General features: G+C 71.4%; 40 protein-coding genes, 3 tRNA genes and 4 pseudogenes (1 of these 47 running past the window's edge). 23 read left to right on the forward strand and 24 right to left on the reverse strand.

The window, feature by feature from the left end:
* Positions 1-134 precede the first annotated feature (134 nt).
* From IF11_RS37935 to IF11_RS0125825, 4 genes are all read right to left on the reverse strand, one after another.
* The gene (locus IF11_RS37935) at positions 135-512 is read right to left on the reverse strand and encodes an RHS repeat domain-containing protein (protein WP_165840688.1); all 378 of its coding nucleotides are present in this window, start codon (positions 510-512) and stop codon (positions 135-137) included.
* On the reverse strand, positions 509-1717 hold the full coding sequence (locus tag IF11_RS43275) for a DUF6531 domain-containing protein (RefSeq protein ID WP_030354123.1): 1209 nt from the start codon (positions 1715-1717) through the stop codon (positions 509-511). The genes IF11_RS37935 and IF11_RS43275 overlap by 4 nt, the downstream gene beginning before the upstream one ends.
* A 99-nt stretch (positions 1718-1816) precedes the next feature.
* Positions 1817-2284, reverse strand: a complete 468-nt coding sequence (locus IF11_RS0125820) for a tectonin domain-containing protein (protein WP_030354124.1) — start codon at positions 2282-2284, stop codon at positions 1817-1819.
* A 253-nt stretch (positions 2285-2537) separates the two neighbouring features.
* Complete coding sequence (locus IF11_RS0125825) at positions 2538-2804, reverse strand: hypothetical protein (protein WP_030354125.1); 267 nt, start codon at positions 2802-2804, stop codon at positions 2538-2540.
* Between the two features lie 707 nt (positions 2805-3511).
* On the opposite strand from IF11_RS0125825, the gene ltrA reads away from it, so the two are divergent.
* Together ltrA and IF11_RS0125840 are read left to right on the forward strand one after the other, a co-directional pair.
* Positions 3512-4942: a group II intron reverse transcriptase/maturase gene (gene ltrA / locus IF11_RS0125835; RefSeq protein ID WP_030354126.1), complete on the forward strand. Its 1431-nt coding sequence runs from the start codon at positions 3512-3514 to the stop codon at positions 4940-4942.
* Between the two features lie 311 nt (positions 4943-5253).
* Entirely contained in the window at positions 5254-5469 is a 216-nt protein-coding gene (locus IF11_RS0125840; RefSeq protein WP_030354127.1) for a hypothetical protein, read from the forward strand.
* Between the two features lie 268 nt (positions 5470-5737).
* Here IF11_RS0125840 and IF11_RS0125845 read toward each other — a convergent pair whose 3' ends face one another.
* The gene (locus IF11_RS0125845; RefSeq protein WP_133243207.1) at positions 5738-6238 is read right to left on the reverse strand and encodes a hypothetical protein; all 501 of its coding nucleotides are present in this window, start codon (positions 6236-6238) and stop codon (positions 5738-5740) included.
* A gap of 136 nt (positions 6239-6374) precedes the next feature.
* Between IF11_RS0125845 and IF11_RS0125855 the strand changes: the two genes are divergently transcribed.
* Positions 6375-6824, forward strand: a complete 450-nt coding sequence (locus IF11_RS0125855; RefSeq protein WP_030354130.1) for a hypothetical protein — start codon at positions 6375-6377, stop codon at positions 6822-6824.
* A 107-nt stretch (positions 6825-6931) separates the two neighbouring features.
* Positions 6932-8503, forward strand: a pseudogene (locus tag IF11_RS36980) (tyrosine-type recombinase/integrase).
* 74 nt (positions 8504-8577) lie between these two features.
* Here the strand turns inward: IF11_RS36980 and IF11_RS0125865 are convergent.
* The 3 genes from IF11_RS0125865 to IF11_RS0125875 all read right to left on the reverse strand — a co-directional run bounded on the left by IF11_RS0125865 (position 8578) and on the right by IF11_RS0125875 (position 9048).
* Positions 8578-8651, reverse strand: a tRNA-Ile gene (locus tag IF11_RS0125865).
* Positions 8652-8897: 246 nt separating this feature from the next.
* Positions 8898-8970, reverse strand: a tRNA-Asn gene (locus tag IF11_RS0125870).
* Between the two features lie 5 nt (positions 8971-8975).
* Positions 8976-9048, reverse strand: a tRNA-Asn gene (locus IF11_RS0125875).
* Between the two features lie 220 nt (positions 9049-9268).
* Between IF11_RS0125875 and IF11_RS0125880 the strand changes: the two genes are divergently transcribed.
* The 4 genes from IF11_RS0125880 to IF11_RS0125895 all read left to right on the forward strand — a co-directional run bounded on the left by IF11_RS0125880 (position 9269) and on the right by IF11_RS0125895 (position 14936).
* Positions 9269-9568 (forward strand): hypothetical protein, encoded by a 300-nt coding sequence (locus tag IF11_RS0125880; protein WP_030354131.1) that lies wholly within the window; start codon positions 9269-9271, stop codon positions 9566-9568.
* A 69-nt stretch (positions 9569-9637) separates the two neighbouring features.
* Positions 9638-11083, forward strand: a complete 1446-nt coding sequence (locus tag IF11_RS0125885; protein WP_030354132.1) for an FGGY family carbohydrate kinase — start codon at positions 9638-9640, stop codon at positions 11081-11083.
* Positions 11084-11277: 194 nt separating this feature from the next.
* The gene (locus IF11_RS0125890) at positions 11278-13011 is read left to right on the forward strand and encodes an ABC transporter ATP-binding protein (protein ID WP_030354133.1); all 1734 of its coding nucleotides are present in this window, start codon (positions 11278-11280) and stop codon (positions 13009-13011) included.
* Positions 13011-14936 (forward strand): ABC transporter ATP-binding protein, encoded by a 1926-nt coding sequence (locus tag IF11_RS0125895; protein WP_030354134.1) that lies wholly within the window; start codon positions 13011-13013, stop codon positions 14934-14936. The genes IF11_RS0125890 and IF11_RS0125895 overlap by 1 nt, the downstream gene beginning before the upstream one ends.
* Before the next feature lie 112 nt (positions 14937-15048).
* Here the strand turns inward: IF11_RS0125895 and IF11_RS0125900 are convergent.
* The 4 genes and pseudogenes from IF11_RS0125900 to IF11_RS0125915 all read right to left on the reverse strand — a co-directional run.
* Positions 15049-16005 (reverse strand): annotated as a pseudogene (locus IF11_RS0125900) (RNA polymerase sigma factor); the annotation flags it as partial.
* A gap of 536 nt (positions 16006-16541) precedes the next feature.
* Complete coding sequence (gene dnaG, locus IF11_RS0125905) at positions 16542-18458, reverse strand: DNA primase (protein WP_030354136.1); 1917 nt, start codon at positions 18456-18458, stop codon at positions 16542-16544.
* Between the two features lie 80 nt (positions 18459-18538).
* Positions 18539-19816: an NAD(P)/FAD-dependent oxidoreductase gene (locus tag IF11_RS0125910; protein WP_030354137.1), complete on the reverse strand. Its 1278-nt coding sequence runs from the start codon at positions 19814-19816 to the stop codon at positions 18539-18541.
* 253 nt (positions 19817-20069) lie between these two features.
* Positions 20070-21443 (reverse strand): deoxyguanosinetriphosphate triphosphohydrolase, encoded by a 1374-nt coding sequence (locus tag IF11_RS0125915; RefSeq protein WP_030354138.1) that lies wholly within the window; start codon positions 21441-21443, stop codon positions 20070-20072.
* A 181-nt stretch (positions 21444-21624) separates the two neighbouring features.
* Between IF11_RS0125915 and IF11_RS0125920 the strand changes: the two genes are divergently transcribed.
* Positions 21625-23106, forward strand: coding sequence for a peptidoglycan D,D-transpeptidase FtsI family protein (locus IF11_RS0125920; RefSeq protein WP_030354139.1), 1482 nt, complete (start codon positions 21625-21627; stop codon positions 23104-23106).
* Positions 23107-23129: 23 nt separating this feature from the next.
* Here the strand turns inward: IF11_RS0125920 and IF11_RS39295 are convergent.
* Positions 23130-24158: pseudogene (locus IF11_RS39295) on the reverse strand (sirohydrochlorin chelatase); the annotation flags it as partial.
* Positions 24159-24308: 150 nt separating this feature from the next.
* On the opposite strand from IF11_RS39295, the gene IF11_RS0125930 reads away from it, so the two are divergent.
* The 6 genes from IF11_RS0125930 to IF11_RS0125955 all read left to right on the forward strand — a co-directional run bounded on the left by IF11_RS0125930 (position 24309) and on the right by IF11_RS0125955 (position 37885).
* Positions 24309-25211 (forward strand): DUF4132 domain-containing protein, encoded by a 903-nt coding sequence (locus IF11_RS0125930; RefSeq protein ID WP_030354141.1) that lies wholly within the window; start codon positions 24309-24311, stop codon positions 25209-25211.
* 5 nt (positions 25212-25216) lie between these two features.
* Positions 25217-30193, forward strand: coding sequence for a hypothetical protein (locus IF11_RS0125935; protein ID WP_420894601.1), 4977 nt, complete (start codon positions 25217-25219; stop codon positions 30191-30193).
* Positions 30194-30204: 11 nt separating this feature from the next.
* Entirely contained in the window at positions 30205-31350 is a 1146-nt protein-coding gene (locus tag IF11_RS0125940) for an ATP-binding protein (RefSeq protein ID WP_030354143.1), read from the forward strand.
* Positions 31337-35269 carry a DUF5682 family protein gene (locus IF11_RS0125945; RefSeq protein ID WP_063759235.1) on the forward strand — a complete coding sequence of 1311 codons (3933 nt, stop codon included), beginning with the start codon at positions 31337-31339 and terminating at the stop codon, positions 35267-35269. Before IF11_RS0125940 ends, IF11_RS0125945 begins: the two co-directional genes overlap by 14 nt.
* Positions 35266-37047 (forward strand): hypothetical protein, encoded by a 1782-nt coding sequence (locus tag IF11_RS0125950; RefSeq protein WP_037728569.1) that lies wholly within the window; start codon positions 35266-35268, stop codon positions 37045-37047. Before IF11_RS0125945 ends, IF11_RS0125950 begins: the two co-directional genes overlap by 4 nt.
* Before the next feature lie 70 nt (positions 37048-37117).
* Entirely contained in the window at positions 37118-37885 is a 768-nt protein-coding gene (locus IF11_RS0125955; RefSeq protein ID WP_078490924.1) for a SanA/YdcF family protein, read from the forward strand.
* A gap of 77 nt (positions 37886-37962) precedes the next feature.
* On the opposite strand, the gene IF11_RS0125960 is transcribed toward IF11_RS0125955, so the two are convergent.
* The 4 genes and pseudogenes from IF11_RS0125960 to IF11_RS0125970 form a co-directional block, all read right to left on the reverse strand.
* The gene (locus tag IF11_RS0125960; protein ID WP_030354147.1) at positions 37963-38430 is read right to left on the reverse strand and encodes a gamma-glutamylcyclotransferase family protein; all 468 of its coding nucleotides are present in this window, start codon (positions 38428-38430) and stop codon (positions 37963-37965) included.
* Positions 38427-38756 (reverse strand): divalent-cation tolerance protein CutA, encoded by a 330-nt coding sequence (gene cutA / locus IF11_RS0125965; protein WP_030354148.1) that lies wholly within the window; start codon positions 38754-38756, stop codon positions 38427-38429. The genes IF11_RS0125960 and cutA overlap by 4 nt, the downstream gene beginning before the upstream one ends.
* A gap of 48 nt (positions 38757-38804) precedes the next feature.
* Positions 38805-39174, reverse strand: a pseudogene (locus IF11_RS39300) (hypothetical protein); the annotation flags it as partial.
* Positions 39175-39209: 35 nt separating this feature from the next.
* Positions 39210-39845: an NADPH-dependent FMN reductase gene (locus IF11_RS0125970; RefSeq protein ID WP_030354149.1), complete on the reverse strand. Its 636-nt coding sequence runs from the start codon at positions 39843-39845 to the stop codon at positions 39210-39212.
* Positions 39846-39897: 52 nt separating this feature from the next.
* Between IF11_RS0125970 and soxR the strand changes: the two genes are divergently transcribed.
* The 4 genes from soxR (at position 39898) to IF11_RS0125990 (ending at position 43014) form a co-directional block, all read left to right on the forward strand.
* Positions 39898-40353 carry a redox-sensitive transcriptional activator SoxR gene (gene soxR / locus IF11_RS0125975; RefSeq protein ID WP_030354150.1) on the forward strand — a complete coding sequence of 152 codons (456 nt, stop codon included), beginning with the start codon at positions 39898-39900 and terminating at the stop codon, positions 40351-40353.
* 63 nt (positions 40354-40416) lie between these two features.
* Positions 40417-41211, forward strand: coding sequence for an aminotransferase class IV (locus IF11_RS0125980; protein ID WP_030354151.1), 795 nt, complete (start codon positions 40417-40419; stop codon positions 41209-41211).
* 297 nt (positions 41212-41508) lie between these two features.
* Positions 41509-42141, forward strand: a complete 633-nt coding sequence (locus IF11_RS36985) for a hypothetical protein (protein ID WP_106979260.1) — start codon at positions 41509-41511, stop codon at positions 42139-42141.
* 348 nt (positions 42142-42489) lie between these two features.
* Positions 42490-43014 (forward strand): class F sortase, encoded by a 525-nt coding sequence (locus IF11_RS0125990; RefSeq protein WP_244888244.1) that lies wholly within the window; start codon positions 42490-42492, stop codon positions 43012-43014.
* Between the two features lie 60 nt (positions 43015-43074).
* On the opposite strand, the gene IF11_RS0125995 is transcribed toward IF11_RS0125990, so the two are convergent.
* Positions 43075-43854 carry a sulfite exporter TauE/SafE family protein gene (locus tag IF11_RS0125995; protein ID WP_030354153.1) on the reverse strand — a complete coding sequence of 260 codons (780 nt, stop codon included), beginning with the start codon at positions 43852-43854 and terminating at the stop codon, positions 43075-43077.
* Between the two features lie 229 nt (positions 43855-44083).
* On the opposite strand from IF11_RS0125995, the gene nirB reads away from it, so the two are divergent.
* The 4 genes from nirB (at position 44084) to IF11_RS0126015 (ending at position 49455) form a co-directional block, all read left to right on the forward strand.
* Complete coding sequence (nirB, locus tag IF11_RS0126000; protein ID WP_030354154.1) at positions 44084-46639, forward strand: nitrite reductase large subunit NirB; 2556 nt, start codon at positions 44084-44086, stop codon at positions 46637-46639.
* Complete coding sequence (gene nirD / locus IF11_RS0126005; RefSeq protein WP_078490926.1) at positions 46639-47091, forward strand: nitrite reductase small subunit NirD; 453 nt, start codon at positions 46639-46641, stop codon at positions 47089-47091. The genes nirB and nirD overlap by 1 nt, the downstream gene beginning before the upstream one ends.
* A gap of 103 nt (positions 47092-47194) precedes the next feature.
* A complete protein-coding gene (locus tag IF11_RS0126010) occupies positions 47195-48148 on the forward strand; it encodes an oxidoreductase (protein ID WP_240627911.1) in 954 nt (317 codons plus the stop codon).
* A gap of 149 nt (positions 48149-48297) precedes the next feature.
* Positions 48298-49455, forward strand: coding sequence for an alkaline phosphatase PhoX (locus IF11_RS0126015; RefSeq protein ID WP_030354157.1), 1158 nt, complete (start codon positions 48298-48300; stop codon positions 49453-49455).
* On the opposite strand, the gene IF11_RS0126020 is transcribed toward IF11_RS0126015, so the two are convergent.
* The 6 genes from IF11_RS0126020 to IF11_RS0126045 form a co-directional block, all read right to left on the reverse strand.
* On the reverse strand, positions 49425-50453 hold the full coding sequence (locus IF11_RS0126020) for an ArsR/SmtB family transcription factor (RefSeq protein ID WP_030354158.1): 1029 nt from the start codon (positions 50451-50453) through the stop codon (positions 49425-49427). The two genes, IF11_RS0126015 and IF11_RS0126020, sit on opposite strands and share 31 nt — an antisense overlap.
* A 524-nt stretch (positions 50454-50977) precedes the next feature.
* Positions 50978-53716 (reverse strand): pyruvate, phosphate dikinase, encoded by a 2739-nt coding sequence (gene ppdK, locus IF11_RS0126025; protein WP_030354159.1) that lies wholly within the window; start codon positions 53714-53716, stop codon positions 50978-50980.
* A 356-nt stretch (positions 53717-54072) separates the two neighbouring features.
* Positions 54073-54738 carry an HAD family hydrolase gene (locus tag IF11_RS0126030; RefSeq protein ID WP_030354160.1) on the reverse strand — a complete coding sequence of 222 codons (666 nt, stop codon included), beginning with the start codon at positions 54736-54738 and terminating at the stop codon, positions 54073-54075.
* Positions 54735-55844 (reverse strand): ABC transporter ATP-binding protein, encoded by a 1110-nt coding sequence (locus IF11_RS0126035; protein ID WP_051746220.1) that lies wholly within the window; start codon positions 55842-55844, stop codon positions 54735-54737. Before IF11_RS0126035 ends, IF11_RS0126030 begins: the two co-directional genes overlap by 4 nt.
* 7 nt (positions 55845-55851) lie before the next feature.
* Positions 55852-56808, reverse strand: coding sequence for an ABC transporter permease (locus IF11_RS0126040; RefSeq protein ID WP_037728572.1), 957 nt, complete (start codon positions 56806-56808; stop codon positions 55852-55854).
* On the reverse strand, positions 56796-57671 hold the 3' portion of the coding sequence (locus IF11_RS0126045) for an ABC transporter permease (RefSeq protein WP_030354163.1). 21 nt of this gene lie beyond the right edge of the window; only the last 876 of its 897 coding nucleotides appear in the window; its start codon lies off the right edge, out of view; the stop codon is at positions 56796-56798. The genes IF11_RS0126040 and IF11_RS0126045 overlap by 13 nt, the downstream gene beginning before the upstream one ends.

Here is a 57671-nt window from a genome sequence, read left to right on the forward strand (position 1 = left end):
GGCCTGGCGGGGCATCGCGACTCGATACGACAAGACACCCGAGAGCTACCTCGCCGGCCTCCACCTCCGCGCCTCCATGATCTGGATCAACGACCTGCTCAAGGCGACTGATTGATCACGACATCACACAGGCCCTAGTAGGTGGAGTCGTTGCGGTCGGTCCAGGAGGTGATCCGGCCTTCCGCGTCGTAGGTGAACAGCAGTGGTAAGCCGGAGGAGTTGGTGACGGCTTCCAGATTGCCGTCGCCGTCGTAGCCGAAGGAACGCACCTGGACGGGACCGTCAGGGGGCTGCAGCGCCAGTGCGGTGACGCGGCCCCGTTCCGGGTCGCACGAGACCAGAACGCGGTAGCCGCCCCCATGGACCACCGTGGTCGGCAGACCGTCCCCAGTACGCCCGATCCTTATGACGTTGCCGTTGCGGTCTTCTGTCTCGCGCAGCCAGTACAGGCCGCCCGACTTGTAGGGATTGCCCGTGAAACGCCAGGTCAGGGCCGTTCGCGGGTCCCTCACGGCGTACGTGATGTCCCCCAGGGTACTGGTCTCCACGTAGGTGAGGGGCAGACGGTCTCCATCGAGCGGTCAGACCTCCTCACCCTCATCACCGGGCAGGGTGGGGTAAAGGAGCACCGAGCCGTCCGTCCGTGCCCACGCCGCGCCGCTGCCGAGCAGCTCCAGCCGCTCATCGAGCGTGGACGCCCAACTGGCCCCGAAGCAGTGGCCGTAGCGGTAGCCGGATATGTGCGTGCGCCGCAGGACCGCGGCAGGACCCCGGGCAGGTCCAGATCCGTCTGAGGGAGCACCATGTCCCCGCTCGCGACATCAACGGGGTCGGTCTCGCAGCGGCGTTTGCGAAGAGAGACCGCCAACGCGCGGGAACTGTCCGGCGCTTCCCGCATCGATGCGGGACGGCTCCGCTGCCCGCCGTCCGCGCCGCCACGACGCCCGCCGCCCTCGCTGCCGTCCTTGCCGTCATCGGACGTGATCTTCTTGATCCTGTCGCCGATGTCCTGGTCCGTCTCCCTGTGCGTGACCGAACTCTTCGTGATGGCCTTGGGTAAGGTCGTGCCGACGTGCTCGCCCAGGTCATTGAGCCCCTTACCGAGCTTCTGCGTCATCCTCTCGATGGTGGAATCGAGGACGGCCGTCAAAGAATCCTTGCCCTTGGCCCGGCCGTGGTGCCCCTTGGCCTTGCTGAGCTTGCTTCCCGCCTTGTCCCGCATGGAGATCTGCACACCAGCGAGCTTCGTTCCCGTCCGGCCGTGCGCATCGTGGTCGATCTCCGGACCGCCGCCGCGCCCGAGGCCGCCCGCCCCGCCGGCAGAAGCAAGTTGCAGCCCGTCCTTGCCTGCCTGCGCGGTCTGGTCGGCGTTGTAGCCGTCCTGCACACCCGTGACATTCAGCGCGGTCTGGATCGCCAGGTCCGCCACGATGTTCTCCGACGCGGCGACCGCCGGCTGCGTGAGCGTCGCGACGATCTCCGCCACGGCCTCCTCCGCCATCTCCTTCAGAATCCGCTTGAACGCGATCCGGGTGGCGGCGATCTTGGCCCCGGCCAGCAGCGTCGAAAGACCGACCGTCACCGGGGCGAACGCCAGCGTAATTCCCACCGTCGCGCACAGATCCGCGAGCTCACCCACCGCGGCGATCTTCCGCGCCACGATAATGTCCGCCACCCGGTCCAGCGCACCCCCGACGATCCGGGCCGCCGCCGCCAAGTCCTTGTGCTTGCCCTGAACCTTCGCCCAGTGGGCCGGCGGAATAGGATGAGGGCCCCTGCCATTGCGGGCATGGGCCCCCGGAGTTGTTGCTTGGGGTCAGCTCGGTTGGTCTCCTGTGTAGCGGTAGATCCCACCCTCGGAGTTGACGTGGTAGACGGTGCCGTCGGCGGCGACCCCGATGTCCACCGCATTACTGGGGATACCAACCCACGGGTTGGCGTCATGCCCGGTGTAGCGGTACGTCTGCCCCAGGGAGTTCACGCCCCACACATGCGTCCTGGACCCGACCGAGATACGGGTGAGACTGCCGGAGACAGGGACCCAGTTGGTGGAGCCCTGGTCTCCGGTGTAGCGGTAGATCGAACCGCCGGAGTTGACGTGGTAGACGGTGCCGTCGGCGGCGACCCCGATGTCCGCCGCATTACCGGGGATACCAACCCACGGGTTGGCGTCATGCCCGGTGTAGCGGTACATCTGGCCCAGGGAGTTCACGCCCCACACATGCGTCCTGGACCCGACCGAGATCGTCGTGAGACCGCCAGAGATGTTCTTCCAGTCAGCCATTTTCATGCCCCTTCGCCTGGAATGTTCCAGAGGGAGCTTGCTGCTCGGCAGGGTCATCCAAACGACCGGATATATGGATTGACTGCTGAGATCATCCAAAAATCGCTGTTTGGTCTTTTCCGTGCTCCTGATTGCATGGGAGGCAGCCCGCCCTTCACGCAATTAGGAGGCCGGAAACGCTGTAACCCACAAGAGGCCCAGAACGGCGACTGGTTCTCGGCGGAGGTGGCTCGGGGCCCGGGTGGGAGCTGGGTCAGCGGGCTGGTATCTGGGCGCGGAATGCCAGTTCGCTCGCTGAGGTGTTCCACCACACGGAGGACTGGACGGTGAACTCGGGTTCGAGGAAGGGCAGGAGGGCGGCGGCGAGCGCGGCGACTTTGTCCTTCAGGTCCTGGTCGGTCCAGGCGCCTACTTGGGTGGGGTGGAGCGGGATGGTGACACCGATTCCGGCGTCGGTGCTGGATACCGAGATGACGCACTGCGTGGCGGGCTGGGTGAATTCTGGGACGGTCAGGGCCATGTCGCTCCTAGGACTTGTCCGGCCGATCATGTTCGGAGCCAGATGGTGAGGGCTGCGACGGTTGCTGTGCCTAGGTAGACGTAGCCGCGTTTGTCGTAGCGGGTGGGTGCGCCACGAGGCGCCATGGAATCGAGTGAGGTGAGAGACCTTCACCGCCGGGTTGTCGCAGCAACCTGGTTGAAGCTGGGGGCAGTTCGGCTCGGGGGATGCCGAGTCGGGCGGTAAGCAGCCCCGACAACGTCGGGACGGGCTGGCACTGCCAGACGGTCCGGGTCCGGCTAGTGAGACGGGAAGGTGTACGCGAGGAATCAGTGCTTGACGCCCCGTAATTACGACACCGGCTCCAACCTGGCGGATGCGGGCCGGATGCAGTGCACGGTCGCCGATGGTCGGCGGCCGACTCCGAAGCCGGTTCTACCTACCGGTGGGGAGGCCACGCCGAAAGCCTGCGGCGTAAGCGTGGCGATGCTGCCGGGGTAGAGCTGGGCACCTCACCCGTCAATCGATTCCGTGGTGAACGTGGGAACTGCCCGCGGTCGCCCGATGCCGGATCTCCAGTCCGGTGGAGGGCAGGCCCATCGCCGGCTGATGGCCGTCGGGCAGGACGGAGGCTCCGTAGTACTCCGAGGCCAGGAAAGCCGGCCACATGGGGAAGGGGGCCAGCAAGTCGGCAGTAAGGATGCTGGAATGCCAGGAGGTGGTCGCCGGTGAATTCCGACGAGCTGGAATGGGCCTTGATGAAGGCCGAACGCCGGGTACTGGAGATCCAGACCAAGCTGCACCGTTGGGCTGTTGATGATTCTTATCGCAGGTTCGACGATCTGTTCAACCTCGTGGCCGATCCCGCCTTCCTGTTGGTGGCGTGGGACCGTGTCCGGGGAAACAAGGGTGCCCGCACGGCCGGAGTGGACGGGAAGACCGCACGCTCCATCGAGGCCGGGCAGGGAGTCGAGATGTTTCTCGGCAGGCTGCGGGCTCAGGTCAGAGACCGCAGCTTCCGGCCGGTTCCCGTCCGCGAGCGGATGATTCCCAAGGCGAACGGCAAACTCCGCCGCCTTGGGATTCCGACCGTGGCGGACCGAGTGGTCCAGGCGTCTTTGAAACTGGTGCTGGAGCCGGTGTTCGAAGCGGATTTCCTCCCGTGTTCCTATGGGTTCCGCCCGAATCGCCGGGCTCAGGACGCGATCGCCGAGACTCGCTACCTCGCCAGCCACGGGTATGAGTGGGTGGTGGAGGGCGATATCACGGCGTGCTTCGATGAGATCGCGCACCCGGCTCTCATGGAGCGGGTGCGGAATCGAATCGGGGACAAGCGGGTGCTGTCCTTGGTGAAGGCGTTCTTGAAGTCCGGGATCCTGTCCCGGGACGGAGCCCTCACGGACACACGCACCGGGACCCCGCAGGGCGGGATCCTGTCGCCGCTGCTGGCCAACATCGCGCTCTCGGTCCTGGACGAGCACATCGCCCAGGGGCTTGGAGGATCAGATAGCACCTCCGAGGATCGGCGCAGGAGACGGCGCCGGGGATTGCCCAACTACCGGCTGGTCCGGTATGCGGACGACTTCCTCGTGCTTGTCTTCGGGCGCCGTGAGCATGCCGAGGAATTACGCGACGAGGTCGCGGAGGCGTTGAAGCCGATGGGCCTTCGCCTGTCGGTGGAGAAGACAAAGATCACGCACATTGACGAGGGCCTTGATTTTCTCGGATGGCGCATCCAGCGCCACCGGAAACTGGGCACTGACCGGCAGTACATCTACACCTATCCGGCACGGAAGTCAGTGCGTTCCGCAACGGGCAAGGTGAAGGAACTGACCGGACGGCAGAACGTCGGCTTGTCGCTGGAGTCCTTGCTCTACCGGCTGAATTCGGTGTTGCGGGGATGGTGCGCGTACTTCCGTCCCGGAGTGTCGAACGTCGCTTTCTGTTACCTCAGCCACTACACGTGGATGAGGGTGACGCGATGGATCCGGCGCAAGTATCCCGGGATCACTTGGAAGCAGCTCCGTCGACGCTATTACGGCGGTGGCTGGTGGCCTGTCACGGAGGAAGCGGAAATGTTCAACCCGGCAAAGGTGAGCACGACCAGATACCGATACCGGGGAACACTCATCCCGACCCCGTGGCCCACTGCGGCATGAGGAACTGAGCACCCCGAAACGGGATTTGTGGAGAGCCCGGTGCCCGGAGACGGGCACGCCGGGTTCGGGAGGCGGCTCCGGGAAACCCGCTGGTGGAGACATCGGCAGGGCGCCCCGAGTCGACCTCACCGACCGCTCCGCCGTCCGTCCCGCCTTCCCAGTCGGCCGCGAAAGGCCTTGGGCGGGCCGGGTCAGCGGCCCCGCTCCCGACAGCCATGCCACCTGAATGGCGCAACACGATGTGCCACCCACATGGGCGGAGCTCATGCTGGCTAGTGCCCCACCGAGGCAATCCGTGAAAGGGGAACCAAATGCACATTCGACGAATCCTCGCCGCCGTCATCGCCACGGCAGCCCTCGCCGGACTCGGCCTCACAGGCGCCGCCACCGCCACCGCCGCCACCGCAACGGGCGCCCCATCCGTCGTCAGCCCTTCTGAGTGCAGGCAGGGCGGCGGAGTGCCCCGGATCGACTTGCCGGGCAACCCCTGCAAGGGCGGTAAATACGACGGCCAGGAGGTCGACTAAACCCCACAAGGCGCCCCGCAGCCACGCGCCGCGGGGCGCTCCCGCGCGAGCGTAGCCGGGAGAGTCGCAGGGACTGTGCCGACCCGTCGGACACGCCCTAGGTCCCGTCCGGTCGATCTTCGCGGATCAGACCGCGGCGTCTGGTGCGTGCGATCGCAAGGCGGAGGATCGGCGTCGTGGATGGCCCGGCCGTACTCGGGCGACTCCGACAACGGGGCGAGCGTGCGTGCCAGGCGTAGCGGGCCCGCGAAGATCGGCCGGACAGGGCCTAGGTGATGGCGCGGGAGTTGGGGAAGTCGGAGGACGGGCCGTAGTCCTCAACCAGGATGTGGCCCACGAACGCGGCGCTTGATCCAGTGATCAGGACGTTGCCGGTGCCGGCGTTGCGCACGATGGTGAGGGCGAGCGCGGTGGAGATGTCGGCGCCGGTGTCGTTGCTGGCCAGTACCGAGGACTCGGCCAGCTGGTTCGCGGGTGTGGTGGCGGGGATGACGACGTGCGGGATTTCGACGTACACGGCTCCGGTGGAGTTGAGCTTGCGGAGCCGCACGGTGACGCGGTCGGCGGCCGCTGATGTCTGGACGGCGCACTTGAGGGAGATGCGGTAGGCGCGGCCGGTGCGGTAGGTGACCGGTGTTGATGTGAGCGCCACGATTTCCGTGGTGGTCGTCGCCGAGCTATTGCTGGTGATGGCGTCGTACGAGATGGGCCGCGGGTGGTTGTCCCGTAGGCGTTGTGCGGTGATTCTCTGCCCTGGCAGCCAGGCCATCGGGTCCTCCTACAGTGCGGTGATGGTGGGGACGGCCAGGCGCACGGAGTCTTTACTTCCGGCTCCGGATTCGAACTGACGTACGGTCAGTCCGAGGGGGGCGCACGACATGATCAAAGTTAATGAGGTGACACGGGTGCACTTCTTGCTGGGGGGCGAGAAGGCAGGCATCCCCGCCGGTCGGGCATGCCTGCTCACCGAGGACGACGGGGCCATCACCGTGGCCATCCGGTACGGCCACGCACATCCAGACCTCTGCCGGGACCTGAACGACTACCATGCGCAGATTCTCGGAGCCGAGGGCCGATGGGCACAGACCTGGGACCCGGAGGGCTCGGACCGCGTCTACAAGGCGCCGGAGGGGCTCGGGCTGGCCCACGTCGCCTGGAGAATCGTTCCTGCGCGAGAGCTGCCAGGCGGCCTAACCTGCATGCCCCTGGAAGTGCAAGGGCGGTTCGCGTGGGTGATCCGCTCGGGCCTCGCCACGCCACGGCTGTGTGACGAGATGAACGAGTACCTCACACGGATCACCGGGGATGGGCTCTGGGTGCAGCGCTGGCGCGGCGGGAATCCGCTGGGCAACTGACCGATTCACGACCGGAGTTCTGTATGGCGGCCATGTCCGGCCGCCTACCGAACAGACTGGTGAGTGGCACCCGCGTCCAGCGGGCCAGTTCAGTTCCAGGAGGTATCGTGAAAGGTTCGACGTACCGCCGCTGCTACTGCCGCGGCGAGGACGGTAGATCGCTGAGCGGGGACTGCCCGCAACTGTCCAGCCGTAGGCACGGGGTGTACGCCGTGCGCCAGAAGCTGCCCGCGCGAGCGGACGGCGGCCGGCGCAGCTTCAGCCGGTCCGGGTACGAGTCGGCGAAGAAGGCCCAGGAGTGCCTGGACAAGGTTCGGGCACTGCTCGCCCTGCCAGACGGAAACGACGCGGACGGCCAGGTCCGCATCGGCGATCTGCTGGAGAGCATTAGCAAGGACAAGAAAGCGCCGCTGCCCGACCTCGAACAGACACGTCGTCGGTTCCGTGCCGGGCAGGCGCTCGTCAGTCAGCTGACGGTCGGGGCCTGGCTGGACGAGTAGCACGCGGCGAAGAAGAAGCGCAAGACCACTCTGCGCGGATACGGCTCTCATATCGACGTCCACCTGAAGCTGGGCATCGGACATCTGCTCCTGGACCGGCTGAACGTTGGCCACCTGGTGGAGTTCTTCGACGCCATCGATGACGCGAACGAGACGATCGAGGCCGAGAACGCCCAGCGCCGTGAGCAGCAGCAGCGAGCGACCTGGGGGAAGCGGTCGCGGCCTCCGGCCTCCGAGACCGCCCGTCTGGCGGCCGAGCGCGCGAAGCTGGCGGAGCTGCCTCCGTACCGTCGCATTACGGGGCCGGCAACCCAGCAGCGCATCCGCGCGACCCTGCGCGCGGCGCTCAACGGCGCTATCTCCCAGCAGTTGCTGACGTTCAATCCGGCATCGCATGTCGAGCTGGAGTCGGGCAAGCGCCCAAAGGCCGTCCTATGGTCGGCCGAGCACGTCGAACACTGGCGCGAGACCGGTGAGGCTCCGTCAGCGGTCATGGTGTGGACACCGGAACAGGTCGGTACGTTCCTGGACCACGCCGAAGGCGACCGCCTGTACGCGCTGTTCCATCTGATCGCCTTCCGGGGGCTTCGCCGCGGCGAGGCGGTCGGGCAGGCGTGGGCGGACGTCAACCTCGGGGCCGAGACGCTCCGGGTGTCCAAGACGATCGTTCAGGACGGGTGGACGCCGGTCGAGAGTAAGCCGAAGACGGAGGACAGTGAGGCCCTCATGGCGCTCGGACCGGGGACGACACAGGTCCTGCTGGAGCACCGTGTACGGCAGCTGGACGAGCGTCGAGAGCGGCTCGGGAAGAGGCTTCCCTGGCACGAGACGGGCAAAGTGTTCGTACAGGAGGACGGGGCTTGGCTGCACCCTCAGAAGGTGTCAGACGTCTTCCGGCGGCTCGTCCGCGAAGCGGACCTTCCGCCGATCAGCCTCCGGGATCTGCGCCATGTGGCTGCAACCTTGATCCATGCGGGTGGAGGTGACCTCCACGCGATCAAGGAAACGCTGCGACACGGAACTATTCAGCTAGCGTCTGACACGTACACCAGTCTTCTGCCCCAGGTCGACAAGGAGGTAGCGAGGAATGCCGAAGCTGTGGTTCCCCGCGCCCGCCATGCACGGCCGTCCGGCACGCCCGCTCACGCACCGCTCACGCAAGACCCTGTAAACCACTGAGCGCCCCATGTGGTCTAGGCCACGTGGGGCGCTCGGATGCCAGGTGGGAACGATTCATCAAACGTGTGTTCCCGTGGGGCGGGTGGGACTCGAACCCACGGCCGACGGATTATGAGTCCGCTGCTCTAACCGGCTGAGCTACCGCCCCTAACGGCGCGTCGCGCACATTTGTGCGCGCCGTCTGCCGCAGCATAGCCGCTCATACGATCTCCTGCCTCGGATGGTCGGCATCCTCTGACCATGAGGACTTCGCCGTGCGCCGCCCGGTTCCAGGAACCGCGGAGTAGATCCGTAAGAGGTACCCAAAAGGGGCGGGAAGCCCGGTCGGCGGAGCATCCGGGAGTGACAACGGGCACACGAAAAAGGACCCCGAAGGGTCCTCTTCGTGTTACCGCTCCCCCGGCTGGACTCGAACCAGCAACCCTCCGGTTAACAGCCGAATGCTCTGCCAATTGAGCTACAGGGGATCGCGCTCCCCCGACTGGACTCGAACCAGTAACCTGCCGGTTAACAGCCGGCTGCTCTGCCAATTGAGCTACAGGGGATTGCTGCGTCTGCACCGAACGTACCTACCCCGGTCCTCCCGGGCGGCGCACGTTCGCTGCGACACATACATTAGCGCAAGCAGGGGGGTGCTTTGCCAATCGGTATCCACCCGGGGCACGCCAGGTGATCCCGGGCCCCGACGGGGTAGGCGGAGAGCACAGACCTACGGTCCGACGCTGACGCTGGGGACTCCGACGCCAAGAGGGAAGGGTGGCAGCCATGCGGTACCGCCTCACATTCATCGCGGGACTGGCTTGCGGATATGTCCTGGGGACCCGCGCCGGCCGTGAGCGTTACGAGCAGCTCAAGAAATCGGCCCGCCAGGTGTCGCAGAATCCGGCGGTGCGCAACGCGGCCGAGTCCGCCGCGCAGACCGGCCGGGAGGTCGCGGGCAAGGCGTACCACTCGGTGAACGGCTTGGTCGGCGACAAGCTGCCCGATTCCGTCGCCCAGCGTGTGCGCTCCCTGCGCGAGCGGAGTCAGAACGGCCAGGACGACTGGGGTACGAGCAATACCTGACCCGGATCAGCACACCCGGGGCGTCCCGGCAGCGCGCCTTGTGCCGCGCGTGCGGCAGAATCGGGTGTCATGGGAATAGTCGCCGGGTTGGACAGTTCGTCCGGGTTCACACGCGTCGTCGTCTGCGACGCGGACACAGGTGCCGTGCTGCGGCAGGGGTACGCGGCCCATCCGGTCGAGCCCAAAGCCACCGAGGTCGATCCGCAGGCCTGGCTGCTCTCCCTCGGCGAGGCCGCGTCCGGCGGGCTGCTGGAGGGCGTGCAGGCCATCGGGGTGGCGGCGCAGCAGCACGGCATGGTGGCGCTGGACCGGCAGGGCAACCCCGTACGGCCCGCGCTGGTCGGCAACGACAAGCGCGCGCAGGTCGCCGCCGCCGATCTGGTCGACGCGCTGGGCGGGCGGCACGCCTGGGCCGAGGCCGTCGGGTCCGTACCGCAGTCGAGTCAGCTCGTGGCGAAGCTGCGCTGGCTGGCGCGGACCGAGCCCGAGGCGGCGCAGCGCACCGCGCTGGTGCTCCAGCCGCACGACTGGCTGGTCTGGCAGCTGCTGGGGCGCCCGGCGCGCAGGACGACCGACCGGGGCGGGGCCTCCGGGACCGGCTACTGGTCCGCGCGTACGGGGGCGTACCGGCCGGATCTGGTGGAGCTGGCGCTCGGGCACCAGGCCGCGCTGCCCGAGGTGCTCGGCCCCGCGGACGCCGCCGGGACCACCCCCGAGGGGCTGCTGATCTCGGCGGGGACCGGCGAGACGATGGCCGCCGCGTTCGGGCTCGGCGTCGCGGTCGGGGACGCCGTGGTGTCGCTGGGGGCGTCGGGGTCGGTGATGGCAGTCCATCACGAGGCGGCGGCCGACCCGTCCGGAATGATCACTTCCTTCGCGGACGCCACCGGGATGCATCTGCCCGTCGTGCACACGCTGAACGCCGTCAGGGCGCTGCGCGGTACGGCGGAGCTGCTGGGCACGGCGGAGCTGGCCGAACTGTCCGAGCTCGCGCTGAAGTCCACGCCGGGCTCCTCGGGGCTGGTGTTCCTGCCGTATCTGGAGGGCGAGCGGACCCCGCAGCTGCCGCACACGGCGGGCACGCTGACCGGGCTGCGGCGCGAGTCGATGAAGCCGGAGCATCTGGCGCGGGCCGCGTTCGAGGGGATGCTCTGCTCGCTCGCCGACGCGATGGACGTGCTGCGCGGACGGGGCGTGGAGGTACGGCGGGTGTTCCTGCTGGGCGCCGCCGCCGAGCTGCCCGCCGTACAGGCCCTGGCTCCGGCGATCTTCGGGGCGCAGGTCGTCGTACCGCAGCCGGCCGACTACACGGCGATCGGCGCGGCGCGGCAGGCGGCCTGGGCGCTCGGGGTCTCGCGGGGGTCGCTCTCCCCGCACAACCCGCCGGCCTGGCAGGGCGCGGCGGCGCAGGTCTTCGAACCCGGTGAGGACGCGGCCGTGGGCACGGCGGTACGGCAGCAGTACACGGCGACGCGGGAGCAGATCCACCCCGGGGCGTTCGGGCACGGGGGCTGAGCGGGACGGGCCGGTGGGACGGGCCGGTGGGGAGAGAGCCACGCGGGCGCCTTCATGGCGGGCGGGGCTTGCCCCCCGTTCTTGACCCGTCCTTGGACATAAACCCGTGGGGCTCCGCGGGGGCGGTACCGCAAGATGGGGGCTGATCCCCGTTCTCGCGACCTCCATCCCGAGCCGACCCCGAGAGACTGCGCGTGCTGCTACGACTTCTGCGAGCCCATCTCGCCCCGTACAAGAGACCAATAGCCCTGCTGGTGGCGCTCCAGCTGTTGCAGACGTGCGCCACCCTCTATCTGCCCACCCTCAACGCCGACATCATCGACAACGGTGTCGTGAAGGGGGACTCGGGCTACATCCTGGAGTTCGGCGGCATCATGATCGCCGTCAGCGTCGTCCAGGTGATCTGCAACATCGGCGCCGTGTACTACGGCGCGCGGACCGCCTCCGCCCTCGGCCGGGATGTGCGGGCCGCCATCTTCGGGCGGGTGCAGAGCTTCTCCGCCCGTGAGGTGGGTCACTTCGGCGCCCCCTCGCTGATCACCCGCACCACCAATGACGTCCAGCAGGTCCAGATGCTGGTCCTGATGTCGTTCACGCTGATGGTGTCCGCGCCCATCATGTGTATCGGCGGCATCGTCCTGGCGCTCGGCCAGGACATCCCGCTGTCGTCGGTGCTGCTGGCGGTCGTGCCGCTCCTCGGGATCTCCGTGGGCCTCATCGTCCGGAAGATGCGGCCGCTGTTCCGGACCATGCAGACCCGCCTGGACACGGTGAACCGGGTGCTGCGCGAGCAGATCACCGGCAACCGCGTGATCAGGGCCTTCGTACGGGACGACTACGAGAAGGAGCGCTTCAAGGGCGCCAACACCGAGCTGACCGATGTCGCGCTGTCGACCGGCCGGCTGATGGCGCTGATGTTCCCGACCGTGATGACGGTCGTGAATCTGTCGTCCGTCGCCGTCGTCTGGTTCGGCGCGCACCGGATCGACAGCGGCGGGATGGAGATCGGCGCGCTGACCGCGTTCCTCGCGTATCTGATGCAGATCGTGATGGCGGTGATGATGGCCACCTTCATGTTCATGATGGTGCCGCGCGCCGAGGTGTGCGCCGAGCGCATAGAGGAAGTGCTCGACACCAGTTCGAGCGTCGTACCGCCGGAGAACCCGGTGCGGGAGCTGCGCCGGCACGGGCATCTGGAGGTGCGGGACGCGGAGTTCCGTTTCCCCGGCGCCGAGGAGCCCGTCCTGCGCGAGGTGTCGCTGGTGGCGCGGCCCGGTGAGACGACCGCGGTCATCGGGTCGACGGGCAGCGGGAAGTCGACGCTGCTCGGGCTCGTACCGCGGCTGTTCGACGCGACCGGCGGGGAGGTGCTCGTCGACGGCCAGAATGTGCGCGAGCTGGATCCGGTGCTGCTGGCGAAGACCGTGAGTCTCGTACCGCAGAAGCCGTATCTGTTCTCCGGGACGGTGGCGACGAATCTGCGGTACGGCAATCCCGACGCCACCGACGAGGAGTTGTGGCACGCGCTGGGGGTCGCTCAGGCGAGGGAGTTCGTCGCCGCCCTGGAGGGCGGGCTGAACGCGCCGATCGCGCAGGGCGGTACGAATGTCTCCGGCGGGCAGCGGCAGCGGCTCGCGATCGCGCGGACGCTGGTGCAGCGGCCGGAGATCTATCTGTTCGACGACTCGTTCTCGGCGCTGGACTACGCGACGGACGCGGCGCTGCGCGGGGCGCTGGCGCGGGAGACCGCGGAGGCGACCGTCGTGATCGTCGCCCAGCGGGTCTCCACCATTCGTGACGCCGACCGCATAGTCGTGCTCGACGAGGGGCGGATCGTGGGGTCGGGCCGGCATCACGAGCTGATGGCGGAGAACGAGACATACCGGGAGATCGTGCTCTCCCAGCTGACCGAGGCGGAGGCTGCCTGATGAGCGGTCCAGGCGGACGCATGATGATGGCGGGCCCGACGCAGCGGTCCATGGACTTCAAGGGGTCGGGCAAGCGGCTGCTGAGGCTGCTGGCCGTGGAGCGGACCACCCTGTGGTGGATGCTCGCGGCCGGTGTGGTGAGCGTCGCGCTGTCGGTCGTGGGACCGAAGATCCTCGGCCGGGCGACGGACCTCATCTTCGCGGGGGTCGTCGGCCGGCAGACCCCCGGCGGGGTCACCAAGGAGCAGACCATCGAGGGGCTGCGGGCCAAGGGCGACAACGGACTGGCCGATCTGCTCTCCGGAGTGGACTTCACCCCGGGCCAGGGCATCGACTTCGGCGCCGTGGGCGAGGTCCTGCTGATCGTGCTGGTGGTCTATGTCGCCGCCGGGCTGCTGATGCTGGTGTCGACGCGCCTCTCCATCCGGGTCATCAACCACACGGTGTACCGGATGCGCGAGGAGATCCAGGCGAAGCTGTCGCGGCTGCCGCTGTCGTACTTCGACCAGCAGCCACGCGGTGAGGTGCTCAGCCGGGCGACGAACGACATCGACAACATCTCGCAGACCATGCAGCAGACGATGGGGCAGCTGATCAACTCGCTGCTGACGATCATCGGTGTGCTGGTGATGATGTTCTGGATCTCGCCGCTGCTGGCGCTGGTCGCGCTGGTGACGGTCCCGCTGTCGGTGCTGGTGGCGGCGAAGGTCGGCAAGCGGTCGCAGCCGCAGTTCGTCCAGCAGTGGAAGGTCACCGGCACGCTGAACGCGCATATCGAGGAGATGTACACCGGGCACGCCCTGGTGAAGGTCTTCGGGCGGCAGAACGAGTCGGCCGAGGCGTTCCGCGAGCAGAACGACCAGCTCTACGAGGCGGGTTTCAAGGCGCAGTTCAACAGCGGGATCATGCAGCCGCTGATGCTCTTCGTCTCCAATCTGAACTATGTGCTGGTCGCGGTCGTCGGCGGGCTGCGGGTTGCCTCGGGCACGCTGTCGATCGGTGATGTGCAGGCGTTCATCCAGTACTCGCGACAGTTCTCGATGCCGCTGACGCAGGTCGCGTCGATGGCCAACCTGGTCCAGTCGGGTGTCGCCTCCGCCGAGCGGATCTTCGAACTGCTGGACGCGGAGGAGCAGGAGGCCGACGCCCCGGCGGTGGAGCGGCTGCGCGAGCCGCAGGGCCGGGTCGCGCTGGAGCATGTGTCGTTCCGGTACGAGCCCGAGAAGCCGCTGATCGACGATCTGTCGCTCTCGGTGGACCCGGGACAGACGGTCGCGATCGTCGGGCCGACCGGCGCCGGGAAGACCACGCTGGTCAATCTGCTGATGCGGTTCTACGAGGTCACGGGCGGCCGGATCACGCTGGACGGTACGGACGTGGCGCGGATGTCCCGTGCGGAACTGCGGTCCGGGATCGGCATGGTCCTCCAGGACACCTGGCTGTTCGGCGGCACGATCGCGGACAACATCGCGTACGGCGCGTCGCGCCAGGTCGGTCGCGAGGAGATCGAGGAGGCGGCGCGGGCGGCCCACGCCGACCGGTTCATCCGTACGCTCCCCGAGGGCTACGACACCGTGATCGACGACGAGGGGTCGGGGGTCAGCGCGGGCGAGAAGCAACTGATCACCATCGCACGGGCGTTCCTGTCCGATCCGGTGATCCTGGTGCTGGACGAGGCGACCAGTTCGGTGGACACCCGGACCGAGGTGCTGATCCAGAAGGCGATGGCGCGGCTGGCCCACGGCCGTACGAGCTTTGTGATCGCGCACCGGCTCTCCACGATCCGGGACGCGGACGTGATCCTGGTGATGGAGAACGGCGCGATCGTCGAACAGGGCACGCACGACGAGCTGCTGGCGGCGGAGGGCGCGTACGCACGGCTGTACGCGGCCCAGTTCGCGCAGGCGGTCGCCGAAGTGGACTGACCAGCGCGGCCGGTGGGTCCCGGTCAGGGGTCCTGATTCCGGGCGCCGCGTCCGTTTCCGCCTTCGGGTGGGTACGGGCGCGGCGCCCGTTTCAGGTCTCGGGGCTCCGAGCTCAGTCCAGGTAGCCGCGGAGCTGGTCGGCGTAGGCGTGGTCGCGGAGTTTGCCGAGCGTCTTGGACTCGATCTGGCGTATGCGTTCGCGGGTCACGCCGAAGATCCGGCCGATCTCCTCCAGAGTGCGGGGCCGGCCGTCGGCCAGTCCGTACCGCAGCTGGACGACCTTGCGTTCACGCTCGCCGAGGGTGGAGAGCACGGCGTCCAGATGCTGACGCAGCAGCAGGAAGGCGGCCGATTCGACGGGGGACGCGGCGTCGCCGTCCTCGATCAGATCGCCGAGCGCGACATCTTCCTCCTCCCCCACCGGGGCGTGCAGGGAGACCGGCTCCAGGGAGAGCCGGAGCACCTCCCTGACCCGGTCGGGGGCCAGCTCCAGCTGCGCGCCCACCTCTTCGGGGGTCGGCTCGTAGCCGCGCTCCTGGAGCAGTCTGCGCTGAACGCGTACGACACGGTTGATCAGCTCGACCACATGGACCGGGACGCGGATGGTGCGGGCCTGGTCGGCAAGCGCCCGGGACATCGCCTGGCGGATCCACCAGGTCGCGTATGTCGAGAACTTGTAGCCGCGGGCGTAGTCGAACTTCTCGACTGCCCTGATCAGGCCGAGGTTTCCCTCCTGGACGAGATCGAGCATGGTCAGTCCGCGGCCGACATAGCGCTTGGCCACGGAGACGACCAGCCGCAGATTGGCCTCGATGAGACGGCGTTTGGCCATCCGGCCCAGTACGACCAGCCGGTCGAGGTCCAGGGCCAGCTGGGAGTCCAGATCGGGGGTGGTGCTGAGCTTCTCCTCGGCGAAGAGGCCGGCTTCGACCCGGCGGGCCAGGTCCACTTCGTCGAGTGCGGTGAGCAGCGGTATCCGCCCGATCTCCCGCAGATACTGGCGGAAGAGATCGGAGGAGGGTCCGCCGGTGTCGGCACGGCTGCCCGGCCGGCCCGTGGGCTCGGGCACGAGGGGCACCTCCACGGGGTGCTCGGTGAGCGGCTCCCCGGCGGTCTCGGCCTCGGGAGGTCCTGTCTCCGCCTCCGCTTGCGGTACGGCCGTCTCGGGGTGGTGCGCGGCGCGGCTCTGCGCGGGGACGGCGGGCGCGAGACCGGGCGGGGGCGCGGCGGGCGGCGCGGCGGGGGACGCGGCGGATGGGGCGTGCGCGGGCGCTGGTGGGGGCGCTGGTGAGGGCGCGGCTAACTTCTCGGCGAGGGTCTGGGTCTGGGTCTGCACGGGGGGCGACCTCCAGGTGATCGCTGCCGGTTCGGGGCGGGGGCGTACGGCAGCGGGACGAGGACGGCCGGGCCGCCTTCCGTCCCGTACACGATGAGCGGATCCGCGGGGGTGAGGCGCCCACCGTCGGTAGGCCGGCCGCGCTCCGGTGAACTCAGGCACCGCACCCCAGTGTGGGGTACGACATATCGCTGCCACGAGGGGCGTGCGGTGACTTTTTGCGCCCTGTACGTAACCACGCCGTTACCGCGCGGAGCCCGGGAGGCGCTCTACAGAGCGGCGGCGCCGTCGTTGCGCAGCGACTGGCCGTACTGCTGAAGCACCCACAGTTCCTTCTGGACGGCCGCGTAATGGTCCGGATCGGACTGCGTGCCCAGCCGGGTCAACGTGCCGGTCACATCGCGGACGCGGCGGTCGACGGCGCGCAGCCTGACCTGGACGAGCTGCTGGCCCGCGTAGACCTCGTCGATCGTCTTGCCGTGGAAGACCTCCACCGCCAGCTCGGTGACCATGGCGCGCACCGCGTCGTTCGGCGCGGCTTCGCGGACCCTGGCCAGATACTCGGGGGCGGACTCCAGGCCCTGTTCGGCGCCGCCCGCGTCTTCTATGGCGCGGCGTACGGCGGCGTACGGCGGGGCCGTGAACTCGTCCTCGCCGTAGGCGTCGAAGGCCGGGGAGACCAGCTCGGGCCGCTGGAGGGCGAGCTTCAGCAGCTCGCGCTCGGTGCGATGGGCGGGGCTGCGGAGGTTGAGCGCGGGTCCCGTGGGGCCCTGCGGGGCCGGGGCGCCGTACGACTGCGGCTGCGACTGCTGCGAGCGGCGCTCGGGGGCGGGCGCCGGGCCCCGGCCGCCGCGGTCGCGCGCCCAGCGCGCCATCTGCGCCACGCGCTTGACCACGAACTGGGTGTCGAGGATGCCGAGGATGCCCGCCAGCTGGACCGCGACCTCGTGCTGCGAGGAGCCGTTCTTGATCCGCGCGACGATCGGGGCCGCCTCGTCCAGCGCCGCCGCCCGGCCCGCCGGGGTCTCCAGGTCGTACCGGGAGACGATCTGGCGGATCGCGAACTCGAAGAGCGGCGTACGCGGCTGGACCAGGTCCTGGACGGCCTCGTCGCCCTTGGCGAGCCGCAGCTCGCACGGGTCCATCCCGTCGGGGGCGATGGCGATATAGGTCTCGGCGGCGAACTTCTGGTCGTCCTCGAAGGCGCGCAGCGCGGCCTTCTGGCCCGCCGCGTCCCCGTCGAAGGTGAAGATCACGCGGGCGCTGCCGTTGTCCATCAGCAGCCGCCGGAGGATCTTGATGTGGTCGCCGCCGAAGGCCGTACCGCACGTGGCGATGGCGGTCGTGACCCCGGCCAGATGACAGGCCATCACATCGGTGTACCCCTCGACGACCACGGCGCGGCTGGCCTTGGCGATATCCTTCTTCGCCAGGTCGACGCCGTACAGCACCTGGGACTTCTTGTAGATCGACGTCTCGGGGGTGTTGAGGTACTTCGGGCCGTTGTCGTCCTCGCGCAGCTTGCGCGCGCCGAAGCCGACCACCTCGCCGGAGATATCGCGGATGGGCCACATCAGCCGGCCGCGGAAGCGGTCGATGGGACCGCGGCGGCCGTCCTGGGAGAGGCCGGAGAGCAGCAGTTCCTTGTCGGTGAAGCCCTTGCCGCGCAGAAAGCGGGTGAGATGGTCCCAGCCGACGGGGCTGTAACCCACCCCGAAATGCTCGGCGGCGGCCTGGTCGAAACCGCGTTCCGCGAGGAATTTCCGGCCGGTCTCGGCCTCGGGCCCGGAGAGCTGCTCGACATAGAACTCGGCGGCGATCTTGTGCGCCTCCACCAGGCGGGTGCGCTCGCCGCGCTGGCTCGCCGGGTTGTATCCGCCCTCTTCGTACCGGAGGGTGATGCCCGCCTTGGCGGCGAGCCGCTCGACCGTCTCGGAGAAGGAGAGATGGTCGATCTTCATGACGAAGGCGATGGTGTCCCCGCCCTCCTGGCAGCCGAAGCAGTGGAAGAGACCCTTGCTCGGACTGACCTGGAAGGAGGGGGACTTCTCGTCGTGGAACGGGCAGAGCCCCTTGAGGTTGCCACCGCCCGCGCTGCGCAGCTGGAGGTAGTCGGACACGACGGCGTCGATCGGGACCGCGTCCCGAACCGCCTTCACGTCGTCATCGTTGATCCTGCCGGCCACGCGTGAATTCTACGGGGACGTACTGACACCCATGGACCGTCCGGTACGCGGCAGGGGCCGTCGCGGCCGTCCGGTCCAGGTCAGGCGGGCAGCGAGCCGAGCGGGACACCCGGATCGGCGAGGGCGTCCAGATCCTGCCGGGCACCGGAACGGATGAGGCGCTGGATGTCCTCGGTGACGTCCCACACGTTGACGTTCATACCGGCGAGCACCCTGCGGTCCTTCAGCCAGAACGCGCAGAACTCCCTCTTTCCGGCGTCGCCCCGCACGACCACCTGGTCGTACGAGCCGGGCGGGGCCCAGCCGGAGTACTCCATGCCGAGGTCGTACTGATCGGAGAAGAAGTACGGGATCCGGTCGTAGACGACGTCCTTGCCGAGCATGGCGCGGGCGGCGGCCGGGCCGCCGTTGAGGGCGTTGGCCCAGTGCTCGACACGTACCCGGTCGGTGGCGAGGGTGGCGCCCCAGCCGGAGACCGGGAAGGAGGCCACGTCCCCCGCCGCGAAGATATCGGGGTCGGAGGTGCGCAGCGCGGCGTCCACGGCGATCCCGCCGCCCTCCGCGCGGTCGGCGAGAGCGAGCCCGGCGGCCTCGGCGAGGGCCGTGCGCGGGGCGGCGCCGATCGCGGCGAGCACGTCATGGGCGGGGTGTTCCTCGCCGTCGTCCGTGCGGGCCGAGAGGACCATGCCGTCCTGTCCGGTGATTTCGGTGAGCCGGGCGCCGAAGTGGAACCGTACGCCGTGTTCCCGGTGCAGATCGGTGAAGAGCTGGCCCAGCTCGGGGCCGATGACCCGCAGGAGGGGGGTCTCCTCGGTCTCGATGACGGTGACCTCGGCGCCGTAGCCGCGGGCCGCCGCCGCGACCTCCAGACCGATCCAGCCCGCGCCGGCGATCACCAGATGGCCGTTGTCGCGGCCGAGGGAGGCGAGCACCTGGCGCAGCCGGTCGGAGTGCGCGAGGCGGCGCAGATGGTGGACGCCCGCCAGGTCCGTGCCGGGGATGTCGAGGCGGCGCGGCTCCGCGCCGGTGGCCAGCAGCAGCTTGTCGTACCGTACGGAGGCGCCGTCGCCGAGATGCAGGCACCGGGTGTCCCGGTCGATGGAGGTGACGGTCTGGCCGAGATGCAGCTCCACCTGGGCCTGCGCGTACCAGGCGGGCTCGTGCACGAAGACGCTGTCCCGCTCCTCGGAACCGGTCAGATAGCCCTTGGACAGCGGCGGGCGTTCATAGGGATGGTCGCGCTCGTCACCGATGAGGATCACCCGGCCGGTGAACCCTTCCGCACGCAGGGTTTCCGCCGCCTTGGCCCCGGCGAGTCCACCGCCGACGATGACAAATGTCCGGTGTGCGTCGACCACTTGATGCCTCCTCTTCGCGCTGCCGCCATCTGCGAGCGTCCCGCACGGAGCGTGATGGCGAAAGAGGGAGCGCTCCACGGGCATGTCTCACTGCTGTGATCCGGCTACTCTCGTGCAATCGATGATCAGGAGCCGTGAGGCATGAGGGGCGCATGTCACCCCTTCATCGCACCACCTTCATCGGAGCACCACTCATTGGACCATCCGCGGGTCCGCGCGGGCCGTACGTGTGCGCGGTGGTCGCCCGACGGTGTCAGAGCGGTGAGGGGCGGCGGCCGGTGAGTCCGGCGTGCAGGGAGCGGGCCGCCGCGTCGGTGAGTGACGCGATCTGGTCGACGATGACGCGTTTACGGGCCCGGTCGTCGCGGGCGGCCTCGAACAGCGCGCGGAATTGCGGATCGAGCCCCTCGGGGGCGCGGGCCGTGAGCACGCCCGCCAGCTCGGCCAGGACGATCCGCTGGTCGGCGCGGAGCACTTCCTGTTCGGCGCGCTGCATGACATAGCGGTCGGCGACGGCCTTGAGAACCGCGCATTCGTGCCGGGCCTCGCGCGGGACGACCAGCTGGGCGGCGTACCGGGTGAGCGGGCCCGTACCGTACGCCCGGCGGGTGGCGCCCTCGGCGGCTTCGCAGAACCGGCCGATGAGCTGGCTGGTGGCGTCTTTCAGCCAGGACTGCGCGACGGCGGATCCGTCGTAGGAGTGCGGCCACCACTCCTGCGCCATCAGCCGGTCGAGCGCGGCGGCCAGCTCCTGCGGGTCCGTGCCGGCGGGGACGTAGCGGCCGATGGCCACCGTCCAGATCGCGCTCCGCTCGGAGGCGGAGGTGAGCGCGGCGGGGTCGACATGCCCGGCGTGCAGCCCGTCCTCGAAGTCATGGACGCAGTAGGCCACATCGTCGGACCAGTCCATGACCTGTGCCTCGAAGCAGATACGGTCCGCCGGCGCGCCCTCGCGGACCCAGGTGAAGACCGGCAGATCGTCCTCGTACACACCGAATTTCGCCGAGCCCGGCTCGGTGGGGTGTGCGCCGCGCGGCCAGGGATATTTGGTGGCGGCGTCCAGGGCGGCCCGGGTGAGGTTGAGGCCGACGCTGACCAGACCGCCGTTGCCCGGGTCACCGGCCGCCGGCGCGTGTGTGGCCGGGGTCACCGTTTCGGACCGTACGAAACGTTTGGGCTCGATACGCGTCAGGAGCCGCAGCGACTGGGCGTTGCCCTCGAAGCCGCCGCAGTCGGCGGCGAAGTCGTTGAGCGCCTGCTCGCCGTTGTGGCCGAAGGGCGGGTGGCCCATGTCGTGGGAGAGACACGCGGCCTCGACGAGATCCGGGTCGCAGCCGAGCGCCGCACCGAGCTCGCGGCCGACCTGGGCGCACTCCAGGGAGTGGGTCAGCCGCGTACGGGGGCTGGCGTCCCACTCCTGGCTGCGGGATCCGGGGGTCACCACCTGGGTCTTGCCCGCGAGCCTGCGCAGCGCGGAGGAGTGCAGTACGCGCGCGCGGTCGCGCTGGAACGCGGTGCGGCCCGGACGTTTGTCGGGTTCGGGTGCCCAGCGTTCGGTGGCCGCGTCGTCGTACCCGCGTGCCGGTTCCGGGAGGTGCGGTGTGGTGCTGTCGGTGGTGCCTGCCATGCACCGAAGGTAACCGGCGCGGGTGACAGGTGCGGGTTCCCGGCGCGGCTCCCGGCGCGGGCGTCGCCGACTCGCCGGAACCGCTGGACGATACGTCGCATCTTTACCAGGAAGATCGAAAGTGTGACCACGTGCGAGTGCGTGAAGGTGACCGCGCGGGTGCGCGGGAGAGGAGAGCTCGATGAACCAGCCGCTGAGGCGTATCGCCATCTTCTGCGGGGTGCTCGTACTCGCCCTGCTGGTGCGGGCCAACTGGCTGCAGTTCATCGAGAGCGACAGTCTCGCCAACCACGAGAACAACCGCCGGGTGAAGATCGCCCAGTTCTCGCAGCCGCGCGGGGACATCATCGTGGGAGACCGGCCGGTCACCGGCTCGCGGAAGGTCACGGACGCGGAGTTCGCCTACCGGCGGACCTTCACCGAGGGGCCGGTGTACGCGCCGGTCACCGGCTACGCCTCGCAGGCCCAGGGCATGTCCCTGCTGGAGAGTACGTACGACAAGGTGCTGAGCGGACAGGACGACCGGTTCGCCTTCGGGCGCGCCCTGGATGTCCTGACCGGCGAGAAGCCGCGCGGTGGCGATGTGATCACCACCATCGATCCGAAGGCACAGCAGGCCGCCTACAAGGGGCTGACCGATCTCGGCGCCCGGGGCGCGGTCGTCGCTCTCGATCCGCGGACCGGCAGGGTGCTCTCGCTCGTCTCCACGCCCTCCTACGACCCTTCCGTCTTCGCGGGGCTGTCCTTCAAGGAGGGCGACACCTTCAAGGCGCTCGACGCCGACAAGAACAAGCCGCTGGCCAACCGGGCGCTGCGGGAGACGTATCCGCCCGGCTCCACGTTCAAGATCCTCACGGCCGCCGCGGCCCTGGAGCACGGCGTGGTCACGGACATCGACGCCGCGTCCGACGCGGAATCCCCGTATCCCCTGCCGCTCTCCAGCAACAAGATCGGCAGTGAGGCGGGCGACGAGGTGTGCGACAAGGCCTCGCTGAAGACCGCCATGCAGTACTCCTGCAACAACGTCTTCCTCGACGCGGCGGCCAAGGTCGGCGCGGACAAGATGCGGGAGACGGCCGAGAAGTTCGGGTTCAACGCCGATGTGTACTCCGAGGACTTCGGGGACATGCTGGCCACCAAGAGCCTCTACCCCGACAAGCTGGACCGGCCGGGGACCGCGCTGACGGGCATGGGTCAGGGCAGTCTCACCAGCACCCCGATGCAGATGGCCATGGTGACCGCCGCCCTCGCCAACGGCGGCAAGCTGATGCAGCCCTACATCGTCGAGGAGCTGCGCGGCCCCGATCTCTCCACGCTGGAGAAGCACGAGCCCGCGCTCAAGAGCCGGGCCGTCTCCGAGGACACCGCGGAACAGGTGCGGGAGATGATGGAGTTCACCGCCGCGGAGGGCAGCGCGAAGAGGGCGCTGATCGACGGTGTCACGGTCGGCGGGAAGACCGGCACCGCGCAGCGCGGGGTCGATGTGAGCCAGGAGGTGCCGTACGGCTGGTTCGTCTCCTACGGCCAGAAGGGCGACGCCTCCGTCGCGGTCGCGGTCTTCATCGACCCCACGGACATGGACATCTCCCGGGCGGATATCTCCGGCGGCAGGCTCGGCGCTCCGATCGCGAAGAGCGTCATGAAGGCCGTACTCGACGAGTGAACCCCGCTCTCCTCCGGGCTCCCCGGGCGCGGTGCCGTCAGGGGCGCCGCCAGGGCCTCGTCGTAGCGGTGAAGGAGCAGCCGGGCCATCGCCGGGTGCGCGCCGAGCGGGGCGGCGGCGATCCGGGGCGCGGCGACGAGCCCGGACCCGGCGGCGGCGCTGCGGGTGGCGAAGTAGCCGGGCGCGGTGAAGTACGAGGCGATCGCGGTGCGGTGGCGGCCCCGGGCGGCGAGGGCGCGCAGGGCGTCGGGGACGGTGGGCGAGGCGGCGGACGCGTACGCGGGGACGACCGGCACCCCGCCGAAACGCTCGCTGAGCATCACGGCCGTACGGCGGGTGTCCACCGCCGATTCGGGGTCGCGTGATCCGGCGGCGGCCAGGACGATCCCGGCGCCGTGGCGCCGGTCCGTGGGCCAGCCCGCCTCGACGAGCCGGGCGTACAGCGCCTCGACCAGCAGCGGGTGCGGTCCGAGCGGGGCGGCGACGCGGGTGCGCAGGTGGGGCGCGGCGGCGGCGAAGGCGGGCAGGTCGCGCTTGATGTGCACGCCACGGCTCAGGAGAAGGGGTACGAGGACGGCCCGGCCGGCGCCGAGGGAGGCGAGGGTGTCGGGCAGCCGCGGTTCGTTGAGCTCGATGTGGCCGAGCCGTACGTCGAGGCCGGGGCGCAGCTCGCGGACCCGGTCGAGGAGCGCCGTGATGGTGCGCAGGGCTCGCGGGTCGCGGCTGCCGTGGGCGACGACGACGAGCGCGGGTGCGGGATGGCTGGGGGCACGGTCGGTGAGGGCGGGGCTCGCGGGGGCGGGAAGCGGGGAGGTGGGGGTGTCGTCGCGCGTGCCGCCGCGGGTGTCGCTTCCGGTCTCGTTGCGGGTTCCGTTCCGTGCGACGTGGCTGAGCTGATGACCGAGTCGCTCGGTGATCCGGGTGAGCAACTGCCCCGCGGTGTCGAAGGGGAACGGCTCCTCGTCCCGTGACTCCCGCGTGGCCGGTGCGGGCGGCTCGGGCAGTGCGGGGGGTCGTGGGGGTGACATGCGGTGGTGTGCCGGCTCCGTCATGAACCGATCGTGGCGGGTCCTGATTGCCGGGTGGTTGCACGGTGGTGACGGGGGTTTTCCACCACCTCACCGACGGCTCGGGGGCATTGTCAGACCCCTCACTTACGGTGATGGCAGTTCGGAACCAGAAGGTCGGGGAGGGGTCCTGCCATGGGCTGGATCGAGACAACGGGCGGGTATGCCGTCGCGCTGGACGGCACGCGCGTGCTGTGCCGGAACGCCGCGGGGCGGGCGCTGAAGCAGGTGCCGCCGAAGCTCAAGGACGACGCGGAAGTCGTGCGGCTTCGGCAGCTGGCGGAGTGGCTGGAGCGGCACGAGCGGGAGTGCCGGGAGCAGGTGGACACCTGGCTGGTGCGTTCGCTGCCGGTGCCGGTGGCGCTGCTGGCGCGGGTGTGGCCGGACGCGGCCTGGCAGTCGGCGCTGCGGGATCTCGTCGTGGCCCCGGTGGGGGCGGACGGCTCGGCGGACACGGAGCGCGCGGGCTTTCTGCGGGACGCCGATCCGGCGCGGGGGCTGGGGATCGTCGATCTGGACGGGGACTCGGTGTGGCTGGAGCCGGCCGAGGTGGAGACGGTGCTGATTCCGCATCCGGTGCTGCTCGAAGAGCTCGCGGAGCTACGGGAGTTCGCGGCGGAGCTGGGGGTCGAGCAGGGCGCGGAGCAGCTGTTCCGCGAGGTGTGGCGGCGGCCGGAGGCGGCCGAGGGCGCCGCGGGGGGCGGTCCGGCGCAGGAGTGGCGGGCGTACGCCGACGGGAAGTTCGCGCAGTTGCGGCATGCGACGGCCCGCGCGGTCTCGCTCGGCTACCGGGTGCGCGGCGGCCAGGCGGTCTGCCCGCTGGTGGAGGACGGCCGGCAGCTGGAGGCGGCGTACTGGCTGGGGGACGACTACCCCGAGTCGGAGGCGCTGACCGGCTCGCTGGAGTGGCGTGACACGGCGGGGCGGCGGCTGCCGCTCGCTGAAGTGGGGCCGGTCGCCTGGTCGGAGGGCGAGCGGATGGCCGCGCTGGTGTACGCGGGCCGTGTGGTCGAGAGCGATGAGGAGAAGGCGCTGTGAGCGACATGCGACCGCTGAGCGGGACACCGGTGAACGGGAAGCCGGCGGGCGACCTTCCGGAGAAGGAGCGGCTCGGGAGGGACCTGCTGGAGGCGGGTGCGGTGTTGCCGCTCGGCGGTGCCGGGGGCGATGTGCTGACGGCGCGTGCGTACGGCCATCCCGCGCTGGACGAGCGCGCGGTGGTACGGCTGGTGCCGGGGGCGATCGGGGCCGCCGAGGATCTCGCCCTGGAGTACCTGGGGTTCGGCGCGGCCGAGGTGTCCGAGGTCGGGCAGGTGAAGCGGCAGTCGCTCGGTTTCCCAGCCTGGGCGCTGGTGAACGACCCTGGTAATGGCCATCACGCGCTGGCCGTCGTCAAGGAGATGGAGCGGCTCACCCGGCTCGTCGGCACCAAGCCGGGGCTGGCGAAAGAGGGGTTCGACGAGATCGGCGAGCGGCTCGACCGGTCCGTCCCGCATTTCCTGCCCACCTATTACGAGCAGGTGGCACGGCTCTTCCTGGCCGTCGAATCCCGGCAGCAGGCCTCGGTGTTCTTCGGCAAGGCGCGGGCGGCCGAGCAGCGGCACGCGCTGGAGGTCGACGAGGAGCGGCTGCGCGAGGTCTTCCTGGAGTTCGCCGGAGCGGGCGCGCTGACCGGCAAGGCGCTGCGGGAACACGCGAAGGCGCTGACGGTCCGGCTGTCGGCGGCCGAGGCGTATGGACAGTTCAGGGCGGTGTCGCTGGAGCGGTGCGCGGCCGGGCTCGCCCCGTACGCGGGCATGCTGGAGGATCTGCGGCGCCTCGCGAAGGGCGCAGGGCTGGACGCGGACGCCGAGGAGCGGTCGCTGCTGGCCGAGATCATCCACACCGGCCCGATGAACCGCGCGGCGGGGAGCTTCTGGAAGGCCGCGCTGCCCTCCCTGGCCGCCATCGCGGCCGAGGACCGCTCCGTACGGGAGCGGCTGCTGACGCTGCTGCCCGCCACGGGCGGTGACAGGCCCGAGGAGTTCGACGCGTCCTGGCTGGCGCTGCTCGACCGGTGCGGGGCGGTCGAGCTGCTGGTGGACGGGACGGTCCCGGCCGCCGAGTGGCTGTCGTCCTGGGCCGGGCACCGGCAGCGCGGCTGGCGGACGACCGTACGCCTCGAAGCCGAACTGACCCTGGTGGAACGGCTGGTGGAGCGGCTGGTGGCCGACGGCACGCCGGTACGGCTGCTCAGCGGCTACGGCCGGCGCGTGACGGCGGATCTGGATCTGCTCGACGCCTGTCTGGCATGGGGCGTGCCGGTCGCCGATCCCTCGGAGGGCACCTCGAACCTCCATCTGGCCGACTGGCTGACGGATGACCGCGAGGGGCGCAGGGATCTGGTCGCGCTGACCAGCGATCCCCGGTTCACGCACCTGCTGCGCACGGGCGTGGAGCAGGTGGCCGACAGCGGTGATTCCACGGAGCGGCTCGGCCGGATCGTGGACCATCCCGCTCTGCGCACCGTGCTCGTGGGCTGGCTGACCGACCGCGCCGACGATCTGTCGCGGCCCTTCGGACTGCCCGGGCTGAACAGCCTGTTGCGGCGGCTCAGCCGCTTCTCCTCGCCGTCCGTGCTGGCCACCGCTCCGGAGGCGGTGCGGCGCATCACGGCGGTCTCGCCCGCTCCCGCCCTGGCTAGGACCTTGCGGGCGGGCATTCTCGACGAGCTGGGCTGGCCCGCTCTGGACGAGGCACTGCCGGGGCTCGGCACAGTCGACCCGGAGGCGTCGGGACAGCGTTACGGCTACCGCGCCGACAGGTGGTACCAGATGCGGGACTCCTGGCCCGCCCTGCTCGTCCGGGTCGACACGCAGGTCGCGGCGGTCGGGCCGATGGCCGTGCTCGACCAGCGACCGCTGACTCCCCCGGCGGTCTCGTCCCGCTCCTGGGACGCGATGACGATCCGTTACGCCGGGGGCCAGTGGCTGATCGCCAACGGGTACGGCGACGAGCGGCGGGCCGTGTGGTCGGGCCGTCCCGCCGAGGTGTTCAAGCCCAAGGGCGACCTGAGCGACCACTGGACGGACTCCCAGACACCGTCGTTGGAGCTGCCCGACGGGGGACGCTGCTACGGCGGGCGGCCGGTGTACGCGGGCGACACCTCGTTCGCGGCGGAGCGCCGCCCGGTCGCCTCGGACGGGATCTCCGTATGGGTGCTGCACGAGAACCAGTGGTGGGAGTACGACCCGGAGTCGGCCCGCAGGGGCCGGGTGTCGGTGCCCGCGTTCTTCGACTCGGCGCTGGCGAGCGGCGGCGTACAGCTGCTGGAGCGGGCCTGCCGGCTGCTGCCCGTACAGCCCGGTCTGGAGTCCTCGCCGTTCGGCACGAAGGACGGGCTGCTGGGCTGGTGGGTGACGTACGACCCCAAGGACGGGACGCTCACCGCCTGTTCGGTGGACGGCGGCCGCAGCCCCGCCGTGCCGGTCCCGGCCGGGGCACGCGTCGAGCATCTCAGCGACGGCATTCCGGTGCCGCCGCTGCGGCTGCCCGGCGGGGCCTCGCTGTATCCGCGCGAGACCCGTGGTTACAGCGCGTCGGTCTCCCTGTACGACGCCGACGGCATCCAGCTCGCGCGGTTCGAGGACGGCGGACGGGGTGGCGCGTACGCGGCGGGCACCCCGCTGGTGGCTCCGCTGTCGTACTGGCACGCGCTGCGGACGCGTGATGAACGGGGTTCGGCCGCGCTGCGCGCGGTGACGGAGGCAGACGCGCGGGCGCTGCTGGCCTCCGTCGCCGAGGGGACGAAGGCGGAGGCGGCGGTGCGCCGCCTGCTCCCGGACGTGACGCACCCCGGGCTGGTGGCGGGCGTGGCCGGGCTGGTGGACGAGGCGGCGCGGCACAGCGGACGTATCGCCAAGGTCGCCGAGCGCGCGGCGCGGGGGCCGGCCTCCGAGAACGCGGAGAAGAAGGTCCGGCACGCCCACGACACCGTTCTGAGCAAGGCCTTCCATGGCTTCGCCGTCCCGACGTACCGGTACTTCTACCACCATGTGCCGAAGGAAAGCGCGACGGTCCTCGAACAGATCCGGCTGCTGCCGAAGGCGCTGGCGCCGGACGCGGTCCCAGGGCACACACCGATCGAGTGGACGGGCCAGGGGTGGGTGACGCTGGCCGGAGCCGGGATGGCGGCGCTCACGCTGCGCGCCGCCTCGCCCGCCACCTCCGACGAACACCGGGCCGCGCTGCTGGAGTTCCTCGACGCGGCGCTGACCGTCGAGGCGGACGGTGACGCGCTGCTGATCGACCCGCGCGGGCGGCTGCGCGCCGTGGAGCTGCGGATCCCCGGCAGCGACGAGAGCAAGCTCGCCGGTGAGGTTCGGCACGCGGGGGCGCGGCGGCTGGTGATCCTCGGCCGGCTGCGGTCCGACGAGAAGGACGCGTACTGGCACTGCGTGGAGTACGACCCGGCCGGGGCCTTCGGTGGCTGGGACGGATGCGTGCTCATCGAGTCCGAGGTGCTGGGCGCGGCGGACGATCCGGTGCGGGTGCCGGTGCTGCGCCGGGTCATGGAGCTGGTACGGGAGCGCGGCCCGCTGCCGTACCGCCCCGAGCAGGCCCTGGACTTCGCCGAGCGGGTCGGGATCGCCGCGACCGCGGGCGGCCTGCTCCAGCTCGGTTCCCCGGAGATGGGCAGCTATCGGGGCCAGGGGGTGCTGCCCGCCGCGTATCTGAAGTCGCTGGACGCGAAGAACGCCGAGGTGGGGGCGGGGGTCGCCACGCTCGGCGCGCTGAGCGTCGGCGAGCGGCGGGCCTTCAGCGCGCTGCTGCTGCCGACCGGTCCGGAGCGGGTGGCGGAGCTGTGGACCACCGGTTTCGCGCTGGAACCGCTGACGGAGGCGTGGATCGCGGCGCGTGGCAGGCGACGGCCCGTACCGCCCGCGCTGATCAGACAGCTGGTGGCCGAGATGGGCGGCGGCACCTCGGTGCAGGACACGCTCAACCCCGAGTGGCGGGAGGAGCTGACCGGCCGCACCGAACAGCGGATGGCCGACGGCGAGCTGGAGCCGGCGGAGCCACGGCTGCTGCTGACCGGATCCACCCTCTGTGCCACGGTCGACGCGCTGCGCTGGCTCGCGTACCGGCTGCCGTACGGCGACCCGCTGCGCGAGGTCCTGCCGGTCACCGCGCGCATGCTGCGGGAGCGGCTGGCCGACCCCGGGCTGCTGCTGCATCTCGGGGTCGACCGGGACGCCGCCTATGACGCCGTGTCCGGGCGGCTGCGCGAGGCCCGCGGCCTGGCGCCGGAGCGCGGCGCCGGGGACAAGGAGATGTTCGAGCTCTCGTCGGCGCTGGTGCTCACGCCCTCGCGGTACGGGAGCCGTTGGGAGACGGTGTGGGTGCGGCCCTCGGCCGTACTGCCCGCGGAGGGGGCGGACGGACCGGGACGGCGCGAGGGCGGTCCCGACCATCCGGATCTGACGCTGCTGGCGGCGACGGCGGGCGCGGCACCGCAGTTGACGGCGCTGCGGACGCTGCTCAGCGCGGAGTTCATGGAGCTGGTCACGGCGGACGGCCCGCCGGGTCCCCCGCAGGACCCGCGGCTCGGTGCGCCGGCGCTGGTGGGCGAGGTGGCAGAGCGGTTCGGGCTCTCCGAGGACGCCGCCGTGCTCTATCTGATGCTGCTCGCGCTGCCCGATCCGACCGACCGCCACCAGGCCGAGTGGACGGGGTGGAAGCCGGCCCGGCTGAAGAAGGCGCGGGCCGAACTGGCCGCCACGGACCTGGTGGTGGAGGCCAAGCGCGCGCGGGCGGGCCGCTCGCTGTTCCTGCCGGGAGGCTGGCTGGAGCAGCAGACGCCGCGGCTGCCCGCGGAGAGCTGGAAGACGGCGCTGCTGCCGTGGGCGCTGCCGCTCTATGTGGTGCCCGACCGGCCGGTGCCGGAGCTGTATGAGGCCGCGTGGCGGCGGGTCGTGGAAGGTGATGCGCCGGGGTTCGAGGAGTTCCAGGGCCGGAGCGGCCGGGGAGGCAGACGATGACGGAGACAGAGATGACGGCGGTGGAGCGGGAGCCGGGGCGGCAGCTGGAGCTGCCGGAGGACCGGTACGCGGCGGAGCTGGCGTTCCTCGCGTCGTACGACGACGGCCCGCGCCCGCCGAGCTGGCGGCTGACGCCGCGCGCGGTGGTGCTGTTCGTCTGTGGTTCGGACGGCGAGGCGCTGCGGTCGGCCGACGGTGAACAGCTGATCGTGTCAAGGAAGTTCGTGGGTGACCGGGCGCTGGTGGAGCGGTGTGTGGTGACGCTGGCCGGCGAGCGCGGACTGCTGCTCGTCGGTGAGCCGGGCACCGCCAAGTCGATGCTCTCCGAGCTGCTGTCCGCCGCGGTGTGCGGCAGCAGCACGCTCACGGTGCAGGGCACCGCGGGCACCACCGAGGACCAGCTCCGCTACGGCTGGAACTACGCGCTGCTGCTGGCCAAGGGGCCGAGCCGGGAGGCTCTGGTGCCCTCTCCCGTGCTCACGGCCATGACACGTGGCGCGGTGGCCCGGGTCGAGGAGGTCACGCGCTGTCTGCCCGAGGTGCAGGACGCGCTGGTATCGATCCTGTCGGAGCGCCGGATGTCCGTGCCCGAACTGGCGGGCGGGGAGGACGGGGACAGCACGGTGCACGCCGTGCCGGGCTTCACACTCATCGCCACCGCCAACCTCCGCGACAAGGGCGTCTCCGAGATGTCCGCCGCCCTGAAGCGCCGGTTCAACTTCGAGACGGTCGGCCCGATCGGCGATCTCGACGCGGAGACCGAGTTGGTGCGCGGTCAGGCGACGGCGGCGCTGGTGCGCGGCGGGGCGGCGTTCTCCGTGGACGACACGGTGCTGGAGGCGCTGGTCACCGCGTTCCGCGATCTGCGGACGGGACGGAGCGCGGAGGGCTGGGAGATCGAGCGCCCCTCGACGGTCATGTCGACGGCCGAGGCGGTGCATGTGGCCACGTCGATGGGGCTCGGCGCGGCGTATCTCGGCGACGGCCGCGATGTTCTGCGTACGCTGCCGGGCCATCTGCTCGGGACGGTACGCAAGGACGATCCGGCGGACCACGCGCGGCTGTTGGGGTACTGGGACGGCCCGGTGCGCCGCCGGGCGGAGGCGGGCGCTCCGCTGTGGCGGACGTTGTGGGGGCTGCGCGATGCGCTGGGATGAGCCGAGGGGCGGTGTGGGTGGCGCGTCGGTGGGCGACGGCGGGGGGCCTTCGGAGGCGCTGGCCGGGCTCGCCGGGTGCCGGGAGCCGTATCTGATCGGGGTACGGCACCACTCCCCGGCGCTGGCGGCGGCCGTGCCGGCGATGCTCGCGGAGGCGGCGCCGGAGGTGCTGTTCGTCGAGCTGCCCGAGGAGTTCGCGCCCTGGCTGCCGTATCTCGCCGATCCGGCGACGGTGCCCCCGGTCGCCCTGGCGGGCGGCCGGGGCGGGGCGGCGGGCGGCGGGCTGGTGTTCCTGCCGTTCGCGGAGTTCTCGCCGGAGCTGGCGGCGATCCGCTGGGCGCGGGAGGCGGGGGTGGAGGTCGTTCCGTTCGACCTGCCGCTGTCGGCGCGCACGTCCGACCCGGGCGCGGGTGCCGAGTCGGACGCGGAGGGCGAGTCGGGCGGGTCCGGTGAGTCCAATGGGGCGAACGGGTCCGGTGAGTCCGGTGAGTCCGGTGAGTCCGGTGGATCGGCTTGGGCCGGTGGGGCGTTGGCCGCCGCGCTGCGGGCGCGGGCCGGGGGGCGGCCCGGGGACGATCTGTGGGACCGGCTGGTCGAGGCGGCGGCGCCCGGTTCCGGCCCGGAGGCGCTGCGGCGGGCCGCTCTGCTGGTCGGCTGGGCCCTGCGGGCGGACGCGGGCGCGGTCGATCCGTACGATCTGCGGCGCGAGGCGAATATGCGGCGCCGGCTGGCCGAGCGCGGGGGCCGCCGGGCTGCGGCCGTGATCGGCGCCTTCCACGCGCCCGCGCTGCTGCCGGGCGCTGCCGGACCCGGGCCGGGCTCCGGCCCCAGTCCCGGTTCCGGGAAGGCATCGGTGGAGGCGACGGACGTGCGCGCCGCCGGGGCCGTCGTCACCTCGCTCGTGCCGTACTCGTACGCGCTGCTGGACGAGCGGTCGGGCTATCCGGCCGGGATCCGCGACCCCGAGTGGCAGCGCGGGGTGCATCTCGCGGCGGGCGATCCCGCGCTGCTGGACGATCTGCTGACGTCGACGGCGGTACGGATCTGCGCGGCCGTACGGGACGCCGGGCATCCGAGCGGGCCGGCCGACGCCCGTGAGGTGGTCCGGGTCGCGCGCGACCTGGCGGCGTTGCGCGGGCTGCCCGCCGCCGGGCGCGGTGAGCTGGCCGAGGCGGCGCAGACCGTGCTCACGCAGGGGCGGTTGTTCGGGCGCGGCCGGGTGGTGGCCTCCGCCATGGAACGGGTGCTGGTGGGAACGCGGCAGGGCAGGCTCGCGCCGGGCACGCCCCGTTCGGGCCTGGGGCCGGCCGTGGAGGCGCTGCTCGACGGCCTGTCGCTGCCCACTCCGGCCGCCCCCGGCCGCCGGGAGCTGCGTCTCGACGCGCACCGCGGCGAGCTGGACCGGCGCCGTGAGCTGTGTCTGCGCCGGCTCGCCGCCTGCCGTGTCCCGTACGGGGAGGAGGGCGAGGTGGCGGGCGTGGGCGACGCCGCCCCGCTGACCACGCGCTGGGTCGTGGCCTGGTCACCGTCGACCACCGCGATGCTCGATGTGGCGGGCGTTCACGGGGTGACGCTCGAACAGGCGGCGGCCGGGATGCTGCGCCGGCGGCGTGCGGCGGAGCGCGAGCGCGGCGGGCCGACCGCGGCCGAGGTGCTGTCCGGTCTGGAGGACGCGGCGCGTTGCGCACTGCCCGCGCTCGCCGCGGAGCGGCTCTCCGAGGCCGCCGGGCTGCTGCCCGCGTCCGGCACCCTGCCCGAACTGCTCGCCGGTCTCGCCCTGTTGGACCGGATCGGCTCGGGCCATCTGCCGGGGCTGCCCGCCGGGTGGGAACGGGACGCGCTCGGCGCGGCGTACGAGGAGCTGGCCGCGGCCGGGGTCCGGGCGCTGGACGGGCTCGCCGGTTCCACCGAGCCCGCCGACGCGCGCGCCCTGGTCTCGCTGGCCGACAGGGCGGCCGCGGCTCCAGGTCCTGTCCGGTCGATCTTCGTGGATCAGCCCGCGGCGGTCTGGTGCAGGGGGTACCCCTGTGCCGTTCAGGCCACGGGGGAGCATCGCAAGGCGGAGGATCGGCGTTGTGGATGGCCCGGCCGTACTTGGGCGACTCCGACAACGCCGCGAGGTGCGGCCCGCCGCGGCAGCGGCTCATGTCACTGCGGCGTCGCGGGCCTGCGAAGATCGACCGGACAGGACCTGGGCGGCGGGTTCCGGCTCGACGCCGCGCTGAAGCGCCTCGACGCCGGGGCGACCCCGCTGATCCGGGGCGCGGCAGGGGCGGCCCGCGTACTGCTGGGACTGCGGGAGGCGGCGGATTTCGGCACGCGTCTGGCGTCCCGCGTGGACAGTGCGACGACCCCCGGACTCCGCGCCGACCTGGCCGGGTTCCTGCGCGGGACGCTGCTCGCGGCGGGCCCCCTGCTGGAGACCGGCCGGGCACTCGATCCGCTGCTGGAGCGGATCGAGGCCCTGTCCGACCGGGGGTTCCTGGACCGGCTCCCTTCGCTGCGCGCGGGTTTCGACACGCTCTCCCCGGCGGCCCGCTCCCGGCTGCTCGCCACGGTGGAGGACCGCACGGGCCTCGCCGCGGGCGCCCTCCCCGGGGCGCTGTCGGATCCGACGGTGCTGGCGCTGCTGGCGGCGGCCGATCTGGCGGGCCGCGAGGCTCTGGCGGCGCGGGGGCTGGATACGCGAGGGCCGGAGGCGAATGGCGTAGCCAGTGCGGCACAGGCACCTCCCGGTATCTCCGGCATGTTGGGCCATGGCTCCCTCCGTGGGGGCGACGACCCGGCCGGAGCCATCGCGCTCACCCCCGGTGAGCGGTGGCGGCTGCTGCTCGGGCGGGGGCGGGAGCTCACCGGTGGAGCCGCTCGGATCGCCGGCGCGCTGGATGAGTTGTACGGGTACGGGCGGGGCGAGGGCGCGCGCGGTGAGGAGCGTGACGCGGGTGGCTCCCGGGGCGGGGACGGGGCGTCGTATCCCGATGTCCGTTCCTGGTCCGAGGAGTTGTCGGCGCTGTTCGGGCCCGGCGTACGGGAAGAGGTGCTCGCCGCCGCTGCCGATACGGGACGGCTCGACGCCGCCCTGGAGCTGGACCCGGCCTCGGCCCGGCCGTCGGTGGAGCTGCTGCGTACCGTCCTCTCGTACGCCGGTGGTCTCCCCGAGCACCAGCTCGCCCGGCTCCGGCCCCTGGTGGCCCGGCTGGTGGCCGAGTTGACCGAGGCGCTGGCCAACCGGCTGCGCCCCGCCCTCACCGGCCTCTCCCATCCGCGCCCGACCCGCCGCCCCGGCGGGCCGCTGGATCTCGCCCGTACGCTGCGCGCGAATCTGGCGACCGCCCGCCGCGATCCGGACACCGGCGCGGTGACGGTCCTGCCCGAACAGCCCGTCTTCCGCACCCGCGCCCGTAAGGCGGCCGACTGGCGGCTGGTGCTGGTCGTGGATGTCTCGGGCTCGATGGAGGCGTCGACGGTCTGGGCCGCGCTCACCGCCTCCGTACTGGCCGGTGTCCCCGCGGTGAGTACGCACTTCGTCGCGTTCTCCACCGAGGTGCTCGACCTCACCGACCAGGTCGACGACCCGCTCAGCCTGCTGCTGGAGGTCCGGGTCGGCGGCGGTACGAACATCGCGCGCGGACTGCGCCACGCCCGTGAGCTGGTGACGGTGCCGTCCCGCACGCTGGTCGTGCTGATCAGCGACTTCGAGGAGGGCGGCCCGGTCTCCCCGCTGCTCACGGAGGTACGGGCGCTGGTCGACGCGGGCTGTCATGTCCTGGGCTGCGCCTCGCTGGACGACGAGGGACGGCCCCGGTATTCGGCCGGGGTGGCGGGGCAGTTGGTGGGGGCGGGTATGCCGGTCGCGGCGCTCAGCCCTCTGGAGCTGGCCCGCTGGGCCGGCGAACGCGTAGGAGGTGCGCACCGATGACGGATTCCGCTGCGGTACTGCCGCCGGTGACCGCCGAAGTGGCGGCCGGGGCGCTCGATCTGCTGCCCGCGCGACTGCGTAAACGCGTGGACGGGGCGGTGGCGAAGGCCGCCGGCTGGCCGGTGGAGGCGGCGCGGGACGGAGTCGTGGTGCGGGTCGCGGAGGACACGGCCGTGACGTTGCGGGTCACGGCCGGGATCGTGGCCGACGCGGAGGACGCGGTGTGCAGTTGTCTGCTGGCACCGGCCTGTCTGCACCGCGCGGCGGTCCTGTCCGTCGCCCCTCTCGCGGTCGAGAAAGAGGAAGAAGCACGGGTAGGGGAGGGAGAGGAGACAGAGAAGGGACAGGGTGAACCCGCGGCACCGGCGCCCGCGGTTGCCGATGAACCCGCCCTCACCCCGGCCCAGTCCACGGCCCTCGACGCCCTCCGGGGTGCCGTGACCGCCGTCCTGGTCGCGGGTGTCTCCGGCTCCGGCGCGGTCCACCGCGCCGAGTTGCTCCATGCCGCCCACTCGGCGCGGCTGGCCGGGCTGCACCGGCCCGCGGGCACGGCGGTCCGGATCGCGCGGCTGCTGGGCGAGGCCCGATCCGACGACCCGGCGTTCCGGCTGTCCGGGCTGTCGGGCGAGCTGGCGGAGCTGCTGGATCTGGTGCGCCGCCCCGCCGCCGCCCTCTCCCCGGCCCGCCGGGACTACCGGCCCGAAGGGCCGCTCCGGTTGTACGGGCTGTTCACCGAGCCGGTGGTGACCGCGTCCGGATACGCGGGCGCCACGGTCTACGCGCTCGCGCCCGACGGCGCGCTCCGTACGCTCTCGGACGTCGCTCCCGGCGGACCGGACCGCGCCCTCCAGGCGTCGGGGACGCCGGTGCCCGGTGGCTGCGCGCTCGGGCTGCGGGAGTTGGGCGACGGCGGCGGCGTGATCCTCACGGCGCCCACCGTCTCGCCGGACGGCCGGATCGGTGGTGGCGGGGCGGTACGTTCCGTACGGGCCGCCGGCGCCGGCTGGCGGGAAGCGCCGCTCGCCGCCCTCTGGGAGCGGCCGCCCGCCGAGCAACTGGCGTCGGCGCTCGGCTGGTTGTCCCAGCCCGCCGACGCCCGTACGGCGGGCGGCGATCTGCTCTTCCTCGACGGCCTCGTCACCGGCGCGGGCTTCGCCGTGGCCGCGGGACCCACACTGCGGCTCGCGGCGCCGGACGAGCGGCCGGAACTCCCCTACGCCGAGAACCTCTCGCTGCTCGCGAGCCGCCCCGGGCTCGCGCTGCGGTTGATCGCCCGGGTGGTGCCCGACCGGCCCGACCGGGTGCAGGTGCTCGCCGCGTCCTGGACCGGCCATGACGGGGAGCCCGTCCGCGCGGATCTGGGGCTGGGCCTGCTCAACCGCTCGCACATCCCGGCCGTATCGGCCGTATCGGCCGTACCGGCGGGACTCACGGGGCCGAGGGAGGGAGAGGCGCCGCCCGCGCTCCCCATCGAGCTGGACCTGCTGCGCAGGACCGTGGACCGCGCGGTCGCGGGCGGCCGCGCGGTATCGGCCGCGTCGGCGGACGGCGAACTGCCCCGCCGGCTGCGGGCGGTGGGCCTCAGCACCGGCGCACAGCGGGTCGAGGCGCTGACGGACGCGGCGGCGGACCGCCGCCATGACGTCCTGGGCCGGCTGCTGCCCGCCGACCCCCGGGGCTTCGCCCTGGCCTGGCTGGCCACGGCGGTCTACGCGGCGGCCGCGACCGAGTCACTGCTGCTGGCGGCCTGGACGCCACCGGACATAACCGCGAACTGATCGACGCCGTCGATCGTCATACAGAGCAGAGCGGGATGAACGGGGAATCCAGGACCACCCAGGGGGGACCATGCCATTGCCGAAGCTGTCACGCCTGCGTACGCCGCGCCTGCGTACGCCCCGGCTGAAACGCCGGCCACGGCAGCCGGGAGAGGCCCGACCGCCGCGTTTCCGGCTGACCCGACGCCGCCGGAGACACCTCGTGCAGGCCGTCATGCTCGGGTGCGTGCTCGCGCTGGCGCCCTCGACGTGGATGCACGCGGTCGCGGACAGCCGGATCCGTACGGTCGCCGAGGTCCCGGCGCGGGATGTGGCCGTGGTCTTCGGCGCCGGGTTGTGGTCCGGCCGGCCGACGCCGTATCTCGCGCACCGCCTCGACGCGGCGGCGGAGCTGTACCGCGCGGGGAAGGTGAAGGTCGTGCTGGTGACCGGGGACAACAGCCGGGAGGAGTACGACGAGCCGGACGCGATGCGGACGTATCTGGTCGGACGCGGGGTGCCGGACGACCGGATCGTCAGCGACTACGCGGGGTTCGACACCTGGGACTCGTGCGTACGGGCCAAGAAGATATTCGGGGTCGACCGGGCGGTGCTGGTGACACAGGGATTCCATGTCCGGCGCGCGGTGGCGCTGTGCGGGGCGGCGGGGGTCGAGTCGTACGGCGTCGGTGTCGCCGAGCCGCATGACGCGACCTGGTACTACGGCGGGATACGGGAGGTGTTCGCCTCGGGGAAGGCGGCGGCGGAGGCGCTGGTCCGGCCGGATCCCATGTTCCTCGGACCGGCCGAGACGGGGGTGGCCGAGGCGCTGGCGGCGGGCGGTGGCGGCGCCCGCTGACGCCCGCCGCACCGACCACCGTCCCCACCATCCCCACCATCCCCGCCGTCCCCGCCATCCCCACCCACCGTGTCCGGTCAGCGCCCGCGGACGTGGGCGAGCCAGTCGCCGTCCGCGATCAGCCGCCCGCGCGCCCGTAGGGCGCGGGCGACGCGTGGCGCCGCGAAGTACACCCATGCCCTGGCCGGGGTGCCGTCGGCCCGCAGGACATCGCGGGCCACCCGTACGTACAGGTTGCGCGGATCGTCGGGGGCCTCGTACTCCTCCAACTCGTCCAGCACGGCGAGCAGTTCGCCGTACGCCTCCCGCTTCGCCGTGACGAGCTCGCCGACGACCGCGCCGGAGGCGACCGCGCCAGGGGCGGCCGTACCGGCGGCCTCGATCGCGTACGGGTAGCCGGGGCCGTCGTACAGCAGCGCTCCCGTCAGCCTGGCCGGTTCCTCTTCGGCCACGCGTCCGCGCAGGTACAGGTCGTGATTGTGCTCGCCCGGCCGCAGCGTGCCGTAGACGAAGAACGGAAGCCCGCCCTCGGGCCCGGCCCTCATGGTGCGACGGTCTCCTCGGCGATCCACGTCAGATACTCCGCGCTCCCCCGCACCACCGGCGTGGCGATGATCTCCGGAGTCTCGTAGTCGTGGGCCTCCTTGAGGTGGGCCTCCAGCGCGTCATAGCGGGCGGCGGTGGTCTTGAAGAGGATCTGCCACTCCTCGCTGGTCTCGATCGCGCTCCGCCAGCGGTACACGGAGGTGACCGGCGCGGAGATCTGCGCACAGGCGGCGAGGCGGGCCTCGATCACGCCCCGGGCAAGGTCCTCCGCCTTGTCGGCGCTGTCGGTCGTGGTCAGCACGGTCAGGCACTCGGCGAGCGGCACGAGCGGACTCCTTCGGGTTCCGGATGGTCGGTGCGGGGCCGGGGGACCTTACACCGCGAGGACCGCGCACTGCGAGGCGTACAGCCGCGCGTACGCGCCCTCCGACGCCGGCGGTTCGTCGTGCGTGCCCTGTTCGACGATCGCGCCGTGGAGAGCAACGCCCGTGCGATGGTGAGGAGTTGCTTCTCGCCCGCGCCGAGTCCCGCGCCCTCCTCGTCCACGACGGTGTCGTAGCCGTCGGGGAGCGTACGGATGAACCGGTCCACGTGCGTGGCGCGCGCCGCCTCCACGACGCGTTCGGGACCGTCTGTCCCGGCTCCACGACGAGCGACACGTCCTCGATGAGCGGCTTCGCCGGCTCGTACCGGAACGACACCTTCTCGCGACGAGACCGTGCCCGGGCCCGTCGGCGTGGCCGGTGTACATCCCCTCGACATGGGTGAGCGGTCGCCGTCAACCGGCGTACGGACGGGCGGACTTGGCCTCGCGCAGCGCCAGCCCCCACCACGCGAGCCGGTCGAGCATCGTCCGCGCGGCGGCGTCGCACTCGGCGGGATCGCGGTGTCGGCCCTCGGCGTCGAAGTGCGCGTGCGCGTTGTGGAAGGAGACCGTGTCCCGGACGGTGACGGCGTGCATCTCGGCGAAGATCTGGCGCAGTTGCTCGACGGCGCGCAGCCCGCCGGACATCCCGCCGTACGAGACGAAGCCGACGGGCTTGGCCTGCCATTCGACGAAGTGCCAGTCGATCAGCGCCTTGATGGCGGCGGGGAAGGAGTGGTTGTACTCGGGGGTGAGGACGACGAAGGCGTCGGCGGCGGCCAGCGCCGGGGTGACCTTGTCGAGTTCGGCCCGTACGGCGGGTCCCGGGCGGGAGGAGAGGGGGGCCGACAGGTCCGTGTCGGCGAGATCGATGAAGGTGGTGGTGAAGTCCTGGTGCTCGGCGGCGTGCGAGAGGAACCAGTCCGAGACGACGGGGCCGAAGCGGCCTTCGCGGTTGCTGCCCAGGATGACGGCGAGCCGTAGCTTGCGCGCGTTCCCGGTGTGTCCGGGCACGGCTGTGATCGCGGATTCCCGCGTGGTGAGGTCCATGGGAAGAGCGTCATACTTCAACCATGGTTCAGGTCAAGTTACGCTGGCCGGCATGACGCATCTCGCCTGGAACGCCAAGGAAGCCACCGTCGGTGAACTGGCCGAACGCAGCGGCGTCGCCCCCTCCGCGCTGCGCTTCTACGAACGCGAGGGGCTGATCAGCAGCCGCCGTACGACCGGGAACCAGCGCCGCTACAGCCGGGACACGCTCCGCCGGGTCGCCTTCATCCGTACCTCGCAGCGCCTCGGCATCCCGCTCGCCACGATCCGTGACGTCCTGGCGCTGCTGCCGGAGGACCGTACGCCCACCCGGGAGGACTGGGCACGGATCTCCGAGTGCTGGCGCGACGACCTCGACCGGCGCATCCGTACGCTGCAGCGGCTGCGCGACAACCTCGCGGACTGCATCGGCTGCGGCTGTCTGTCGCTGGACCGCTGCGTGCTCTCCAACCCGGGCGACGAACTGGCCGCGCACGGGCCGGGACCGCGCCGGCTGATAGAGGACTGAGCCCCGTCCCTCCGCGCCCTCGCCCCTCCCGGACCCAAGGGCGACCGGCATACGGTGAGGTGCATGACGCCTACCGCCACCGCACCACAGCTGCTGATAGAGGTCGACGGCCGGCCCGCCACCGAGGCCGACCTGCGGCTCCGCGCGCTCGACACGTACGGGCACTTCACCGCCATGCAGATCAGGGACGGCCGGGTACGCGGTCTGGACCTCCATCTCGCCCGGCTGGACGCCTCGACCCGGGAGCTGTTCGGCGCGGGCCTGGACGGCGAGCGGGTACGCGCCCTGCTCCGGCACGCGCTCGGTGACGTACGGGACGCCTCGGGGCGGGTCTATGCGCACTGGCCCGAGGGGGCGGGCGAGGCGAGCCTGATGGTGACGGTACGGCCGCCCGCGGCCCCGGACGGGCGGGCGCAGAGCCTGATGTCCGTCCCGTATCTGCGCCCCGTCGCGCACGTCAAGCATCTGGGCGGCTTCGCCCAGACCCACTACGGGCGGGTGGCCAGGAAGGCCGGCTTCGACGACGCGCTGCTGACCGGCGAGGGCGGGGTGGTGGCCGAGGCCGCGATCGCCAATATCGCGTTCTGGGACGGCGATTCGGTGGTCTGGCCGGACGCGCCGTTTCTGACGGGCATCACCATGGGGCTGGTGGAGCCCCGTCTCCCGGCCGCCGGTCTGCCTTCGGTACGGCGTGAGGTCACCCTGGCGGACCTGCCCCGGTACCGGGCGGCCCTGGTCACCAACTCGCACGGGATCGCCCCGGTGGGCCGGATCGACGACACGGTCTTCCCGGGGGACGCGGCGCTGCTGAAGAGGGTGACCGAGCTGTACGACGGGGTGGAGTGGGACCGCATCTGAGGGACGGGACGGCCTCCCGACAGGACCGGGGCCGGGGCCGCGTACCGGGACCCGGGACGGAGTCCTCCCGGCACGCGGCACACCGCGCCGGGGTCACCCGTTCAGCGCGGCACGGGCGGCGATGCCGGCCGACCGCCGCCGCTCCCGCCGTGACCTGCGACGACGCCGGCGCGCGGGCCCGGCACACGGCTCCCGGCCGGCGAATCTGATCGTCCATCAGCAGGCGTGCGCGCCCTGGGGCGCCTTATCTCGGAGGTGACGAGTACCGCGCTGTCGCCAGCCTCGGAGGATGCCACCATGCCCATCATTGCCCCCCTGCTGACCCGAACCGCGCTGGCAGCCGCCGCGATAGCCCTGACCGTCGCGGGCAGCACGGCGGCCTTCGCCGGGGACCGCGACGGTAGCTGGGACGCCGGCCGCGGCGGCCCGGAGGGCAGTTGGGACAGTGGACGCGACGGCAACGGGGACGGCGGGCGCGACGGGGGCCGGGACGGCGGGCGCGACCGCGGGAGACCGGGCCGGCTGGAGCTGTCCCCCAGGCATGTGCGCCCCGGCACCACCGTCACCGCCAGGACCACCGCCTGTGGACGTGACGGCCGCGCCCGGGGCTTCGCCGAGTCCGTCGGCGCCGGGGAGTTCAGTCTCGATCGCGCCGCCGGCAAGGACATCGTGGCCGGAAAGTTCCGGGTGGCGCACCACGCCAGAACCGGAAACCACACCATCCGCGTGCGCTGTGACAACGGCAGGGAGGCCCACGGCGACCTCTTCGTGGAGCACGGCGGGCCGACCGGCCATGTGAGAACGGGGGTCGGCGGCAGCGTCACCCCCGACACCACCCAGATCGCGGCGGGCGTGGCCGTTCTGGCCGCGGCCGCCGTCGGCGGGACCTGGCTCCTGCGTCGCCGGGCGAGCGGCGCGCAGGCGAGCTGACGGGCCGGCCTCCACCGCCCCGGTCCCGCCCCGTGTCCCCGTCCCCGTCACGCTCATCGCTGACGGGGGCGGGGAACCTCTCCATTCACAGGTCCGCACGACGGGAAAACGGAGAACAGGAGATCAGGACTGATGACCGCCAGGGCCAGGCGCAGAGGCAGAAGCAGAGGCATGTACGGGGCCGGGGCCGGGTGCGGCGCCCCCTGCGGAGGAGGCGGTGGCCGCGGCGGGTGCGCGTGCGGAGCCGGCGGCCGGACCAGGGGCGGTGGCTCGGGCTGGCTGATAGCCATTCCCGTCTGCGTCGGGATCTGGCTCGTCCAGAACGGCTCCGAGCCCGTGACCCCGCCCATGCCGACCGCCGCAGAGGCCTTCGCCGCGGGCCCAGGCAGTCACACCGAGGCCGCCGCCGCCCCGATGCGGCCCTCGGCCCCGGTGCGGCTGAGCATCCCCGAGATCAAGGTGAACGCGCAGGTCCTCGGGCTGGGGCTGGGGCGCGACGGCAGTCTCGACGTACCGCCGCCGGTCATCCGCAACATCGTGGGCTGGTACAAGGACGGGGCCACCCCGGGCGCCAAGGGGACCGCGGTCGTCGCCGGTCATGTCGACAACGCCCAAGGACCCGCCGTCTTCTACGAGCTGGGCACGCTCAAGAAGGGCCATCACATCGAGGTGACCCGCGCGGACGGCCGTACCGCCGTCTTCACGGTCGACGCCCTTGAGGTCTACAACAACGCCGAGTTCCCCGACCGCAAGGTGTACGGGGCCACGGACCGGGCGGAGCTACGGGTGATCACCTGCGGGGGCGGCTTCTCCAAGAAGGGCGGCTACCAGGGCAATGTGGTGGCGTACGCCCATCTCATCGGCACGAAATAGCACGGGGCAGGCCACCGGTCCCGGCGCGCGCCCCCGCCCACCCCGCCCACGCCCGCCCGCTCACGCCGTCCACTGGTCGAACGCGAGCTTCGCGACCAGCGAGAACACCACCACCAGCAGCACCCCGCGCACGAACTCGCTCCCCTTCCGCAGCGCCATCCGCGCACCGATCATCCCGCCCGCCAGATTGAACACCGCCATCAGCGCGGCCAGTTGCCACAGCACGGTGCCCTGGTAGGCGAACATCGCGAGCGCGCCGCCGTTGGTGCAGACGTTCACGATCTTCGCGGTGGCGGAGGCCGTCACCAGATCGAGGTGGAGTACGGCGGTGAGCGCGAGCACCAGAAACGTTCCCGTACCGGGTCCGAACAGCCCGTCGTAGAAGCCGATCCCGCCGCCGACCAGCACGATCGCGGTGACCGTACGCGCCCGGGTGACCGGGCCGCCCGCCCGCGTCCCACCGAACGACGGCCGCAGCAGGACGAAGGCCGCCACGCCCAGCAGCACCACCATGATCACGGGCCGGAGCACCTCGCTGCTGATCCCGGCCGCGAAGAAGGCACCGGCCATCGAGCCGGCGAGGGCCGCGAGCCCGATCCGTACGGCCGTCCTCACCTCGACCGGCGCCTTGCGCAGATAGGTCACCGCCGCGCCCGAGGTGCCGACGATGGCGACCGCCTTGTTGGTGCCGAGGATGTGCGCGGCGGGTACGTGCGGCAGTCCGAGGAGCATCGCGGGCAGGAGCAGCAGCCCGCCCCCGCCCACCACGGCGTCGATCCAGCCGGCCGCCCCGGCGGCGAGGCAGAGCACAACGAGCATGGTCAGCGAGATATCGGGCATGATCATGACCCTATGGACGGGATATGCGCCCCGTCCATGGATCCAGGGAGAGTGTGAGATTGGCGGCTCGCGCCGACGCGCTGGGCGACGCCGCCCTCACACCTCCCCCGCCGCCGCGCTGAGCGCAGCGTTCCGCCGGTGAAATCGCGGCGATCCGGCCGGGTAACAGCCGCCGCGCAGGCTTCTGGGCATGACCCAGCGATGCCGGCCCCCGGCGGAGGTTTCCGAGATGTCCACCCCCACGATCGTGGTCGTCGGCCACGGCATGGTCGGCCAGCGGTTCCTGGAGGCTCTCGCCGAGCGGGGGGTGACCGCGCGGGCGCGGGTGGTGGTGCTCGCCGAGGAGCCCAGGCCCGCCTATGACCGGGTGCGGCTGACCTCGTACTTCTCGGGCCGTACCGCCGATGAACTCAGCCTCGTGGAACCGGACTTCCTGGCGCGCCACGGCATCGAGCTGCGGCTCGGTGACCCCGTCGAAGCCATCGACCGCGCGGCCCGCACGGTCACCTCGCGGTCCGGGCACACCCTCGGCTACGACACGCTCGTCCTGGCGACCGGCTCGTACCCCTTCGTACCGCCCGTGCCCGGCAAGGACGCCACCGGCTGTTTCGTCTACCGCACGATCGAGGATCTGCTCGCGATCGAGGAGTACGCGATGACGGCCCGCACCGGCGCGGTCGTCGGCGGCGGGCTGCTCGGTCTGGAGGCGGCGGGCGCGCTCAAGGGCCTCGGGCTCGACACGCACATCGTGGAGTTCGCCCCCCGGCTGATGCCCGTGCAGATCGACGAGGGAGGCGGCGCGGCCCTGCTGCGGACGATCGAGTCGATGGGGCTGACCGTCCACACGGGTGTGGGGACGCGGGAGGTGACCACGGACGCCGACGGGACCGTCACCGGGATGGCGCTGTCGGACGGCTCCTCGCTCGACACCGATCTCGTCGTCTTCTCGGCGGGTGTGCGCCCGCGCGACCAGCTCGCCCGCGACGCGGGGCTGACGGTCGGGGAGCGCGGCGGCATCGTGGTGGACGCGCGGTGCCGTACGTCCGACCCCGCCGTCTTCGCGATCGGCGAGTGCGCGCTGGCGTCGGACGGCCGGGTGTACGGGCTGGTGGCGCCCGGGTACGAGATGGCGACGACGGTCGCCGACCTCCTCGCGGCGGACGGGGGCCGGCCGGACAGCGGCGGCTTCACCGGCGCCGATCTGTCGACCAAGCTGAAGCTGCTGGGCGTGGACGTGGCGTCGTTCGGTGACGCGCACGGCGCCGCGCCCGGCTGCCTGGATGTCGTCTACTCCGACCCGCAGGCCGGTGTCTACAAGAAGCTGGTGGTGGACGGGGAGGGCACCCTGCTCGGCGGTGTGCTCGTCGGGGACGCCGACGCGTACGGCACGCTGCGCCCGCTGACCGGGAGCGTACCGCCGGTCCCCGCAGCCCAGTTGGTGCTGCCGGCCGGGCTCGGCGCACCGGCGGCGATGGGTCCGGAGTCCCTGCCGGACGAGGCGGTGATCTGCAGCTGTCACAACGTCAGCAAAGGCGCCATCTGTGCCTGCTCGTCCCTCCCCGAAGTGAAGAAGTGCACCAAGGCCGGTACGGGCTGCGGAAGTTGCGTCAAGGTGATCGGCCAGTTGCTGGCCGCGAGCGGCAACGGCCCCGCCGACAAGGGGCTGTGCGGCTGCTTCCCGTACACCCGGGCCGAGTTGTACGAGATCGTCCGCACCCTGCGCGTCACCTCGTACGCCACGCTGCTCGACTCGCACGGCCGGGAGCGGGCGCGCGGCGGCGACGGCTGTGAGATCTGCAAGCCCGTCGTCGCCTCGGTCCTCGCCTCGCTCGCGCCCGCGCTGGGCGTCAGCGGCTATGTCCTGGACGGCGAGCAGGCGGCCCTCCAGGACACCAACGACCACTTCCTCGCGAATATCCAGCGCAATGGCTCGTACTCGATCGTGCCGCGTATCCCCGGTGGCGAGATCACGCCCGAGAAGCTGATCGTGATCGGGGAGGTGGCCCGGGACTTCGGTCTCTACACCAAGATCACGGGCGGCCAGCGGATCGATCTGTTCGGCGCCCGGGTGGAGCAGCTGCCGCTGATCTGGACGCGGCTCGTGGACGCGGGCTTCGAGTCGGGACACGCGTACGGAAAGTCGCTGCGTACGGTCAAGTCCTGTGTGGGGCAGACCTGGTGCCGTTACGGCGTCCAGGACTCGGTCAGGATGGCCATCGGCCTGGAGCTGCGCTACCGGGGCCTGCGGGCGCCGCACAAGCTGAAGTCGGCGGTGTCGGGGTGCGCGCGGGAGTGCGCCGAGGCGCGCGGCAAGGACTTCGGGGTGATCGCGACGGCGAACGGCTGGAACCTGTACGTCGGCGGCAACGGCGGCGCCGATCCGCGCCACGCGGACCTGCTCGCGCAGGATCTGTCGGACGCGGAGCTGGTGCGGCTGATCGACCGGTTCCTGATGTTCTACATCCGTACCGCCGACCGGCTGGAGCGCACCGCCGCCTGGCTGGAGCGGATCGAGGGCGGGCTCGGGCATGTGCGGGACGTGGTGGTCCATGACTCGCTCGGGCTCTGCGCGGAGCTGGAGCGGCTGATGGCGGCGCATGTGGACGGCTACCGCGACGAGTGGGCGGATACGGTCAACGACCCGGAGCGGCTGCGCCGGTTCGTCTCGTTCGTCAACGCGCCGGACACCCCGGACCCGTCCGTGAAGTTCGTACCGGAACGCGATCAGGTCAAGCCGGATCTCACGTTCCTCACCCTGACCACGCGAGAAGGAGCGAACGCCTGATGAGCCGCCCGACAGTCCTGCCGACGCCCACGCCCACGTCCACGCCGACGCCCACGCCCACGCCGACGCCGACGTCCACGATCCTCGAACTACTCCTCGACGACGGGTGGTTCGCGGTCTGCGACCTGTCCGCGCTCACCCCCGGGCGCGGAGTGGCCGCGCTGCTCCCGGACGGACATCAGGTCGCGGTCTTCCTCGACCGCGCGGGCCGCCCGTACGCGATCGGCAACCGCGACCCGTTCTCCGGCGCACAGGTCTTGTCGCGCGGGCTGACCGGCACGTACGAAGGACGGCCCTTCGTCGCCTCCCCGCTGCTCAAACAGCGCTTCGACCTGCTCACGGGCCGCTGTCTGGACGACGACGAGGCCGCCGTCCGCGCGTACGAGGCACGGGTACGGACGCCCGCGCCCTCGCCCGCGCCCGCGCCCGCGTCCGCGCCCTCGCCCGCGTAGCGCGTACGGATCCGCCGGTCGTGCGCCGTCGTGTCCGGTCGTACGCTGGGAAGCGGGCCCAGTGCGTACACGAGGGGCCACGAGGAGCCACGAGGAGCGCCGCATGCCGACCCTCATGCCGACCCCCGGAACGACCGGCTGGAGCACGCGCGACATCCCCGACCAGCGCGGACGCGTCGCCGTGGTCACCGGCGCCAACAGCGGCATCGGTCTTGTCACCGCCCGCGAGCTGGCCCGCCGGGGCGCCCGCGTGATCCTCGCGTGCCGCAGCGAGACCCGGGGCAGGGAGGCCGAGGAGCTGATCCGCGAGGAAGTGCCGGGCGCCCGGGTGGAGTTCGGACCGCTGGATCTCGCGGACCTCTCCTCCGTACGGGGCTTCGCCGCCGCGTATCCGGCCGAACGGCTCGATCTGCTCATCAACAACGCGGGCGTGATGGCGCTGCCGTACGGTACGACCGCCGATGGCTTCGAGACTCAGTTCGGCGTCAACCACCTCGGCCACTTCGCCCTCACGGGGTTGCTCCTCCCCCGGCTGCTGGACACCCCGGAGGCCCGGGTGGTGTCCGTTTCCAGCGGTATGCACGCGGTGGCCAATATCGATATCCGCGATCTCAACAGCGAGCGCCGCTACCGCCGCTGGGTGGCCTACGGCCGCTCCAAGTCGGCGAATCTGCTCTTCATCCACGAGCTGGCGAGGCGGCTGGCCACGGCGGGCTCGGACATCGTGGCCGCCGCCGCGCAGCCCGGATACGCGGCCACCAATCTCCAGACGGCGGGCGTCCGGCTGGAGGGTCGCAGGACCGCGGAACGGATCGTCGCCCTCGCCAACCGGATCATCGCCCAGCCCGCCGAGGCGGGCGCCCTGCCGACGCTGTACGCGGCGACCGCGCCCGGCGTGCGGCCCGACTCCTTCACCGGCCCCAGGATCCAGGGCTGGCGTGGCCCGCCCGCCCCGTCCTTCCGCGCGTCCTGGACCCTGGAGGACCGCGCGGGAAAGCTGCTCTGGGCGGAGTCGGAGCGGCTCACGGGCGTGCGGTACGCGAGCCTCCCCACGTAACACCCCCGGACCGTCCCCCCGCCGGGATGACGTTTTCTCACCGCTCGTTCAGCCGACGTCCATGCGCGTCCCCTAGGCTCCTGCGACGCGCGACCCCGTGACGTCGGCCGGCGCCGCGGGGCGGTCACGACACCACCATGGAGCGACCAGTGGAACGTCGCAGTTTCCTGCGCGGAGCGGTCATCGGCACCTCGGCCGCGGCCTTCGGCGGCACCCTGTGGCGCGGCGCGGCCTACGCCGCGCCCGCCCAGCCGGGCACGGGCCCCTACGGAGCACTCGGCACGGCGGACGCCAACAACATCCGGCTTCCCGCCGGATTCACCAGCCGGGTCATCGCCCGGTCGGGACAGCAGGTCACCGGCACGTCGTACAGCTGGCACAACGCCCCGGACGGCGGCGCCTGTTACGCCGACGGCACCGGCTGGATCTATGTCTCCAACTCGGAGATCGACCCGTCGGGCGGCGCGAGCGCGGTCCGCTTCTCCTCGACGGGCGCGATCACCGCCGCGTACCGGATCCTCTCCGGCACCCGGCAGAACTGCGCGGGCGGCAAGACGCCGTGGAACACCTGGCTCTCCTGCGAGGAGGTGGACCGCGGCTATGTCTACGAGACCGACCCGTGGGGCGTGAAGGCGCCGGTACGACGGGACGCCATCGGCCGTTTCAAGCACGAGGCCGCCGCCGCGGACCCCGTACGCAGGACCATCTATCTCACCGAGGACACCACCGACGGCTGCTTCTACCGCTTCACGCCCACCACCTGGGGCGATCTGTCGGCGGGCCGGCTGGAAGTCCTGGTCGCCGGTACGGGCACGAGCGGTCCGGTGAGCTGGGCGGCGGTCCCCGACCCGAGCGGCGCCTCGACGGCCACCCGTAACCAGGTCTCCGGCGCCAAGCGCTTCAACGGCGGCGAGGGCTGCTACTACGCCGACGACACCTGCTGGTTCACGACCAAGGGCGACAACCGGGTCTGGCAGTACAACGTGGCCGCGGGGACCATCGAGCTGGCCTACGACGACTCGCTCGTCTCCGGTACGGCGCCGCTGACCGGTGTCGACAATGTCACCGGCTCCTCCTCCGGCGATCTCTTCGTCGCGGAGGACGGCGGGAACATGGAGATCTGTGTGATCACCCCTGACGATGTCGTCGCGCCGTTCCTGCGGATCGGCGGCCAGTCCGGCTCGGAGATCACCGGACCGGCCTTCTCGCCGGACGGCAAGCGGCTCTACTTCTCCAGCCAGCGCGGTACCAGCGGGAGTTCGTCGGGCGGTATCACCTACGAGGTCACCGGGCCGTTCCGGGCGTAGAGCCCTGCCGAGGGGCCGCCGCCCCGCAGCAGGGCGGCGCCCAGCGGGGTGAGGGTGTGCAGCACGGCGTTGCCGTGCCGCAGGGTGACGACGAGCCCCGCCTCGCGCAGGACGCAGGCGTGCTGGCTGGCGGAGGCGAGCGACACGCCGGTTCTGCGAGCCAGCTCGCTCGTGGTCGAGCCGTGCTCGATGGCGCGCAGAACGGCCGAACGCGTATGCCCGACGAGCCGGCCGAGCGTAGGTCCGCCACGCTCCGTGACGGCGGGCGCGTCGGAGTGCGTGACGGGATAGACCAGGACGGGCGGCAGCGTGGGGTCGCGGTGGACGACCGGCGTGGAGCGGCAGAAGAACGACGGCTGGAGCAGCAGCCCCCGCCCGTCCAGGCGCAGTTCGCGGTCGACCGGGTAGTCGGCCTCCAGCACCGGGGAGCGCCAGCGCAGCATCGGCGGCAGCGTGGAGAGCAGTTCGTCCGCGCCGCCGTCGAGCAGCGCGCGGCCGCGCAGCGCCCGGTCCGCCTCGGCCCTGGCCCGGATATGGGGCCAGTACGGCTCGACGGCGGCGCGGTGGTACGCACGCAGCGCCTCGACGAGCCGGCCGAGGCAGCCGGGACCGCCGTCGGCGAGCGAGGCCAGCCGTCCGCCCAGGTCTCCGCCGCGCCTATCGCCCACGGCGAGCAGGGCGAGTTCGGCGCGGATTCTTTCCCGCGGCGTGGCGCGCAGCGCCTCAAAGCCCTCCTCCAGCCCCGCGTCAAAGCCGAGCCGTCCCTGAGCGGGCGTCAGGAAATCCGGGAAATAACCGCGCTGTGGAACGAGCGCGGAGAGCAGACTTGTTTCACCATTCAACCGGGTCCGTGTTTCCCTGCGCCATTCCCCGTAGGCGAGCGGACCGCGCCGGTCTCTTATTCGATGAAAGCTGAGAATCGTTTCCCACAGCGGGTCGGGCCCGGCGGCCATCCGGACCCCGCCGAGGTCCTTCCCGGTGAAATGAATACGCAGCATCAAATCTCCACTTGTTGCATCCACTATCTCCCCAGCAGCCCCCAGCACTGAGTATGCAGGTCATCACGGGCTGTTACCACGGTGTTTCGGCCACAGTTGAAACGCTTCGCGGTGGCGCGCGCGAAGCGAAAAGCTGTACCTCGTCGGGCATGAAACCTGGACGACCGAATAGGCGTGGCGAAGACCGTGGGGGGCTTTGCCCGCTCGGCGGCGGTCGGTCGAGGTTGCGGCTCCATGTCCGGCCCGCGTAAAAGGGGCGCGACCGGTGGGTGGGGATCCACCGGTCGCGCCCTACTGTTGCCCGCCGTTACCCGGCGGGCAATTCAACACAGCACTCACCGTCCGCACATGACGAAGGGGCAGGCGCCTCCGCACAAGGCGCCCGCCCCTTCTCTGTGCCCCGGAGCCACCCCGCCGGTCCGGCGAGGGTCAGGGATCAACCGGCAATGCGGCTCCGGTGTTCAGAGGAAATCCCCCACTTTCTCTCGGGAATCATCGGACGCCCTCACCGGTGCCATCGGGAGTCACCGGGAATCGCTGCCGGCCGACGACGCCGCCGCGCGGCCCGCCTCCAGCCGCGCCACCGGGATCCGGAACGGCGAGCAGGAGACATAGTCCAGACCCACCTCGTGGAAGAACTGCACCGACTCCGGGTCGCCGCCGTGCTCACCGCAGACGCCGAGCTTGAGCCCCGGCCGGGTCGCCCGGCCCGCCTCGGCCGCGCTCCGTACGAGCGCGCCGACGCCGTCCCGGTCGATCGTCTCGAATGGGGAGACCCCGAAGATGCCCTTCTCCAGGTACGCCGTGAAGAAGCTCGCCTCCACGTCGTCGCGGGAGAAGCCCCAGACGGTCTGGGTGAGGTCGTTCGTACCGAACGAGAAGAACTCCGCCGCCTCCGCGATCTGTCCGGCGGTCAGCGCGGCGCGCGGCAGCTCGATCATCGTGCCGAGCGCCAGTTTGAGTTCGACGCCGGTGGCCCGTTCGACCTCGGCGATGACCTGCTCGGCCTCGTCCCTGACGATCTCCAGCTCCTGGACGGTGCCGACGAGCGGAATCATGATCTCCGGGCGCGGGTCGCCCTTGGCGTTCTTGCGCTCGGCCGCCGCCTCCGCGATGGCGCGTACCTGCATGGCGAACAGCCCGGGGATGACCAGGCCCAGCCGTACCCCGCGCAGACCGAGCATCGGGTTCTGCTCATGGAGCTTGTGCACGGCCTGGAGGAGGCGCAGATCGTTCTCGTTGTGGTCCTTGCGGGCCTCGGCGAGGGCGACCCGTACCGACAGTTCCGTGATGTCGGGCAGGAACTCGTGCAGCGGCGGGTCGAGCAGCCGGACCGTCACCGGCAGGCCGTCCATCGCCTCGAACAGCTCGATGAAGTCCTTCTTCTGGAGCGGCAGCAGCGCGCCCAGCGCCTCTTCCCGTTCGTCGTCCGTGTCGGCGAGGATCAGCTTCTCGACCATCCCTCGACGCTCGCCCAGGAACATGTGCTCCGTACGGCACAGCCCGATGCCCTGCGCGCCGAAGCGGCGGGCGCGCAGCGCGTCCTCGGCGTTGTCGGCGTTGGCGCGCACCCGCAGCCTGCGGCGGCGGTCGGCGTACGCCATGATCCGGTGGACGGCCTCCACCAGCTCGTCGGCGTCGTCGGCGCCCGCGTGCATCCGTCCCTCGAAGTACTCGACGACGGGCGACGGGACGACCGGGACCTCACCGAGGTAGACCTTGCCGGTCGAGCCGTCGATGGAGACGACGTCGCCCTCCTCGATGACGGTCCCGTCGGCCGTCAGCCGGCGGGACTTGGTGTCGACCTCCAGCTCCTCGGCGCCGCAGACACAGGTCTTGCCCATGCCCCGGGCGACGACGGCGGCGTGCGAGGTCTTGCCGCCGCGTGAGGTGAGGATGCCCTCGGCGGCGATCATCCCGTCCAGGTCGTCGGGGTTGGTCTCGCGGCGGATGAGGATGACCTTCTCACCGGACCGGGACCACTTGATGGCGGTGTACGAGTCGAAGACCGCCTTGCCGACGGCCGCGCCCGGCGACGCGGCGATCCCGCGCCCGAGCAGCTGCCGCTTCGCGTTCTCGTCGAAGCGCGGGAACATCAGCTGGGCGAGCTGGGCGCCGTTGACGCGCTGGAGCGCCTCGGCCTCGTCGATCAGTCCCTGGTCGACGAGTTGGGTGGCGATCCGGAAGGCGGCGCCCGCGGTGCGCTTGCCGACGCGTGTCTGGAGCATCCACAACTGGCCGCGCTCGATGGTGAATTCGATGTCGCACAGATCCCGGTAGTGCGTCTCCAGGGTCTCCATGATGCCCATGAGCTGGTCGTACGACTTCTTGTCGATCTGCTCCAGCTCGGCCAGCGCCACGGTGTTGCGGATGCCCGCGACGACATCCTCGCCCTGCGCGTTCTGGAGGTAGTCGCCATACACGCCCTGGTGGCCGCTGGCGGGGTCGCGGGTGAAGGCGACGCCCGTACCCGAGTCCGGGCCGAGGTTGCCGAAGACCATGGAACAGATCGTGACGGCGGTGCCGAGATCGCCGGGGATGCGCTCCTGACGGCGGTAGAGCTTGGCCCGGTCAGTGTTCCAGGACTCGAAGACCGCGCGGATCGCCAGATCCATCTGCTCGCGCGGATCCTGCGGGAAGTCGCGGCCCGCCTCCCGGGAGACGATCTTCTTGAACCGCTCGACCAGCTTCTTGAGGTCGGCGGTCTCCAGATCCACGTCGGTGGCGGCGTTCTTGGCCCGCTTGGCCTCCTCCAGCGCCTCTTCGAAGAGTTCGCCGTCGACCCCGAGCACGGTCTTGCCGAACATCTGGATCAGCCGGCGGTACGAGTCCCAGGCGAAGCGCTCGTCGCCCGCCTGCGCGGCAAGTCCGGCGACGGAGGCGTCGGAGAGCCCGACGTTCAGGACGGTGTCCATCATGCCGGGCATGGAGAACTTGGCGCCTGAGCGTACGGAGACGAGCAGCGGGTCGTCGGCCTGGCCGAGCCTCTTCGCCATCTTCTGTTCGAGGGCGTCGAGATGCGCACTCACCTCGTCGCGCAGAGCGGCCGGTTCGGCACCGCTGTCGAGATAGATGTTGCAGGCCTCGGTGGTGATGGTGAAGCCCGGCGGGACAGGCAGCCCGAGGTTGGTCATCTCGGCGAGATTGGCACCCTTGCCGCCGAGGAGATGCTTCAGATCCTTGTTGCCCTCGGTGAAGTCATAGACGAACTTCTCGCCCTGGAGCGTGGGGGTGGCTACATGGGGATCGCTGTTTTCCGACACGGGTCCGACTCCTCAAGGACGCGGTGGCTGCCCTGACGGCGAGGAACATACCCAGATCGAAGGTGCCTGGGTACGGCCACTTGCCTGTCATACGGCCTTAACCACCCGTCCGCCAGCAGATCGAAAGTGGCCGTGGCGTGGTCGGCCCGCCCGGTCTCCTTCACCCCTCGAAGCGGCCATGACCCGCACATGACCGGACGCGCTCATATGAGTGATGACATCGCCGTCTGAGTTCAAGTGATGAACACAGAAAGGGTGGCACTGCGTGCCACCCTTTCTGTTCTGCACTCGCTCAAGATCCGCTCATCTGAGCTTTGCCCACATCAAACGTGGCGAGAATCACGCTCTCGAATGGCCTATCCGACGCCTGCGCAGCCCCTCAGCACCGCCAGGTCGACATCCTCCAGACTCCGGGCGAAGTACCGCCCCGCCGCCGGGTCCACCGGCAGCAGCGAGGGCACCACCAGCACCGCGCACCCGGCCGCCTGGGCCGAGGCGCTGCCGTCCGGCGAGTCCTCCACGGCGACACACACGGCGGGCCCGACACCGAGCCGCTCGGCCGCCGCCCGGTAGGGATCGGGGTGCGGCTTGGTCCGTACGGTGTCGTCGGCGGAGAGCGTGAACGCGAACGGCACATCGGCCAGCGAGCCCGCGACCACCGAGTCCACGACGACCCGAGGGGAAGCGCTCACCAGCGCGAAAGGCACCTCGGCCCGCTCCAGTTCGGCCAGCAGCCGCCGGGCGCCCGGCCGCAGCGGCGCCCCCGCCTCCACGCGCCGGAAGAAGGACCCGGTCAGCTCCGCGGCGACCGTATCGGCGCATCCGCCGCCGGTGACCCGCACCAGATGAGCGGCGGTGTCGGCGACCGCCCGGCCGACCACCTCCGGGGCGTCCGCGCCGGTGAGCCGGTGGCCGAGGCTCCCGGCGATCTCGTCCGCCGACTCCCACCACAGCACCTCGGTGTCCACGAGGGTGCCGTCCATGTCGAAGAGGACGGCCGCGGGCGTCGTCGCCGTCCTCACGCGCCGCTGCCCGGGGCCGGCACCACGAGGACCGGGCGCCGCGCGGGCTCGACCGTCGCCCGTACCCCCGGGACCAGTTCGCCCGCGTCCCGGGACGGCACATCGGACTTCACCGAACCGCCGCCGGGCAGATCGAGCAGCACGCGCGTGACCGAGCCGAAGAAGGACGCGGAGACGACCGTCGCCGTACCGGCCGGATCGGCGGTGGCGGTGATGTTCTCGGGACGGATCAGCACCTCCACCTCCCGGCTCGCGGGAAGTTCGCCGTCCACGGGCAGGGTGACGCCCGCGACCTCGACCTGCCCGCCGTCCGTGAGCCGCCCGGCCAGCCGGTTCATGGTGCCGACGAACTCGGCGACGAACGCCGTGGCGGGCCGCTCGTACAGCTCCGCGGGCGGCGCGCACTGCTCCAGCCGGCCCGCGTTGAGCACCGCCACCCGGTCGGCCATGGAGAGCGCCTCCTCCTGGTCATGGGTGACGAAGATGGTGGTGATGCCCAGCGACAGCTGGAGCCGCCGGATCTCCTCGCGCAGCGTCAGCCGGACCTTGGCATCGAGTGCCGAGAGCGGTTCGTCCAGCAGCAGGACGCGCGGGCGCAGCGCCAGCGCGCGGGCCAGCGCGACCCGCTGCTGCTGGCCGCCGGACATCTGGTGCGGATAGCGGTCGCCGTGTTCGGGAAGGCCGACCAGGTCGAGGAGTTCGGCCGCGCGGGCGCGCCGCTCGGCGGCGGACACCTTGCGCACCCGAAGTCCGAACGCCACGTTGTCGCGGGCGTTGAGATGCGGGAAGAGGCTGTACGACTGGAAGACCATGCCCGCGTCGCGCCGGTTGGCCGGTACGCGGGTGATGTCCTCGCCGTCCACCAGCACCTCGCCCGAGTCCGGCTGCTCGAAGCCGGCCAGGACCCGCAGCGCCGTGGTCTTGCCGCAGCCCGAGGGGCCCAGCAGGGCGAGGAGTTCACCGGGCCGCGCCGTCAGATCGAGTCCGTCGAGGGCGACGGTCGGGCCGAACGCCCGGCGCAGACCGCGGAATTCGACCAGCGCTCCGGTCGTGGACGTGGTCCCCTCCTCCGGACGGTCTTCGGTTGCTGTCGAGGTGAGTGACATGGGAGGTCTACTCCTTGCCGGAGGCGGGAGAGGTGAGAGAGGCGGAAGTGCCGGAAGGGGCGGGCGGCGCGGGAGTTGCCGAGGCGGCGCGGGTCCCCGCACGCGACAGGAGCAGCAGCAGCGCCCAGGTGATCAGCAGGCTGAGCAGCGACACCGCCACCGACATCCGCGCCTGCGCGCCGGAGACGGAGACGATCCACACCGCGAACGGCCGGAAGCCGAGCAGCGAGGCGATCGTGTACTCCCCGAGCACCAGCGCCAGGGTGAGGAAGGAGGCACCGGCCAGCGAGGAGCGGAGGTTGGGCAGGATGACCCGCAGGATCACATACAGCCTGCTCGCCCCGCAGTTGCGCGCGGCCTCCACCAGGGTCGGTACGTCCACGGCGCGCAGCCCGGCGTCCAGCGAGCGGTAGACGAACGGCAGCGCGAGCACGGTGTAGGCGAGCACCAGCACGACCGGGAACGACTCGTTCTGCACGGCCAGGAAGGTCTGGTAGAGCGGGGTACGGGAGAGATGGTCCGGTCCCCAGCGCAGCACGGTCGTGACGCCGGTGACCAGCGCGATCGGCGGCACCACCAGCGGCAGCATGCAGACGATCTCGACGAGCGGCCGCAGCCGCGGCGCGCCCAGCCGTACGCCGACCAGCGCCGGCACGGCCAGCAGCAGCGCGAGCAGGATGGTGGCGGCGGCCAGCCCGAGGGAGAGCAGCAGGCTCCGGGTGAAGCCCTCGGCGGAGAGGATCCCGGTGTACGCGGCGAAGGAGACGCCCTGTCCCGGCGTGTGCACCGTGAAGACGAACGAGGACAGCAGCGGTACGAGGAAGTAGAGCCCGGCGAGCGCCAGCACCGCGCCGCGCCAGACGCGGGGGCGGCGGCGTGCCCGTACCCGTACGGCCTTGGGGTCCCGCGCCCGACGCGGGGTCCCTCCGGGGGCGGGGGCGGCGGTCGGTGTCAGTGCAGCCATCGGGTGCTCCGTCGCTGGAGGGGCAGATAGACCGCCATGACCAGCCCGGCGATCACGATCATGTCGAGGCTCAGCGCGAGCGCCACGTTCTCCTGTCCGACCAGGACGTTGCCGGAGAGCGCGTCCGCGATCTTCAGCGTGACCAGCGGGACCGAACCGCCCACCAGCGCGGCGGCGGTGGCGTGCGCGGCGAAGGCGCTGCCGAAGAGCAGCACGAACCCGCCGAGCAGCGAGGGCGCGAGGACCGGCAGTCCGACATGGCGCCAGAACTGCCAGCTGGTGGCCCCGGCGTTCTGCGCGGCCTCGCGCCACTGCGGGCGCAGGCCGTCCAGCGCCGGAACGCTCACCAGCACCATCAACGGCACCAGGAAGTAGAGGTAGATGACGGCGAGTCCGGTGAAGGAGTACAGGTTCCAGCCGGCGCTGTCGAGATGGCCGAGCCGGGTGACCACACCGGAGATGCCGAGGGTGGCGACGAACGCGAACGCCAGCGGGATACCGCCGAAGTTGGCGAGCACCCCGGAGGCGGTGAGCACGGCGTTGCGGAGTGCGCCGCCGCGTGAGGTGACGACCGCCTGGGCGATCAGCGTGCCGAGCAGGGTGGCGATCACGGCGGTCAGCGCGGAGAGTTCGACGCTGCCGGCCAGCGAGGTCAGATACGGGCCCTGGAGCGAACGCTGAAGGTGTTCACCGGTCAGGGCGGTGGCGCCGGTGGCCGGGTCGTCGCGGGTGACGGCCCCGTACAGCAGCGCGCCGACCGGCAGCCCGAAGCAGAGCGCGGCGAAGACGAGCAGCGGGAGGGCGCCGAGCCAGGCGCGCGGCGCCCGCCGCCGACGGCGTGTTCCGTCGGCGGCGCCCGGTGC

The sequence above is a fragment of the Streptomyces scopuliridis RB72 genome (assembly GCF_000718095.1).
Lineage (GTDB): Bacteria > Actinomycetota > Actinomycetes > Streptomycetales > Streptomycetaceae > Streptomyces > Streptomyces scopuliridis.

Bases quoted from the DNA above. Each gene is read 5' to 3' on its own strand.
- IF11_RS0125820 (WP_030354124.1), bottom strand. From the start codon at position 2,284: ATGGCTGACTGGAAGAACATCTCTGGCGGTCTCACGACGATCTCGGTC.
- IF11_RS0125825 (WP_030354125.1), bottom strand. From the start codon at position 2,804: ATGGCCCTGACCGTCCCAGAATTCACCCAGCCCGCCACGCAGTGCGTC.
- IF11_RS0125840 (WP_030354127.1), top strand. From the start codon at position 5,254: ATGCACATTCGACGAATCCTCGCCGCCGTCATCGCCACGGCAGCCCTC.
- IF11_RS0125845 (WP_133243207.1), bottom strand. From the start codon at position 6,238: ATGGCCTGGCTGCCAGGGCAGAGAATCACCGCACAACGCCTACGGGAC.
- IF11_RS0125880 (WP_030354131.1), top strand. From the start codon at position 9,269: ATGCGGTACCGCCTCACATTCATCGCGGGACTGGCTTGCGGATATGTC.
- IF11_RS0125885 (WP_030354132.1), top strand. From the start codon at position 9,638: ATGGGAATAGTCGCCGGGTTGGACAGTTCGTCCGGGTTCACACGCGTC.
- IF11_RS0125895 (WP_030354134.1), top strand. From the start codon at position 13,011: ATGAGCGGTCCAGGCGGACGCATGATGATGGCGGGCCCGACGCAGCGG.
- IF11_RS0125915 (WP_030354138.1), bottom strand. From the start codon at position 21,443: ATGGCAGGCACCACCGACAGCACCACACCGCACCTCCCGGAACCGGCA.
- IF11_RS0125920 (WP_030354139.1), top strand. From the start codon at position 21,625: ATGAACCAGCCGCTGAGGCGTATCGCCATCTTCTGCGGGGTGCTCGTA.
- IF11_RS0125930 (WP_030354141.1), top strand. From the start codon at position 24,309: ATGGGCTGGATCGAGACAACGGGCGGGTATGCCGTCGCGCTGGACGGC.
- IF11_RS0125935 (WP_420894601.1), top strand. From the start codon at position 25,217: ATGCGACCGCTGAGCGGGACACCGGTGAACGGGAAGCCGGCGGGCGAC.
- IF11_RS0125940 (WP_030354143.1), top strand. From the start codon at position 30,205: ATGACGGCGGTGGAGCGGGAGCCGGGGCGGCAGCTGGAGCTGCCGGAG.
- IF11_RS0125945 (WP_063759235.1), top strand. From the start codon at position 31,337: ATGCGCTGGGATGAGCCGAGGGGCGGTGTGGGTGGCGCGTCGGTGGGC.
- IF11_RS0125950 (WP_037728569.1), top strand. From the start codon at position 35,266: ATGACGGATTCCGCTGCGGTACTGCCGCCGGTGACCGCCGAAGTGGCG.
- IF11_RS0125955 (WP_078490924.1), top strand. From the start codon at position 37,118: ATGCCATTGCCGAAGCTGTCACGCCTGCGTACGCCGCGCCTGCGTACG.
- IF11_RS0125960 (WP_030354147.1), bottom strand. From the start codon at position 38,430: ATGAGGGCCGGGCCCGAGGGCGGGCTTCCGTTCTTCGTCTACGGCACG.
- IF11_RS0125970 (WP_030354149.1), bottom strand. From the start codon at position 39,845: ATGGACCTCACCACGCGGGAATCCGCGATCACAGCCGTGCCCGGACAC.
- soxR (WP_030354150.1), top strand. From the start codon at position 39,898: ATGACGCATCTCGCCTGGAACGCCAAGGAAGCCACCGTCGGTGAACTG.
- IF11_RS0125980 (WP_030354151.1), top strand. From the start codon at position 40,417: ATGACGCCTACCGCCACCGCACCACAGCTGCTGATAGAGGTCGACGGC.
- IF11_RS36985 (WP_106979260.1), top strand. From the start codon at position 41,509: ATGCCCATCATTGCCCCCCTGCTGACCCGAACCGCGCTGGCAGCCGCC.
- IF11_RS0125990 (WP_244888244.1), top strand. From the start codon at position 42,490: ATGCCGACCGCCGCAGAGGCCTTCGCCGCGGGCCCAGGCAGTCACACC.
- IF11_RS0125995 (WP_030354153.1), bottom strand. From the start codon at position 43,854: ATGCCCGATATCTCGCTGACCATGCTCGTTGTGCTCTGCCTCGCCGCC.
- nirB (WP_030354154.1), top strand. From the start codon at position 44,084: ATGTCCACCCCCACGATCGTGGTCGTCGGCCACGGCATGGTCGGCCAG.
- nirD (WP_078490926.1), top strand. From the start codon at position 46,639: ATGAGCCGCCCGACAGTCCTGCCGACGCCCACGCCCACGTCCACGCCG.
- IF11_RS0126010 (WP_240627911.1), top strand. From the start codon at position 47,195: ATGCCGACCCTCATGCCGACCCCCGGAACGACCGGCTGGAGCACGCGC.
- IF11_RS0126020 (WP_030354158.1), bottom strand. From the start codon at position 50,453: ATGCTGCGTATTCATTTCACCGGGAAGGACCTCGGCGGGGTCCGGATG.
- IF11_RS0126035 (WP_051746220.1), bottom strand. From the start codon at position 55,844: ATGTCACTCACCTCGACAGCAACCGAAGACCGTCCGGAGGAGGGGACC.
- IF11_RS0126040 (WP_037728572.1), bottom strand. From the start codon at position 56,808: ATGGCTGCACTGACACCGACCGCCGCCCCCGCCCCCGGAGGGACCCCG.